The 57070-nt window shown below is 70.3% G+C and carries 53 protein-coding genes, 1 tRNA gene and 1 pseudogene (2 of these 55 cut by a window edge); 41 read left to right on the top strand and 14 right to left on the bottom strand.

Annotation, left to right across the window (positions count from 1 at the left end; translation table 11 throughout):
* Nucleotides 1–782: the 3' portion of an alpha/beta hydrolase family esterase gene (locus ACFY1L_RS48490; protein ID WP_388840791.1), read on the top strand. Its footprint begins 202 nt before the window's first position; only the last 782 of its 984 coding nucleotides appear in the window; the start codon falls outside the window, past its left edge; the stop codon is at nt 780–782.
* Here the strand turns inward: ACFY1L_RS48490 and ACFY1L_RS48485 are convergent.
* From ACFY1L_RS48485 to ACFY1L_RS48460, 6 genes are all read right to left on the bottom strand, one after another.
* The gene (locus tag ACFY1L_RS48485; protein ID WP_388840788.1) at nt 772–1782 is read right to left on the bottom strand and encodes a LacI family DNA-binding transcriptional regulator; all 1011 of its coding nucleotides are present in this window, start codon (nt 1780–1782) and stop codon (nt 772–774) included. The two genes, ACFY1L_RS48490 and ACFY1L_RS48485, sit on opposite strands and share 11 nt — an antisense overlap.
* On the bottom strand, nt 1782–4034 hold the full coding sequence (yicI, locus tag ACFY1L_RS48480) for an alpha-xylosidase (RefSeq protein WP_388840785.1): 2253 nt from the start codon (nt 4032–4034) through the stop codon (nt 1782–1784). The genes ACFY1L_RS48485 and yicI overlap by 1 nt, the downstream gene beginning before the upstream one ends.
* 11 nt (nt 4035–4045) lie before the next feature.
* Nucleotides 4046–4870 (bottom strand): carbohydrate ABC transporter permease, encoded by an 825-nt coding sequence (locus tag ACFY1L_RS48475; protein WP_388840782.1) that lies wholly within the window; start codon nt 4868–4870, stop codon nt 4046–4048.
* Nucleotides 4867–5835 (bottom strand): carbohydrate ABC transporter permease, encoded by a 969-nt coding sequence (locus ACFY1L_RS48470; protein ID WP_388840779.1) that lies wholly within the window; start codon nt 5833–5835, stop codon nt 4867–4869. The genes ACFY1L_RS48475 and ACFY1L_RS48470 overlap by 4 nt, the downstream gene beginning before the upstream one ends.
* A complete protein-coding gene (locus ACFY1L_RS48465) occupies nt 5832–7127 on the bottom strand; it encodes an ABC transporter substrate-binding protein (protein WP_388840776.1) in 1296 nt (431 codons plus the stop codon). The genes ACFY1L_RS48470 and ACFY1L_RS48465 overlap by 4 nt, the downstream gene beginning before the upstream one ends.
* Before the next feature lie 135 nt (nt 7128–7262).
* Entirely contained in the window at nt 7263–8564 is a 1302-nt protein-coding gene (locus tag ACFY1L_RS48460; RefSeq protein ID WP_388840773.1) for an MFS transporter, read from the bottom strand.
* Between the two features lie 116 nt (nt 8565–8680).
* Between ACFY1L_RS48460 and ACFY1L_RS48455 the strand changes: the two genes are divergently transcribed.
* From ACFY1L_RS48455 to ACFY1L_RS48420, 8 genes are all read left to right on the top strand, one after another.
* A complete protein-coding gene (locus ACFY1L_RS48455; RefSeq protein WP_388840770.1) occupies nt 8681–9652 on the top strand; it encodes a LysR family transcriptional regulator in 972 nt (323 codons plus the stop codon).
* A 454-nt stretch (nt 9653–10106) separates the two neighbouring features.
* A complete protein-coding gene (locus tag ACFY1L_RS48450; protein WP_388840767.1) occupies nt 10107–10811 on the top strand; it encodes a hypothetical protein in 705 nt (234 codons plus the stop codon).
* Nucleotides 10811–13012 (top strand): glycosyltransferase, encoded by a 2202-nt coding sequence (locus tag ACFY1L_RS48445; protein WP_388840765.1) that lies wholly within the window; start codon nt 10811–10813, stop codon nt 13010–13012. The genes ACFY1L_RS48450 and ACFY1L_RS48445 overlap by 1 nt, the downstream gene beginning before the upstream one ends.
* Nucleotides 13009–14256, top strand: a complete 1248-nt coding sequence (locus tag ACFY1L_RS48440; protein ID WP_388840762.1) for an acyltransferase — start codon at nt 13009–13011, stop codon at nt 14254–14256. Before ACFY1L_RS48445 ends, ACFY1L_RS48440 begins: the two co-directional genes overlap by 4 nt.
* 134 nt (nt 14257–14390) lie before the next feature.
* Nucleotides 14391–14972 carry a hypothetical protein gene (locus tag ACFY1L_RS48435; RefSeq protein WP_388840759.1) on the top strand — a complete coding sequence of 194 codons (582 nt, stop codon included), beginning with the start codon at nt 14391–14393 and terminating at the stop codon, nt 14970–14972.
* Nucleotides 14969–15271 (top strand): hypothetical protein, encoded by a 303-nt coding sequence (locus tag ACFY1L_RS48430; protein ID WP_388840756.1) that lies wholly within the window; start codon nt 14969–14971, stop codon nt 15269–15271. Before ACFY1L_RS48435 ends, ACFY1L_RS48430 begins: the two co-directional genes overlap by 4 nt.
* Nucleotides 15268–16659 carry a hypothetical protein gene (locus ACFY1L_RS48425; RefSeq protein ID WP_388840753.1) on the top strand — a complete coding sequence of 464 codons (1392 nt, stop codon included), beginning with the start codon at nt 15268–15270 and terminating at the stop codon, nt 16657–16659. The genes ACFY1L_RS48430 and ACFY1L_RS48425 overlap by 4 nt, the downstream gene beginning before the upstream one ends.
* A gap of 8 nt (nt 16660–16667) precedes the next feature.
* Entirely contained in the window at nt 16668–17255 is a 588-nt protein-coding gene (locus ACFY1L_RS48420) for a hypothetical protein (protein ID WP_388840751.1), read from the top strand.
* On the opposite strand, the gene ACFY1L_RS48415 is transcribed toward ACFY1L_RS48420, so the two are convergent.
* Together ACFY1L_RS48415 and ACFY1L_RS48410 are read right to left on the bottom strand one after the other, a co-directional pair.
* Nucleotides 17238–17738 (bottom strand): hypothetical protein, encoded by a 501-nt coding sequence (locus ACFY1L_RS48415; protein ID WP_388840748.1) that lies wholly within the window; start codon nt 17736–17738, stop codon nt 17238–17240. The two genes, ACFY1L_RS48420 and ACFY1L_RS48415, sit on opposite strands and share 18 nt — an antisense overlap.
* A 99-nt stretch (nt 17739–17837) precedes the next feature.
* On the bottom strand, nt 17838–18044 hold the full coding sequence (locus tag ACFY1L_RS48410; protein WP_388840941.1) for a hypothetical protein: 207 nt from the start codon (nt 18042–18044) through the stop codon (nt 17838–17840).
* 29 nt (nt 18045–18073) lie between these two features.
* Between ACFY1L_RS48410 and ACFY1L_RS48405 the strand changes: the two are divergent.
* The 4 genes and pseudogenes from ACFY1L_RS48405 to ACFY1L_RS48390 all read left to right on the top strand — a co-directional run.
* A pseudogene (locus tag ACFY1L_RS48405) lies at nt 18074–18205 on the top strand (FG-GAP-like repeat-containing protein); the annotation flags it as partial.
* 25 nt (nt 18206–18230) lie between these two features.
* Nucleotides 18231–18362, top strand: coding sequence for a hypothetical protein (locus ACFY1L_RS48400; protein ID WP_388840931.1), 132 nt, complete (start codon nt 18231–18233; stop codon nt 18360–18362).
* Nucleotides 18363–18543: 181 nt separating this feature from the next.
* Nucleotides 18544–19923: a nitrate/nitrite transporter gene (locus ACFY1L_RS48395; RefSeq protein ID WP_388840745.1), complete on the top strand. Its 1380-nt coding sequence runs from the start codon at nt 18544–18546 to the stop codon at nt 19921–19923.
* A gap of 116 nt (nt 19924–20039) precedes the next feature.
* Nucleotides 20040–21200: a uroporphyrinogen-III synthase gene (locus ACFY1L_RS48390; RefSeq protein WP_388840743.1), complete on the top strand. Its 1161-nt coding sequence runs from the start codon at nt 20040–20042 to the stop codon at nt 21198–21200.
* Here ACFY1L_RS48390 and ACFY1L_RS48385 read toward each other — a convergent pair.
* Complete coding sequence (locus ACFY1L_RS48385) at nt 21149–21676, bottom strand: DUF1772 domain-containing protein (RefSeq protein ID WP_388840740.1); 528 nt, start codon at nt 21674–21676, stop codon at nt 21149–21151. The two genes, ACFY1L_RS48390 and ACFY1L_RS48385, sit on opposite strands and share 52 nt — an antisense overlap.
* A gap of 179 nt (nt 21677–21855) precedes the next feature.
* On the opposite strand from ACFY1L_RS48385, the gene ACFY1L_RS48380 reads away from it, so the two are divergent.
* The 6 genes from ACFY1L_RS48380 to ACFY1L_RS48355 all read left to right on the top strand — a co-directional run bounded on the left by ACFY1L_RS48380 (nt 21856) and on the right by ACFY1L_RS48355 (nt 28920).
* Entirely contained in the window at nt 21856–22452 is a 597-nt protein-coding gene (locus ACFY1L_RS48380; protein ID WP_388840737.1) for a CGNR zinc finger domain-containing protein, read from the top strand.
* A gap of 317 nt (nt 22453–22769) precedes the next feature.
* Entirely contained in the window at nt 22770–23291 is a 522-nt protein-coding gene (locus ACFY1L_RS48375; protein WP_010039908.1) for a sigma-70 family RNA polymerase sigma factor, read from the top strand.
* Between the two features lie 47 nt (nt 23292–23338).
* Complete coding sequence (locus ACFY1L_RS48370) at nt 23339–24115, top strand: zf-HC2 domain-containing protein (RefSeq protein WP_388840734.1); 777 nt, start codon at nt 23339–23341, stop codon at nt 24113–24115.
* A 69-nt stretch (nt 24116–24184) separates the two neighbouring features.
* Entirely contained in the window at nt 24185–26560 is a 2376-nt protein-coding gene (locus ACFY1L_RS48365; protein ID WP_388840731.1) for a HelD family protein, read from the top strand.
* A 320-nt stretch (nt 26561–26880) separates the two neighbouring features.
* The gene (locus tag ACFY1L_RS48360) at nt 26881–28293 is read left to right on the top strand and encodes an NAD-dependent malic enzyme (RefSeq protein WP_388840728.1); all 1413 of its coding nucleotides are present in this window, start codon (nt 26881–26883) and stop codon (nt 28291–28293) included.
* 345 nt (nt 28294–28638) lie between these two features.
* The gene (locus ACFY1L_RS48355) at nt 28639–28920 is read left to right on the top strand and encodes an HU family DNA-binding protein (protein WP_007382399.1); all 282 of its coding nucleotides are present in this window, start codon (nt 28639–28641) and stop codon (nt 28918–28920) included.
* 104 nt (nt 28921–29024) lie between these two features.
* Here the strand turns inward: ACFY1L_RS48355 and murA are convergent, their stop codons facing one another.
* Nucleotides 29025–30365 carry a UDP-N-acetylglucosamine 1-carboxyvinyltransferase gene (gene murA / locus ACFY1L_RS48350; protein WP_388840725.1) on the bottom strand — a complete coding sequence of 447 codons (1341 nt, stop codon included), beginning with the start codon at nt 30363–30365 and terminating at the stop codon, nt 29025–29027.
* 251 nt (nt 30366–30616) lie between these two features.
* Between murA and ACFY1L_RS48345 the strand changes: the two genes are divergently transcribed.
* The 12 genes from ACFY1L_RS48345 (at nt 30617) to ACFY1L_RS48290 (ending at nt 43457) form a co-directional block, all read left to right on the top strand.
* Nucleotides 30617–31189 carry a YqgE/AlgH family protein gene (locus ACFY1L_RS48345; RefSeq protein WP_361271104.1) on the top strand — a complete coding sequence of 191 codons (573 nt, stop codon included), beginning with the start codon at nt 30617–30619 and terminating at the stop codon, nt 31187–31189.
* Between the two features lie 30 nt (nt 31190–31219).
* On the top strand, nt 31220–31504 hold the full coding sequence (locus ACFY1L_RS48340) for a DUF3039 domain-containing protein (RefSeq protein WP_058925017.1): 285 nt from the start codon (nt 31220–31222) through the stop codon (nt 31502–31504).
* A gap of 221 nt (nt 31505–31725) precedes the next feature.
* Entirely contained in the window at nt 31726–33021 is a 1296-nt protein-coding gene (locus tag ACFY1L_RS48335; RefSeq protein WP_388840722.1) for an extracellular solute-binding protein, read from the top strand.
* A 4-nt stretch (nt 33022–33025) separates the two neighbouring features.
* A complete protein-coding gene (locus ACFY1L_RS48330) occupies nt 33026–33913 on the top strand; it encodes a carbohydrate ABC transporter permease (protein ID WP_388840719.1) in 888 nt (295 codons plus the stop codon).
* On the top strand, nt 33910–34758 hold the full coding sequence (locus tag ACFY1L_RS48325; protein ID WP_388840716.1) for a carbohydrate ABC transporter permease: 849 nt from the start codon (nt 33910–33912) through the stop codon (nt 34756–34758). Before ACFY1L_RS48330 ends, ACFY1L_RS48325 begins: the two co-directional genes overlap by 4 nt.
* 1 nt (nt 34759) lies before the next feature.
* Nucleotides 34760–36400 carry a beta-N-acetylhexosaminidase gene (locus ACFY1L_RS48320; protein ID WP_388840713.1) on the top strand — a complete coding sequence of 547 codons (1641 nt, stop codon included), beginning with the start codon at nt 34760–34762 and terminating at the stop codon, nt 36398–36400.
* Nucleotides 36401–36647: 247 nt separating this feature from the next.
* Nucleotides 36648–37541 carry an FAD binding domain-containing protein gene (locus ACFY1L_RS48315; RefSeq protein ID WP_388840711.1) on the top strand — a complete coding sequence of 298 codons (894 nt, stop codon included), beginning with the start codon at nt 36648–36650 and terminating at the stop codon, nt 37539–37541.
* Nucleotides 37538–39160 carry a 2Fe-2S iron-sulfur cluster-binding protein gene (locus ACFY1L_RS48310; RefSeq protein ID WP_388840709.1) on the top strand — a complete coding sequence of 541 codons (1623 nt, stop codon included), beginning with the start codon at nt 37538–37540 and terminating at the stop codon, nt 39158–39160. The genes ACFY1L_RS48315 and ACFY1L_RS48310 overlap by 4 nt, the downstream gene beginning before the upstream one ends.
* Nucleotides 39157–41466, top strand: a complete 2310-nt coding sequence (locus ACFY1L_RS48305) for a xanthine dehydrogenase family protein molybdopterin-binding subunit (RefSeq protein WP_388840707.1) — start codon at nt 39157–39159, stop codon at nt 41464–41466. Before ACFY1L_RS48310 ends, ACFY1L_RS48305 begins: the two co-directional genes overlap by 4 nt.
* Entirely contained in the window at nt 41463–41600 is a 138-nt protein-coding gene (locus ACFY1L_RS48300; RefSeq protein WP_388840704.1) for a hypothetical protein, read from the top strand. The genes ACFY1L_RS48305 and ACFY1L_RS48300 overlap by 4 nt, the downstream gene beginning before the upstream one ends.
* Nucleotides 41597–42124, top strand: a complete 528-nt coding sequence (locus ACFY1L_RS48295; protein ID WP_388840702.1) for an AAA family ATPase — start codon at nt 41597–41599, stop codon at nt 42122–42124. Before ACFY1L_RS48300 ends, ACFY1L_RS48295 begins: the two co-directional genes overlap by 4 nt.
* Nucleotides 42125–42296: 172 nt before the next feature.
* On the top strand, nt 42297–43457 hold the full coding sequence (locus ACFY1L_RS48290) for an SUKH-4 family immunity protein (RefSeq protein ID WP_388840699.1): 1161 nt from the start codon (nt 42297–42299) through the stop codon (nt 43455–43457).
* Between the two features lie 70 nt (nt 43458–43527).
* Here ACFY1L_RS48290 and ACFY1L_RS48285 read toward each other — a convergent pair.
* Nucleotides 43528–43599, bottom strand: a tRNA-Cys gene (locus tag ACFY1L_RS48285).
* 263 nt (nt 43600–43862) lie between these two features.
* On the opposite strand from ACFY1L_RS48285, the gene ACFY1L_RS48280 reads away from it, so the two are divergent.
* The 7 genes from ACFY1L_RS48280 (at nt 43863) to dapE (ending at nt 51471) form a co-directional block, all read left to right on the top strand.
* On the top strand, nt 43863–45302 hold the full coding sequence (locus ACFY1L_RS48280; RefSeq protein ID WP_388840696.1) for an MFS transporter: 1440 nt from the start codon (nt 43863–43865) through the stop codon (nt 45300–45302).
* Nucleotides 45303–45351: 49 nt separating this feature from the next.
* The gene (locus ACFY1L_RS48275; RefSeq protein ID WP_388840693.1) at nt 45352–45552 is read left to right on the top strand and encodes a hypothetical protein; all 201 of its coding nucleotides are present in this window, start codon (nt 45352–45354) and stop codon (nt 45550–45552) included.
* Nucleotides 45549–45923: a type II toxin-antitoxin system death-on-curing family toxin gene (locus ACFY1L_RS48270; RefSeq protein WP_388840691.1), complete on the top strand. Its 375-nt coding sequence runs from the start codon at nt 45549–45551 to the stop codon at nt 45921–45923. The genes ACFY1L_RS48275 and ACFY1L_RS48270 overlap by 4 nt, the downstream gene beginning before the upstream one ends.
* Nucleotides 45924–46042: 119 nt before the next feature.
* Nucleotides 46043–47845: a DEAD/DEAH box helicase gene (locus ACFY1L_RS48265; RefSeq protein WP_388840688.1), complete on the top strand. Its 1803-nt coding sequence runs from the start codon at nt 46043–46045 to the stop codon at nt 47843–47845.
* A gap of 300 nt (nt 47846–48145) precedes the next feature.
* A complete protein-coding gene (locus tag ACFY1L_RS48260; protein WP_361271144.1) occupies nt 48146–48787 on the top strand; it encodes a helix-turn-helix domain-containing protein in 642 nt (213 codons plus the stop codon).
* Between the two features lie 162 nt (nt 48788–48949).
* Nucleotides 48950–50416: an amino acid permease gene (locus ACFY1L_RS48255; protein WP_388840685.1), complete on the top strand. Its 1467-nt coding sequence runs from the start codon at nt 48950–48952 to the stop codon at nt 50414–50416.
* The gene (gene dapE / locus ACFY1L_RS48250) at nt 50413–51471 is read left to right on the top strand and encodes a succinyl-diaminopimelate desuccinylase (RefSeq protein ID WP_388840682.1); all 1059 of its coding nucleotides are present in this window, start codon (nt 50413–50415) and stop codon (nt 51469–51471) included. Before ACFY1L_RS48255 ends, dapE begins: the two co-directional genes overlap by 4 nt.
* On the opposite strand, the gene ACFY1L_RS48245 is transcribed toward dapE, so the two are convergent.
* Nucleotides 51449–52996 (bottom strand): PucR family transcriptional regulator, encoded by a 1548-nt coding sequence (locus tag ACFY1L_RS48245; RefSeq protein ID WP_388840679.1) that lies wholly within the window; start codon nt 52994–52996, stop codon nt 51449–51451. The two genes, dapE and ACFY1L_RS48245, sit on opposite strands and share 23 nt — an antisense overlap.
* Before the next feature lie 104 nt (nt 52997–53100).
* Here ACFY1L_RS48245 and ACFY1L_RS48240 point away from each other — a divergent pair, with 104 nt between their 5' ends.
* Genes ACFY1L_RS48240 through ACFY1L_RS48230 form a run of 3 tightly spaced genes read left to right on the top strand, consistent with a single transcriptional unit; the run spans nt 53101 to nt 55823 of the window.
* Nucleotides 53101–53883, top strand: coding sequence for a chorismate synthase (locus ACFY1L_RS48240; RefSeq protein WP_388840676.1), 783 nt, complete (start codon nt 53101–53103; stop codon nt 53881–53883).
* Nucleotides 53880–54989, top strand: coding sequence for an o-succinylbenzoate synthase (gene menC, locus ACFY1L_RS48235; protein ID WP_388840673.1), 1110 nt, complete (start codon nt 53880–53882; stop codon nt 54987–54989). The genes ACFY1L_RS48240 and menC overlap by 4 nt, the downstream gene beginning before the upstream one ends.
* Before the next feature lie 42 nt (nt 54990–55031).
* Entirely contained in the window at nt 55032–55823 is a 792-nt protein-coding gene (locus tag ACFY1L_RS48230; RefSeq protein ID WP_388840670.1) for a PDZ domain-containing protein, read from the top strand.
* A 12-nt stretch (nt 55824–55835) separates the two neighbouring features.
* Here ACFY1L_RS48230 and ACFY1L_RS48225 read toward each other — a convergent pair whose 3' ends face one another.
* Both ACFY1L_RS48225 and ACFY1L_RS48220 read right to left on the bottom strand, forming a co-directional pair.
* Nucleotides 55836–56801, bottom strand: a complete 966-nt coding sequence (locus ACFY1L_RS48225) for a glycine betaine ABC transporter substrate-binding protein (protein ID WP_388840667.1) — start codon at nt 56799–56801, stop codon at nt 55836–55838.
* Nucleotides 56798–57070, bottom strand: the 3' portion of a protein-coding gene (locus tag ACFY1L_RS48220; protein ID WP_388840664.1) for an ABC transporter permease. Its footprint extends 546 nt past the window's final position; only the last 273 of its 819 coding nucleotides appear in the window; the start codon falls outside the window, past its right edge — the gene reads right to left on this strand; its stop codon occupies nt 56798–56800. Before ACFY1L_RS48220 ends, ACFY1L_RS48225 begins: the two co-directional genes overlap by 4 nt.

The raw sequence follows: 57070 nt of genomic DNA, 5'->3' as shown, positions 1-57070 counted from the left end.
TGCACGGATGTACGCAGGACGCCGCCGGATACGGCAACGGCAGCGGGTGGATCCAGCTCGCCGACCGGTGGGGGTTCTCCGTGGTGCTGCCGCAGCAGACCACCGCCAACAACGCCTCGTCCTGCTTCGACTGGTTCCAGAGCGGTGACATCGAGCGCGGACAGGGCGAGGCCGCCAGCGTCGCGCAGATGGTGGACCGGCAGCTCGCCGACGTCGGCGGGGACGCCTCGCGGGTGTACGTCACCGGGCTGTCCGCCGGCGGTGGCATGACCGCCGTGATGATGGCGGACTACCCGGAGAAGTTCGCCGCGGGCGGTGTCGTCGCCGGGCTGCCGTACGGGTGCGCGCAGGCCGCCGGGTCGCCGTGGGTGTGCATGTACGTCGGTGCCACACAGACGGCCAAGCAGTGGGGCGACCGGGTGCGGGCCGCGCGGCCCGGGTACGGCGGGCCCTGGCCGACCCTCACCGTCTTCCAGGGCAGCGCCGACTACACCGTGAAGCCCGTCAACATGACCGATCTGATGAAGCAGTGGACCGATGTGCACGGCGCCGACCAGACGGCGGACGTGAGCGACACCGTCGCCGGGTATCCGCACCAGGTCTTCAAGGACGCGAGTGGGAACGCCGTGGTCGAGACGTACAGCGTCACCGGCATGGGGCACGGGCAGCCCGTCGACCCCGGCAGCGGGAGCGAGCAGTGCGGGAGCGCCGGGGCCTACCTCCTCGACGTGAACCTGTGTGCCGCGTACCGGCTCGGGACCGCGTGGGGGCTCAGCCGATAGTCCGCGGTGCCGTACTGCCCCGCTCCGTCAGATGTGGCGGCAGCAGCGTCGCCTCGGGGACGGTGCTGCCGCCGAGCTTCCGCATCAGCAGCTCCACCGCCTGCTCGCCCACCTCGGCGGACGGCAGGGCGACGGAGGTGACCGGGACGCGTACGGACTCGGCGAGTTCGTCGGGGCAGATGGCGGTGACGGAGAGGTCGCCGGGGACGCGCAGGCCGAGTTGCTCGAAGGCGTCGACGAGGGGTTCGAGGACAGGTTCGTTGTGGACGACCACTCCCGTCAACGCCGGTTGCTCGCGCAGGAGTTGCTCGGCGACCAGCCGGGCGGCCGCGGGTGAGGCCTCGCAGGGGTGCACGGAGGAGGACAGCCCGCCGCGGTCGGCGGCGGCCGTGAATCCCTGGACGACCCGCTGGGCGAACGCGGTCTGCCGTACATATACCTCCGGCGGCGAGCCGACCAGCGCCACCGCCCGGTGCCCGAGCCGCGCCAGATGCTCCACGCATGCCTCGCCGGCCGCCTTGAAGTCGAGGTCGATGCAGGTCAGGCCTTCGGAGTCGGCCGGGAACCCGATCATCACCGACGGCCGCTCCAGCGAGCGCAGCAACGGCAGCCGGGGATCGTGGAGTTGGACGTCCATCACGATCAGCGCGTCGACCAGGGCCGTGTCCGCCACGCGCCTGAGGCCCTCCTCGCCCTCCTCCTGTGTCAGCAGCAGCACGTCGTGGTCGTGCTTGCGGGCCGTCGTCACCACGGACACCGCGAACTGCATCACCACCGGGACATGGATGCCCGCTCGTAACGGGATCACCAGCGCCAGGACGTTCGATCTGCTGCTGGCCAGGGCGCGGGCGCCCGCGTGCGGCCGGTAGCCCAGCTCGCGGGCGGCCGCCTCCACCCGCTGCCGGGTCTCCTCGGAGATCGGGCGCTTGCCGCTGAGCGCGTAGGAGACGGTGCTGGGCGAGACGCCGGCGTGCCGGGCCACATCGGTGATCTTCACCATCAGCTCAGCTCCAGCGAGAGAAAGCCCGTCCCGGCCTCGGCCCGCGCGGTTCTCTCGCCCGCCGCCAGGCTCCACGGCGCCGACGGATCACTGCACGAGGCCCGCAGCGTGTCCCCTTCCCGTACGACGGTGAAGGTCAAGTCGCCTATCGGTACGGTCACTCGGGCGCCCCGCTCCAGGCCGTACGTCCGCAGCGTCACGCCGTCGGCGTGGTCGTAGTCGGGCCGGTCCGCCACTGCTCCCACCGGGATCACGGACCCGGGTCTGACCAGCAGCGGGACGCTCAGGAAGCCGTGGCGCTCGCGCACCCAGCGCGGTCCGGTCACCGTCCGCCCGCTGAGGAAGTGGGTCCAGGTGCCCTCGGGGACGTAGTACGAGACGTCCCCGTCGTCGCTGAACACCGGCGCCACCAGCAGGTCCGGGCCGAGCATGTACTGCCGCTCCAGATGCGCGCACCCGGGGTCGTCCGGGAACTCCAGCACCATCGCCCGCATCATCGGCACACCCTCGGCGTGGGCGGTGCGCGCGGCCTCGTAGAGGTAGGGCATGAGGCCGAGCTTCAGCCGGGTGAACTGCCGCAGCACGTCCACGGATTCCTCGTCGAACAGCCAGGGGACGCGGTACGAGGAGCTGCCGTGCAGGCGGCTGTGCGAGGACAGCAGGCCGAAGGCCAGCCACCGCTTGAACAGGGCGGGGGTCGGGGTGCCCTCGAAGCCGCCGATGTCGTGGCTCCAGTAGCCGAAGCCGGACAGGCCGAGGGAGAGGCCGCCGCGCAGGGACTCGGCCATCGACTCGTACGTCGCCTCGCAGTCGCCGCCCCAGTGCACCGGGAACCGCTGGCTTCCCGCGGTCGCCGAGCGTGCGAAGAGGACGGCCTCGCCCTCGCCGCGGTGCTTGCGCAGCACGTCGAAGACGGTGCGGTTGTAGAGGTACGTGTAGTAGTTGTGCATCCGCTCCGGGTCGGAGCCGTCGGACCAGGTGACGTCCACCGGCACTCGCTCGCCGAAGTCGGTCTTGAAGCAGTCGACGCCCTGCGCGAGCAGAGCCTCCAGCTTGGCGGCGTACCAGTCGCGGGCGGCCGGGCTGGTGAAGTCGACCAGCGCCATGCCCGGCTGCCACATGTCCCACTGCCAGACGCTGCCGTCCGGCCGCTTCAGCAGGTGGCCGAGCGCCTTGCCCTCCGCGAACAGCGGGGAGCGCTGGGCGATGTACGGGTTGATCCACACACAGACGCGCAGGCCGCGGTCGTGCAGCCGAGCCAGCATGCCCTCCGGGTCGGGGAACACCCGTGGGTCCCACTGGAAGTCGCACCAGTTGAACTCGCGCATCCAGAAGCAGTCGAAGTGGAAGACGGACAGCGGGAGTTCGCGCTCGCGCATGCCCTCGATGAAGGACGTCACCGTCTCCTCGTCGTACGACGTCGTGAAGGACGTCGACAGCCACAGGCCGAAGGACCAGGCGGGCGGCAGCGCCGGGCGGCCGGTGAGGGCCGTGTACTTGCGGAGGATCTCCTTGGGGGAGGGGCCGTAGATGACGTAGTACGTCAGCTCCTGTGTCTCGGCGCTGAACTGGACGCGTGAGACCGCTTCCGAGCCGACCTCGAAGGAGACCTTGCCGGGGTGGTCGACGAAGACGCCGTAGCCCGCGTCCGTCAGATAGAACGGGACGTTCTTGTAGGCCTGTTCGGTCGCGGTGCCGCCGTCGGCGTTCCAGATGTCGACGACCTGGCCGTTCTTGACGAGGGGGCCGAAGCGTTCGCCGAGGCCGTAGACGGAGGTGCCCACGCCGAGGTTCAGCTGTTCCCGCAGGTAGTGGGCCCGCGTGGCGTTGTCCCGCATGATGCCCATGCCCTTGGGGCCGCTGGAGGTGAGCGTGCGGCCGTGGGCGAGGAAGTCGACCTGCCAGGTGCCGGTACGGGCCACCCGGACCGACAGCGCGCCGGAGGTCAGGGTCGCGTGCTCCTCGTCGTACTCCGTGTGAGCCGCGAACTCCTCCTGGTGTACGTCGAATTCGGGGCCGCGCGGCTGCTCTCCCTCGAAGTGGGTGAAGGTGACGCCGATGACGTCGGGCATCGGGGTGTGCGCGCTGATCGTCACGACCGGTCCCTTCAGCAGGTCGCCGCGGTGGCGGATGGGCTGCGTCGGCGCATGGATCTCCAGCGAGCCGTCCGCCGCAGTGACGTCGAGGACCTCGACGGGGTGGGCCGCGGTGACGCCCTCGCGCAGCAGCCAGTAACCATCGGTGAACTTCACGTGGGGGGTCCTTACTTCACAGCACCCACGGCGATGCCGCGGGTGAGGGTCCGTTGGAAGACGAGGAAGAACACGATCGCGGGGAGCACGCCGAGCAGGGCCGCCGCGTTGGTCATCGTGGCGTCCATCAGGCGCTGGCCCTGGAGGACGCCGAGGGCCACCGACACCGTCTGGTTGTCGTTGGAGATCAGCATGACCAGGGGGAGCAGGAACTCGTTCCAGGTCCAGATGAAGAAGAAGACGAGCAGGACGCCGATCGTAGGGCGGCTCACCGGGACGACGATCCGCCACAGGACCTGCCACTTGTTCGCGCCGTCGATCCGGGCCGCCTCGATGATCTCGCGGGGGAACTGGCCCAGGACGGACGAGAGCAGATACGTGCCGAAGGCCGCCTGGATCACCGTGAAGACGATGATCACGCTCAACCTCGTGTCGTACAGGCCGACTTGCTTGCTCAGGTAGTAGATCGGGTAGACCAGCGCCTCCTGCGGAAGCACGTTCGCGAGGACGAAGAAGGCGAGCACCCAGGTGCGGCCCTTGATCCTTCCGATGCCGATCGCGTACGCGTTGAGGACGGAGAGGATTGCGGCGAGCACCGCCACCGAGCCGCTGATCAGGACCGAGTTGAAGAGCTTCTGGCCGTAGTGCACCCGCTGCCAGAAGTCCTTCAGGCCGTCCAGATAGAGGCCATCGGGGAGGCTGAGCGGGCCGTTCTGGGAGTACTCCGACGGCGACTTGATCGCGTTGACCGCGACGATCAGGAACGGGACGACCATGAAGAGCGCCGCGATGCACAGGGCGATCAGCACCGGGTAGCGGCGCAGGGCGGTGGTCATGCGCGGGCCCCTTCCTCGGCGTCCTCGGCGCGGGTCTGGAGTTTCAGGAGGATCAGGGAGAGGGTCAGGATGATCACGGTGAGGACCGTGGAGATCGCGGCGCCGTAGCCGACCTGGGTCTTCTCGAAGAACGTGGAGAAGGAGAAGTAGGAGGGGACGTCCGTCGCACCACCCGGACCGCCCTTGGTCAGCACGTACACCGCGCCGAAGACCTTGAGCGCGGCGATCGTGCACCAGGTCAGGACGACGTAGGTCTCCGGGCGGATCTGCGGCAGCGTGATGTGCCAGAAGCGGCGCCACCAGCCGGCGCCGTCCAGTTCGGCCGCCTCGTACAGCTGCGGGTCGACGCGTTGCAGGCCCGCCATGAAGACGACCAGCGGGAAGCCGATCTGGACCCAGACCATGACACCCATGACGCTGTACAGCGCGATGTCCGGGTCGCCCAGCCAGTCCTGCTGCCAGGATCCCAACCCGACTGCTTTCAACAGCTCGTTGAGGGAGCCGTTGTCAGGGGCGAGGATCCAGCTCCAGACGATGCCCGCGACCGCGATCGGCAGGACCTGCGGGAGGTAGAAGCAGGCGCGGAGCACCGCCGCCCACCTCGACCCGAAGTGCTTGCCGATGTAGTCGAACAGGGCGGCGGCCAGGACGAGACCGATCATCGTCGGTACGGCGGCCATGGCGACGACCATGAACAGGCTGTGCCGGAAGGACGCCCAGAACTCCGAATCGTCCATCAGCTCGCGGTAGTTGGCGAGGCCGGTCCACTCGGGGCTGCCGATGCCCTGCCACTCGGTGAAGCTCACGCCCGTGTTCACCAGGAACGGGACGACGATGATCGCCGTGAAGGCGAGGACGCCGGGGAGCAGGAAGAGGGCGTACGAGTCGCGGGTACGGGGGCGGCGGGCGCCGGTGTGCTGGTGCTTGCCGGCGGCCCGCGCGCCCCGTTCGACGGTGACCGTCATTGCTTCGGCACGCCCTTGTCGTACGCCTGCTGGAGGGCGCTGAGGTAGGCGTCCGGTTTCTCGTTGCCCGTCATCAGCTTCTGGGTCTCGGAGACGAGGACGTCGTAGAAGCCGTTGACCGGCCAGTCCGGGTAGAAGGCCAGGCCGTCACGGCCGCTGAGGGTGTTGAAGTTGGAGATGAGCTGCTTGGACTTCGGGTCGGTGATGGCGCTCGGGTCGGCGGCGACCGGGATGCCGCCCTTGTTGCCGAGCAGGTTCTGGATCTTCTTCGACATGGTGATGTCGATGAAGTCGTAGGCGAGGTCCTTGTTCTTGGCGTTCTTGGGGACCACCCAGAGGTTGCCGCCGGAGCCGAGCGTGAGGTCGGATCCGGGCCACAGGGCGGAGTCCCAGTCGAACTTGGCCTCCGACTGGAAGCGGCCGTACCACCAGCTGCCGGAGAACAGGATCGGTGCCTTGCCCTGGATGAAGGAGACGCCCGCGTCCTCGGCCTTGGTGCTGGTGGACTTCTTGCTGATGTAGCCCTTCTTCACCCAGTCCGCGAAGGTGTCCGCCGCGTATGTCCAGGCCGCGTCGTGGAAGTCCGTCCTGCCCTTGTACAGCTCGTACTTGTCGACCCACGAGCGGTCGGCCTTGGAGAGGGCGAGCTGGTAGAGGTACTGCTGGGCCATGTACTCGGCACCGGCGTTGGCGAGCGGGGTGATGCCCTTGGCGGTGAACTTGCCCATGGCGGCGGTCAGTTCGTCGAACGTCTTCGGTTCGGTGATCCCGTACTTCTTGAAGAGGTCCTTGTTGTAGTAGGCCATCGTGTACTCGGCGTAGTTGGTCACGCCGTACCACTTGCCGGAGCCCATGACGCCGTCGGTGTCGTACGTGCTGGTCGTGCGCACGCCCGCGCTGAGCTTCTTGTCCCAGCCGCGTTTGGTGGCCTCGGCGGTCAGATCGGTGAGCAGGCCCTGTTTGGCGAGCGTGCCCGCGGTGGCGTTGCCCTTGTTGTACTCCATGAGGTCGGGCACGTCCGAGGAGTTCAGGATCATGGGCGCCGTCTTCTGGATCTGTTCGAAGCCCTTCTCCTCGAACTTCACCTTCACGCCCGGATGCTTCGCTTCGAACTCCTTGATCGCCGCGTTCCAGGCCACGCCCATCGCGCTGTCGGAGCCCTCGTAGTGCCAGAGCTTCAGCGTCTTGGCATCGGCGGTCCCGCTGCCCGAGCCGCCACAGGCGGTCAGGAGCAGCGATCCGCCGAGAATCGCAGCCGTGACCGCAATCACACGCCTTCGTGCCGTCAACATCCAGTGCCTCCGGGGGAGTCGGATGGGTATCTGGGCGTCACACAGCGTTACTCCGTAGATCGATTCATCGAATCGATTCGATGCATGACGTCGAAGCGCTTCGACGGGCGAAGGTAGGTGGCGGCTGTGAGCGCGTCAATGCATCGGACGCGAATTGCTGTGCGGAACTGTCGGAATCCGGTGCGCGAGCGCGATCATCAGAGCCACTGCCGCAGCCGTCACCGGCGCCCCGAAGCCGGCCACCGGGGAGAGGTGGTCCACCATCCAGCCGCCGGTCGCGGAGCCGCAGGCGATGCCGCCGAGCAGCCCGGTCACGGCGAGGGTCATGCCCTCGTTCAGGCGGCCCTCGGGGGTGCGCTGCTGCACCAGCGTCATGGTGGTGACCATCGTCGGGGCGGTCGCCATCCCGGCGATCAGCAGCGCGCCGGCCAGCGGCAGGAGGGAGCCGGTGAGGGAGGCCGCGAGCAGGGGCAGGGTCATCAGGGTCGTCATCGCCGCGAGGCACCACGGCAGCCGGGCGGCAGCGGGACCGCTCGGCCGCAGCGCCCCGTACAGCAGACCCGCCACGCACGAACCCGCCGCCTGCAGCGCGAGGACGACGCCCGCCGCCGAGCGGTGGCCCTGCGCGTCCGCGAACGCGATCGTGACGACCTCCATGGAGCCGAAGACGGCGCCCATGGCCAGGCAGGTGGTGAGCAGTGGCGGCATGCCGGGTGCGCGGAAGGGGGGTTTGGCGCGGGCGTGCTTCTGCACCGGCGGTTCGGTCGAGCGCTGCGCGGCGAACAGCAGCACACCCGTGAGCAGCAGGACCGCCCCGACCAGCGTGCCCGCCTCCGGGAAGAACGCCGCGCACAGGAAGGCCGCGAGCACCGGGCCCAGCATGAAGCACAGCTCGTCCGCCGCCTGCTCGAAGGAGTTCGCGGTGTGCAGCGCGACCTCGTCGCCCTTCAGCAGATGCGCCCAGCGGGCCCGGGACATGCCGCCGGTGTTGGGGGTCGTCGCGGTGGCGGCGTACGAGGCGAAGAGGGTCCAGGCCGGGGCGTCGAAGTGCACGCACAGCAGCAGCGCGAGGGAGCCGAGGGCGGCGATCACCGTGGCCGGTACGGCGATCCGGGCCTGGCCGTGGCGGTCGACGAGCCGCGCGGTCCACGGGGCGACCACCGCGCTCGCCGCGAGCCCGGTCGCGGTGACGGCGCCGGCGAGGGCGTACGAGCCGTACGCGCCGGCGATCATCACGACCGCGCTCACGCTGAACATGCCCATCGGAAGGCGGGCCGGCAGGTTCCCGGCGGTGAAGGCACGGGCGCCGGGGGTGGCGAAGAGGCGGCGGTAGGGGCCGGGTGGGCGGTGGCGGAAGCGGGGGGTGAAGTCGACGGCGACCAGGGAGTCTCCGGTGACGGTGTACAGGGGCGTCCTGGGTGGGGTCGGTTGCGGCATGGGCAACACCGTCGCCCGGGACCGATCAAGGGGTCCAACACCTTCTCCGTGCCGATTGACGCACCTGTGTTGTGAATTCGCGCGCCCATGGATGCACACCGCTGTAGGTTCGCCGGATGTCCGCGCCCCGTCACCTCGACCCCCGCCTCCTGCGCGCCTTCGTCACCGTCGCCGAGGAACTGCACTTCACACGCGCCGCCGCCCGGCTCTACATCGCCCAGCAGGCGCTCAGCCGGGACGTACGGCGGCTGGAGCGGGAGTTGGGCGCCGAGCTGTTCCTGCGCAGCACCCGGCAGGTGACGCTGACGGCCGACGGCGAGCGGCTGCTGCCGTATGCGCGCCGTGCGCTCCAGGCGCAGGACGAGCTGCTCGCCGCGTTCGGGCGGGCCAGGCCGCTGCTGGTCGACCTCAACTTCCCGGAGCACGTCACCGCGCGCCTCGTGCTGGACCGGGCCCGTGAACTCGCCCCCGAGCAGGAGCTGATGGCCCGCTACGAGAGCGGTCTGACGGGTGCGGCGGGCGAGCTGGCGGCGGGGCGGCTCGACGCGTCGTTCGGGCGGTTCGCGGGGCTCGACCCCGCACTGCGGACGCAGCTGGAGCACCAGCCCGTGCGCTACGAGCCGATGGCGATCGTGCTGCCCGAGGACCACCGGCTGGCCTCGCTGGAAGCGGTGCCGCTCGCCGCGCTGGCGGGGGACGTGGTGTACGCGGGGGCCGGGAATCCGCGTACGCCGGAGTGGACCGATCTGGCGCGCCGTCTGTTCGACGGACGAGGCATCGCGATCGCGCCGCCGGCTCCGCTGGCCGTCGGGGACGAGGAGTTCCAGCGGATCATGGCCAAGATGCGGAACCCGATCCTCGCCGTGGTGGATTTTCCGGCCATGCCCGGGACGGTGCTGAGGCCCTTGATCGATCCGGTTCCTTTGTCACCCGTGTCTCTGGTGTGGCGAAAGGGGCTGGTGCATCCCGGATTCGATGCGCTTCGACGCGCGGCGGCCGAAATCGCCGTCGAGGAGGGGTGGCTGGCATGGCCCTCCGAGGGATGGATTCCGGCCATTGACGCGGACATGATTTGTACCCACAACTGACACGTGGCCAACACGGGACCTCCGTGTGCGCTACATTCGTGGCTCGAGCACGGTGTGGTAAAGGGGGCGCTCGAGCCCGGTGGGGGCCGGGTTCGGTCGACGTTTGCTCGGGTCGTATGCGCACCCAGAACTGTCCCGTGGGGGGATGTGCGTGCGTGTGAAAAAGTGGCGGGAAGACACCCAACCGGAATGGCCCGAGATCCCATCAGGGGCTGAGGCCGTTGCGGCAACGGGGGAAGGCGAGTGGCCGGAGGCCACCCAGTCGTTTCCGGACACCAGACGAAGCGGAGTCCTGCGTGAGGGCTTCGACGGAGCCTCTCGTGGGGGCTTCGGCGATGCCGAGGAGACACAGGTTCTGAACGGTCGCCCTCGCGACCCCTGGGGCACATCGGGTGACCCGGCGCCCACTCATGTCCCGCACCGGAACGACTCGCACGAGCACGACCCGCACGAGGTGACCGTCCAACTCGACGCCGTCAGCCTGCAGCGGGACCTGCGCATGGGGCGGGCCGAGGGCGGGCCGGCCGGTGGTGCGGACGGCTCCGACGGGCCGGTGTTCGTCGACGAGTCGGGCCGCCGCAGCCGCCGCTTCCGCAGATTCGGTATCGCCGTCGGCCTCGCCTGTGCGGTCTACGCCGTCGTCATCGTCGTAACCCTGCTGTCCGGCAGTTCCGACGCGCCCTGGCTGCCCGTGCCGGGGCAGCAGGACGAGAAGCCGGCCGGGCAGGTCGAGCCCTCCTCGCTGCCCGCGGAGTCGGCGCAGCCCTCCGGCAGTGCCGGCGTCTCGCCCGGTTCGTCGCCGACCGCCGGTGACGGCAGCAGCCCGTCGCCGGACGCGAGCGGCATCGCGTCCGGCGCGTCCACCGGCTCCGCCGGATCGGGCGCGTCCACCGCCCCCGAGCCGACGGCGACCAAGTCGACGTCCAAGCCGGGCACCGGCGCGGTCGACCCGGACCCGACGCCCACGTCGGACCCGACGACGCCCGCCTCGCCCGACCCCAGCCCCAGCGGCAGCACGGTCGCGCCGACCGAGTCCCCGGTCGGAGACGGCGTCGGCACCGGCACGGTGGCCGACGGCCCGAGCAACCCCTCGCCCATCGCCGAGGAACGGGGTACGCCCGTCGCCTCGTCCGCAAGGTCCCCGGAGTACACCCTCTGATGGCATCCCGCACCCGCCGTCACGGGCCCGCGACCGGAGCCCGTGACGGCTCCCCGCGTCGCCGTCTGCCCATGCGTCTGCTGCTGCCCATGCTCGTCCTCGTCGCTCTCGTGGCGATGCTGATGCTGCGCGGGTACGTGCACAGCGAGATCCTGGCCGACCACCGCATCCAGCCCGAGGCGTCCGCCGACAAGGTGCCGGAGAAGATCCTGGACGGCGGCCCGGTCATCGACACCCGCAGCGGCCGCACCACCAGCCTGAAGGTGCCCGACCACCACCTGGTCCTCACCTTCGACGACGGTCCCGACCCGACCTGGACCCCCAAGGTCCTCGACGTACTGAAGAAGCACCACGCGCACGCGGTCTTCTTCGTCACGGGCACGATGACCTCCCGCTACCCGGACCTGGTCAGGCGGATGGTGGACGAGGGCCACGAGGTGGGCCTGCACACCTTCAACCACCCGGACCTCTCCTACCAGTCGAAGAAGCGGATCGACTGGGAGCTGTCCCAGAACCAGCTCGCGCTCAGCGGCGCGGCCGGCATCCGCACCTCGCTCTTCCGCCCGCCGTACTCCTCCTTCGCCGACGCCATGGACAACAAGTCCTGGCCGGTGACGGAGTACATCGGCACCCGCGGCTACATCACCGTCGTCAACAACACCGACAGCGAGGACTGGCAGAAGCCCGGCGTCGACCGGATCATCCGCAACGCCACCCCGCACGGCGGCAAGGGCGCCATCGTCCTGATGCACGACTCCGGCGGCGACCGGCACCAGACGGTCCAGGCGCTCGACCGGTTCCTGCCCCGACTCCAGGAGCAGGGCTACAAGTTCGACAACCTCACCGAGGCCCTGAGCGCGCCGAGTGCGCACACCGAGGTCGCCGGCGTCGACCTGTGGAAGGGCAGGGCGTGGATCTTCCTGGTCCGGGCCTCGGACGACATCACGGGCGTCATGGTCGCGGGCCTCGCGATCATCGGCGGCCTGGTCATCGGCCGCTTCGTGCTGATGCTCCTGCTGTCGGGAGCGCATGCGCGAAGGGTGCGGCGCCGGGACTTCAGCTGGGGCCCGCCGGTGACGGAACCGGTGTCGGTGCTCGTGCCCGCGTACAACGAGGCCAAGTGCATTGAGAACACGGTCCGTTCACTGATGGCGAGCGAGCACCCCATCGAGGTGATCGTCATCGACGACGGCTCGAGCGACGGTACGGCGCGGATCGTCGAGGCGATGGGCCTGCCGAACGTACGCGTGGTGCGCCAGCTGAACGCGGGCAAGCCCGCCGCCCTCAACCGCGGTCTGGCGAACGCCCGTTACGACATCATCGTGATGATGGACGGCGACACCGTCTTCGAACCGGCGACGGTACGGGAGCTGGTGCAGCCGTTCGGCGACCCGCGCGTGGGCGCCGTCGCCGGCAACGCCAAGGTCGGCAACCGGGACTCGCTGATCGGCGCCTGGCAGCACATCGAGTACGTGATGGGCTTCAACCTCGACCGCCGTATGTACGACATCCTGCGCTGCATGCCGACGATCCCGGGGGCCGTCGGAGCCTTCCGCCGCACGGCCCTGGAACGGGTCGGCGGCATGAGCGACGACACGCTCGCCGAGGACACCGACATCACCATGGCCATGCACCGGGACGGCTGGCGCGTGGTGTACGCCGAGAAGGCACGGGCCTGGACGGAGGCACCGGAGACGGTGCAACAGCTCTGGTCCCAGCGCTACCGCTGGTCGTACGGCACCATGCAGGCGATCTGGAAGCACCGCCGGGCGATCGTGGAGAAGGGCCCGTCGGGCCGCTTCGGCCGCGTGGGCCTCCCGCTGGTGTCGCTGTTCATGGTGCTGGCCCCGCTGCTGGCACCCCTGATCGACGTATTCCTGCTCTACGGAGTCGTGTTCGGCCCGACACAGAAGACGATCGTGGCCTGGCTGGGCGTACTGGCGATCCAGGCCGTGTGCGCGGCCTACGCCTTCCGCCTGGACCGCGAACGCATGACCCACCTCATCTCGCTGCCCCTGCAGCAGATCCTCTACCGCCAACTCATGTACGTCGTGCTGCTCCAGTCCTGGATCACGGCACTCACCGGCGGCCGCCTGCGCTGGCAGAAGCTGCGGCGCACGGGAGTCGTCGGGACGCCGGGAGGCGCGGTGCCGCGTCAGCGGACCCGCCAGAACAGCAGTGATCGGAGGCCCGTGGCATGACCCACGGATACACGACCGGGCAGCAGTTCTACGGGATCCCGCAGCAACCGTCGGCCGAGCCGACGCCTGCTCCTGCCCCGGCTCCTGCGGCTGTGCCGAAGAAGCCGGGCCGCGACCGCTACCTGGACATGCTGCGCTCGATCGCGCTCGTCCGAGTGGTCGTCTACCACCTCTTCGGCTGGGCATGGCTGACGGTCCTGTTCCCCTCCATGGGCGTGATGTTCGCGCTGGCGGGCTCGCTGATGGCGAGGTCGCTGAACCGCCCGGCGCCGAGCGTGATCAGGGGACGTGTACGCCGACTGCTGCCTCCGCTCTGGGCGTTCAGCGCGGTGGCGTTGGCGCTGATGTTCGCGGGCGGCTGGAACCCGGTGAAGGACCCGGACCACGGCGGCACTTGGGGCATCGTCGACCTGATCAACTACGTCGTCCCGATCGGCGCCCCGCCCTTCCCCTGGCACATCGGCTCCAAGTCGGGCCTGCTGGAGGACACCTGGGCGGTACAGGCGTGCGGACCGCTGTGGTACCTGCGGGCGTACCTGTGGTTCGTCGTCGCATCGCCTCTGCTGCTGTGGGCGTTCCGCCGTATGCCGTGGGCGACACTGCTCGCCCCCCTGGGCCTGACGGCGATCGTCGGTACGGGCCTGGTCTCGATCCCCGGCGAAACCGGCAACGCGGTCAGCGACTTCGCGGTGTACGGCGGCTGCTGGGTGCTGGGCTTCGCGCACCACGAGGGGGTGCTGCAGCGGATCCCGCGCTACGTCGCCGTCTCGTGCTCGGCGCTGCTGATGGCGTTCGGCCTGTGGTGGGCGTCGGGCCATCTGGGCCCGGACGGCTGGGACCTGAACGACATCCCGCTCGCGCAGGCGACCTGGTCGTTCGGTTTCGTGGTGATCCTTCTCCAGTACTCGCCGTCGTGGCAGGAGCTGCCCGGCCGCCTGGCGAAGTGGGACAAGCTGGTGACGCTCTCCAACAACCGCGCGGTCACCATCTACCTCTGGCACAACATGCTGATCATGGCGACGGTCCCGATCATCGACCAGGCGTACAACCTGCCGTTCATGCAGAGCGAGCGGGCGACGGCGGCGCTGGACTCGACGTACATGCTCTGGATGTTCTTCCTGGTGTGGCCGCTGATCGGCCTGACGATCCTGGCGTTCGGCTGGATCGAGGACATCGCGGCGAAGCGGAGCCCGCGGCTGTGGCCGAACGGGGCGAGGAAGGGCGGGGGACGTCGGAAGGCGTGACGGGATGATGTGAGCTCGGTGCAGCCCGGCTGTCGATCGCTAAGATGCGCGAGCCACGACGGGGGCAGGAGAACACATTGAGACAGGTGCCGGGCACAGAAACGTCCGAAAGAGCGTCCCACAGGGCGACCCCGGTGTTCGGGCTGATCACTCCCGAGGACTGGTACCGCATTCCGCTGCAGCCGCAGGACCGCCGTGAGGCGTCCGTGAGCGCACTGATCAAGCGGCAGTTCGCCGGCGTGGACGACCAGCCCGTCCTGCGCCGGAAGGCGGAGGAGCAACTTCGTGGCACCGCTCAGGCAGGGGTCGAGCAGGGCGGGGTGGTGCTGTACCTGTCGTTCCTCGAAGTGGGCGGCATCCCGCTGTCCGCCTCCCTGCTCGTCTCCCATCTGCAGCAGAAGTTCGACGGCCTCGACGCCGTCGCCGCGCTCGCCGGCTCGGGCGAGGTCGGCCTGGTCACACTGCCCGCGGCAGGGCGGGCGGCCCGACTGCTCCGGCGGCAGCGCACCAAGCAGTCACGGAAGCTGGGCTCCGAGTTCGAGGACACCGTCGTCGAGTACTTCGTACCGGTGCCGGACCGCGACGAGGTGCTGATGCTGACGTTCAGCACGCCGCTGGAACCGATCGCGGACGCCATGGTGGGACTGTTCGACGCCGTGGCCGAAACCCTGCGCTGGCAGCGCCCGGACGAGGAGACGAAGGGGGAGCAGGAGTGAGCGAGAAGCTCAAGGTCTCCACGGACGATCTGCACACGGCCGGGATCGGTCTGCGGACCGTCGCGACCGAGCTCGAAGGGCTCGACAAGCTCATGGACGCCTACGACCGCCGCACCGTCGGGCACCAGAAACTGCACGAGCGGCTGCAGGACTTCTCGGACGGTTGGGACGACAACCGCAAGAAGATGATCGAGGAGATCCAGGGGCTCGGGACCCTCGCTCACGAGGCGGGCAAGGCGTACAAGGAAGTCGACACCGCGCTGTACAACGCGCTCGTGGGCAAGGGGCAGAAGAAGTGACCAGGCCCGCGGACCACCGGTGGGAGGTGCTGGGGGAGAGCGGCGACCCGGTGCCCGGCGACGTCCACGACATGACGGCGCTCTCCCGCCGGTTCGAACTCACGGCGAAGACCATCTCCGACACCGCCGCGGCGCTGCGCCGGCTGGGGAACCTGGAGAGCTGGGACTCCAAGGCGGGCCGTGCCTTCGCCGAGAAGGCGACCGACACGGCGAAGACGGTGAGCAAGGCGCACGACCGCTACGCCGACGCCGGATCCGCCCTGAAGACGTACTACACCGAGCTCGAAACCATCCAGGGCGAGGCCGACAAGCTGCTGCACCAGGCGGAGACGAAGGCCGGCGAGCTGACGACGGCCAAGTCCAAGGCCGACCACCCGCCCAAGGACACCGACGACGCCGGGCAGAAGAAGCTCGACAAGAGCGTGACCGACCTCCAGGACGGGCTGGACGGACTGCGCGGACAGCTCTCCTCGCTGAAGACCCGTCACAAGGACGCGGGCGACAAGGCGGCCCGGGCCATCCACGACACGACGGAGAGCGACGGCCTCAACGACTCGTGGCTGGACGACCTGCGCGACACGTTGAACGCCGTCGCCGACATCGCGGGAGCCGTCGCCGCGGTCTGCGGAGTGCTGTCGCTGCTGGTCGGCTGGATCCCAGTGATCGGACAGGCCCTGGCCGGTGTGCTCGGCACCATCGCCCTGGTGGCGACGGCCGTCTCGCTGGTCTGCCACCTCCTGCTCGCCCTCAACGGCGACGGTTCCTGGGGCGATGTCGCGATGGACGTCCTCGGCCTTGCGACCTTCGGCATCGGACGCGTCTTCTCCTCGGGGGCCAAGCTCGCCGCCACCGTCGGACGCAGCAGGGTCTGGACCGCCGCGACGCAGTACGTCCGCGGCTGGAATCCGGGAATGTCCTCCGCGGCCCGGCGCGTGCTCGTCGAGTCGATGGTCGGGTCGCGGGCCGGAGCCACGTCCGCCGCGGCCCTGCCCGATGTGTCGGTGGCCGCGGCCTTCCGTGGGTTGCGCGGCTCCTTCGTGGACGACCTCGGCACCATCCGCGGCAACTGGCGGGACCTCTTCAAGTTCGGGGACAACCTGTCCGCGGCCCGGGACGCGTACACCGCGGCCGGTCCGCGCGGTCTGGCCAGCATGTACGTCGGGCCCGGCATGGTCGACGAACTCGGCCGTATCAAGAACATCGACCCGTCCGACCTGGGCTTCATCGGTACGCCGGACGCGTTCAAGCAGGCCATGACGTACAACTCGCTCGCGCTCGGTGGCACCGGGACGGGCGCGGCGTCCGACACCAACAGCTTCATCGGGCTGTTCGGCAGCGAACCGGAGATCGACGTCACCGGCTCCGACGCTTCCCTGGCCGGGAGGTGAGCGGCGACATGGAATCCACCGCGGACTGGACCGAATGCCGGGTGGCGCTGCCGCCTCTGCGGAACTGGCTGGTCCTGGACCTGGCGACCGAGGACCCCGAGGCCTGGGCCCGCGCCCTCGCCGACGAGCACCTCGACAGCGGGGCCCGAGCCGAGTGGCGTGAGGCCTTCGCCGGGGATCTGCTCTGGTACTGGGGCGCGGCGCGGCGGCAGGGCGCCCTGTGCGCGGCCCTGCTGGCGCCGGCCGACGGCGCGGTCATGGCCAGCTACACCGTGCGGGAGCTGAAGGTTCCGCCGGAGTCCTTGAGCGTGGCGGCGTTCCGGGCCGAGGCGGCGGGTGCGGAGGGGCCGTTCTTCGGAGAGCAGGACCTCGACGAGGTGGACCTCCCCCTCGGACCGGCACTGCGCGTCCACCGGCTGGAACCCACGGCCCCCGAGTCCGACGGCGGCGGAGTCCTGGAGGGGGTGGCCCACTACGTCCTGCCGAGCCACCACCCCACGGCGCTGGAGTGCCGGCTCCTGTGGTCGACGCTGGGCTTCGGCGAGGAACTGGAGAAGGTCGCGGACGAGCTGGCGGAGTCACTCAGGCTGACGTGAACCCAGCCCGAGCCTCTCCCGGGGGATCATGGCCAGCGGCATCCAGCTGAACCCGACGGCGAACACGGCGACGACGGTCGTGACCCCCTTGGGGAGAATCCACCCGATCTGGGCCACGACCACCGCGAGGACCAGCACGTACACATCGAAGGCCAGCAGGGCGAGCAGCTTCCGTCCGGCCGCCCTGGCGCCCACCCGCGGTGTCTGCTCGGAGCCCTTCACCATGCCGAACAGCAGCACCGGCAGCATCAGCCCGAGGGTCCCGCCGACCGCGATCCCCCCGATCACCAGGGCGTTCTGCCCGTCATCGGGGACCACCGAGGACAGCGGCGCCACGTCGGCCGCGTCGAGGAGCAGCGCCACCGCCGCGAAGGCGCCGAGCACCGTGGTCGCCAGAACGACGATCAGCCCCAGGGCAAAAGCGATATTCCCGGCAAGGGAACGCTGCACCTTCGAGCGCTCGGGTCTCGACTCGGCGGACATGGGCTCTCCCATTCCTGTGTGGGGTCCGGTAGAGGATAACGGGGCCCAAGTCGAGCGCGACGCGCGACAGCCATGCCCCGGTCGGAGGGCACGACCAGCTCACCGGCTCGCGTCATCCTTTCCGCGCCGCCGGTTCGTGAGGACGTACCAGAGCGGGAGCGGGACACAGAAGAAGACCGCCGCACCGAGCAGATACCAGCCCCCGCCCGCGATGGTGACGGCCCAGGCGAGGGCGGCGACGAAGACGACCAGGGCCGCAGTCAGCGTCCACAGAAGGGCGCGGGCCGGCCACCGGCCGGCAGTCACCCCGCGCCCTCGCCACCGCCGACCTCGACGGCGACGGCAACGCCGACCTGGTCGTGGCCCAGCAGGGCACCAGCCCCGTACGCGTCCTGCTCGGCAACGGCGACGGCACCTTCGCGGCCGCCACCACCTACACCACCGACTCCCTCCCCGTCGCCGTATAGGGGAGGGAGCGAAAAGCTCTCGCCGCTGACCACTCTCACCGTCGACGGTGCGTACGCCGCCTCCGTCGCCGATCTCGACCAGGACGGCACCGCGGACATCGCCGTCGCGGCCGGCGGGGCCGGGCAGGTCGTCGCCTTCACAGGCAGCTGCCCGTAACAAGGAGCCCTTCGTAACGTACCGGCGCAAGACCTCTCATCCGGCCTGCGGGCCGGGTGAGAGCAAAGTTCCTTCGCGGTCACCCAGTGCCACAGACCGGAAACGCTGCCTCCCTACCTTCGGGACTCATACCGCTCAGCACCCCAAGTACCACCGAGCCCCGGAGCACCGTGGAGGCGTCATGACAGCCCCTAGCACAGCCCCCGCACCAAGCAGGGGAGGCCGCTGGATCCAGCAGTGGGATCCCGAGGACGAGAACTTCTGGAAGGAGACCGGAGAGAAGGTCGCCAAGCGGAACCTCTTCTTCTCCGTCCTCTCCGAGCACATCGGGTTCTCGATCTGGACCCTGTGGTCCGTGCTGGTGCTCTTCATGGGCCCGGAGTACGGGCTCACCCCGGCCGACAAGTTCCTGCTGACGTCCATGGTGACGCTGGTCGGCGCCGTCGTCCGCGTCCCCTACACCTTCGCCGTCGCCATCTTCGGCGGGCGGAACTGGACGATCATCTCGGCCGGCCTCCTGCTCATCCCGACGGTCGCCGCCTTCGCGGTGATGAAGCCGGGGACCTCCTTCTCCACCTTCTTGGTGGTCGGCCTGCTGGCCGGCATCGGCGGCGGCAACTTCGCCTCCTCGATGACCAACATCAACGCCTTCTTCCCGCTGAGGAAGAAGGGATGGGCGCTCGGGCTCAACGCCGGTGGCGGCAACATCGGTGTCCCGGTCATCCAGCTGATCGCGCTCGCGATCATCGGCGCGAGCGGCGGCCCGCGGGTGCTGCTCGGCATCTACATCCCGCTGATCGTCGTCGCCGCCGTCCTCGCCGCGCTCTACATGGACAATCTCGCGTCCGTGAAGAACGACACCGGTGCCGCCAAGGACGCCGCGAAGGACGGGCACACCTGGATCATGTCGTTCCTCTACATCGGGACGTTCGGATCGTTCATCGGCTACGCCTTCGCGTTCGGCCAGGTGCTCCAGGTCCAGTTCGGGCGTACGCCGCTGCAGGCCGCGTACCTCACCTTTATCGGCCCGCTGCTCGGCTCCCTGATCCGTCCGCTGGGCGGCTGGCTCGCCGACAAGTACGGCGGCGCGAAGATCACCCTCTACAACTACATCGGCATGGCCGCCGCGACCGGTGCCCTGGTCTTCGCCAGCATGCAGAAGTCGCTGCCGCTGTTCGTCTCCGTCTTCGTGGTGCTCTTCGTCCTGAGCGGCCTCGGCAACGGCTCGACGTTCAAGATGATCCCCGGCATCTTCCAGGCCAAGGCCGTCGCCAAGGGACTCGAGGGTGAGGAGGCTGCCGCCTACGGCCGCCGTCTCTCCGGTGCCTCCATGGGCCTCATCGGCGCGGTGGGCGCGCTCGGCGGTGTCGGCATCAACCTCGCCTTCCGCCAGTCCTTCCTCACCAACGGCTCCGGCACCGGCGCCTTCGTCACCTTCCTCGTCTACTACGCCCTCTGCTTCGGAGTGACCTGGGCCGTATACCTTCGCCGCTCGGCCTCCGTGACCAAGACCACGGCTGCCGCAGAGGCAAAGCCCCAGCTCAGCTACGCCGAGGTGTGACGTAACACCGGCGACATCAAGCCGAACCGAGCCTGTCACGCACCGTTGACAGGCTCGTTCGGCATGTAGTTACCGCACTACTGCATGTACGACGACTCGAGTTCGGGACGAGAGCCATGTACGACGAACAGCAGCGACCAGAACCGGGCCGGCACGGCCCCCTGGCCGGATTCACCGTGGGCGTGACCGCCGCCCGTCGGGCCGACGAGCTGGGCGCGCTGCTGCAGCGACGGGGAGCCGCCGTCCTGCATGCACCCGCCCTGCGCATCGTGCCGCTCTCCGACGACAGCGAACTGCTGGCGGCGACGAAGGACCTGATCGACCAGGCGCCGGACGTCGTGGTGGCCACCACCGCGATCGGCTTCCGGGGGTGGGTCGAGGCCGCCGACGGGTGGGGGCTCGGCGAGCCGCTGCTCGACCGGTTGCGCCAGGTGGAGCTGCTCGCGCGCGGCCCCAAGGTCAAGGGCGCGATACGGGCCGCCGGGCTGACCGAGGAGTGGTCGCCGTCGAGCGAGTCCATGGCCGAGGTGCTCGACCGGCTCCTCGAGGAGGGCGTCGACGGGCGCCGTATCGCCGTACAGCTGCACGGCGAGCCGCTGCCCGGGTTCGTGGAGTCGCTGCGGGCCGCCGGCGGGGAGGTCGTCGGGGTGCCCGTGTACCGGTGGATGCCGCCGGAGGACATCGGGCCGGTGGACCGGCTGCTGGACGCCGCCGTCTCCCGGGGCCTGGACGCACTCACCTTCACGAGCGCGCCGGCCGCGGCATCCCTTCTCAACCGGGCCGAGGAGCGCGGGCTGCTGCCCGAGCTGCTCGCCGCCCTCCACCACGACGTGTTGCCGGCCTGTGTCGGGCCGGTCACCGCGCTGCCGCTGCAGGCGCACGGCGTGGACACGGTCCAGCCGGAGCGGTTCCGGCTCGGTCCCCTCGTACAGCTGCTCTGCCAGGAGCTTCCGGGCCGGGCGCGCTCCCTGCCCATTGCCGGGCACCGCGTCGAGATCCGCGGCCATGCGGTCCTCGTCGACGGCGACCTCAAGCCCGTACCGCCCGCCGGGATGTCGCTGCTGCGCGCGCTGTCCCGGCGGCCGGGATGGGTGGTGGCCCGGGCGGAGCTGCTGCGTGCACTGCCGGGTGCCGGCCGCGACGAGCACGCGGTGGAGACCGCGATGGCCCGGCTGCGGACGGCACTCGGGGCGCCGAAGCTGATCCAGACGGTGGTCAAGAGGGGCTACCGGCTGGCCTTGGACCCGGCCGCCGACGCCAAGTACGCGGACGCCTGACGGCCGCGGCCGTACAGCACCAGCGCCCGCGCCAGGCAGGCCAGCGCCACGGTCGACAGCACCGCCCGTACGACGTTCCATGCCACCCACGGATCCTCGAAGTGCTCCCGGGCCGCCGACGGATCCGCGGCGGTGGCCAGGTCGTTGTTGAGCGGGATGTTGAAGGCGACCGTGGTCAGGAAGCCGAGCGCGTACGCCGCGAGGGCCGCCCACACCCACCACCGGTACGGCTGCCCGCGCAGCTGCCACGCGGACAGCGCCGTCAGCAGCAGCGCGCCGATGAAGCTGAGGAAGAACACCGGGTTCTGGATCACGTCGTTGATGTCCTGCATGACCTCGACGTAGACCCGGTCGTCGCTGCGGGTCAGCGCCGGCATGATGCAGCAGGCGAAGATGTAGAAGACCCCGGCGATCAGGCCCATGGCGACCGTGGCCGCACCCAGTACGAATCCCGTGCTCTTGCTGTGGGTTGTCATGCCTTCCAGTCAACGGACGGCGCCCCGCCCGGAACATCGCCGAGAAGCGCACCCGCATAAGCGGCCGTCCACCCCGACCTGCCCCGCCGGTACGAGGTCTTCCGGCCGCGCGAGCGGGCAGGCACTGTAAGAGGGAACGGTTCCCCAGCCCCTGGTAACCCCTAGGCGGTGACAGGCACATGGCACTGGGTACGGCCACGGCCCCCTACGAGCTGCGGTTCGACGCCGGGCGGATCTGCCTGGATCTCCTCGCGACCACGCACCCCGAGGAACGGTTCGACTCCCTCGACGTGCTGTCCGCCTGGATCGTGGGGGCCGGGCTGGTGCCGGCGGATACGTCGCTGGCCCACGCCGACGCGTCGTGGCTGGTCGGGTTCCGTGAACTGCGGGGGCAGGTCGGGCAGTTGGTGCACGGCGGGCTCACGGCCGTACTCAGGCCGTCGTACGACATCGCGCTCGCCCACGTGAACGAGACCGCCCAGGTCGCACCTCCCGCCCCGCGTGCGGTGCGCGGTGCGGACGGCGCGCTCGTGCGGGAGCTGGACGGGCCGCCCCAGTGCGCGGCGCTGCTCGGGGCCATCGCCAGGGATGCCGTGGAGCTCCTCACCGATCCGGTCGCGCGGGCGAGTCTGCGGCAGTGCGAGGGGGACAACTGCCCGATCGTTTATGTGGATTCATCCCGGGGACGCAGGAGGCGCTGGTGCTCCAGTGAGGTCTGTGGGAACCGCGAAAGAGTGGCCCGGCACCGACGACGGGCGGCTCTGGCGAGAGCCTGACGTCCGGTATGCGGCTTATGTGAACCGGCTGTCGAAGTGATTTCGATTACACACCGTTTACCTCACCCGCCACTCGGGAAGCGGTTGCGATCTCGCCAATGTGGCGGAAATGTAAAGATCGCACGGGGGGAATGTGCACCCATGTCCCCCTCGTCACGTCACCCCGAAGAAAACTGTCATCTCACTTTGAACATGACCCAGCCCACATCCGTACCCGTGGACGAGCGACCGACTGGGGGAACCCCCGGACATCGGAGGTGGGCGTGCGCAAGGATTCCGTCGTGGCCAATGAACGTGGATCGAGGGCCCGACATCGCATGTCCCAGCCCTCGGAACCGGATGAGGAGCTGATGCGTGCTCTGTATCGAGAGCACGCCGGACCCCTCCTTGCGTACGTACTCCGGCTGGTCGCCGGAGACCGACAGCGAGCCGAGGACGTGGTCCAGGAGACGCTTATCCGTGCCTGGAAGAACGCCGGTCAGCTCAATCGAGCGACCGGATCGGTACGCCCCTGGCTGGTGACGGTCGCGCGCCGCATCGTCATCGACGGCCACCGCAGCCGGCAGGCCCGGCCGCAGGAGGTCGATCCGTCGCCGCTGGAGGTCATCCCCGCGGAGGACGAGATCGACAAGGCGCTGTGGCTGATGACGTTGTCGGACGCGCTCGACGACCTGACCCCGGCCCACCGGGAGGTGCTCGTCGAGACGTACTTCAAGGGGCGTACCGTCAACGAGGCGGCCGAGACGCTGGGCATTCCCAGTGGCACGGTGCGGTCTCGGGTGTTCTATGCCCTGCGGTCGATGAAGCTGGCACTGGAGGAGCGGGGGGTGACGGCGTGATGAGTGTTTACGGGGGAAACCAGGGATTCGGCACAGGTGGGTCGGGTATGTCTGGACCCATGATGGGATCACCGGGCCCGAGCGAGCACGAGACGGTCGGCGCCTACGCTCTCGGCATCCTCGACGACGCCGAGGCGACCCGCTTCGAGATGCACCTCGCCACCTGCGAATGGTGCGCCCAGCAGCTCGACGAGCTGGCCGGGATGGAACCGATGCTGGCCGCGCTCGCGGACCTGCCCGGTTCCGGTACGCCCGCCATCGGTGAGTCCCTGTCCGCCAGGCCCAGCCCGCGCCTCGCGGAGAAGCTGGTCGACGAGGTCGCCGAGCGCCGTGCCATGAAGCGGCGCAAGGGCTTCTACCTGGTGGCGGCCGCGGCCGCGCTGATCATCGGCGGTCCGCTGACCGTCATGGCGGTGAACGGCGGCAGCGACTCCGGCGGCAAGACCGGCACCCCGCTGGCGGCCGGCGCCAAGGCGGCCTTCGGCACGATCGACGACAAGGTGACGGGGACCGACTCCTCCACCAAGGTCAAGGCGACCGTGGCGATGGAGCAGAAGGACTGGGGCACCTGGGGCGTCGTCGAGCTCAGCAACGTCAAGGGCCCGCTGAAGTGCTCACTGATCGCGGTGGGCAAGAACGGCGAGCGCGAGACGATGTCGACCTGGGCGGTCCCGAAGTGGGGCTACGGCATCCCGAACGGCAAGACCGCGGAGTCCAAGGAGCCCCTCTACGCCCAGGGCGGCGCGGCCTTCAAGCCCAACGAGATCGACCACTTCGAGGTCATGACCTTCGAGGGCAAGAAGCTCGTTGAGGTAGAGGCGTAGCTTTCGTAGCTTTGCCGGGTCCCCTTCGCGTACGGTTGACGGCTGCCCAGCACGTCAGAAGGGGGCCCGGTGGCCGCTCAGGCTCAACAATCTGCGGTCGGCTCGGTTCGCGACGTACACGATTCTGTACGGGACCGGGAGATCAGCGTCGAACAGGAACATCTGGACCGGGTGTACCGGCGCCTCGAGGAGAAGATCCACGAGGCGGAGTTCCTGATGAACGACGCGGCCAAGCGAGGCCAGGTAGGCACGCCCGGCGCGCTCGCCGAGCGGGACGCACAGGTCTTCCGGGCCGGCGTCCATCTCAACCGCCTCAACAACGAGTTCGAGGACTTCCTCTTCGGCCGGATCGACCTCCTCCTCGGGAAGGACGGCAAGAAGGGGCCCGACGGCGCCTACACGGCCGTGGAGGCTGCCGAGGGTGCGGTGCGGGACGACAACACCGCCGACATCGCCGAGACCCTGCACATCGGGCGCATCGGCGTACTGGACTCCGAGTACGCGCCGCTGGTCATCGACTGGCGGGCGCCCGCGGCCGCCCCCTTCTACCGCTCCACCCCGGTCGATCCGGGGCGGGTGGTGCGCCGCCGGGTCATCCGGTCCAAGGGCCGCAGGGTGCTGGGCGTCGAGGACGACCTGATGCGCCCCGAGCTCACGGCCTTCCTCGACGGCGACGAGCTGCCCGTCATCGGCGACGGCGCCCTGATGGCCGCCCTCGGCCAGGCCCGCAGCCACACCATGCGGGACATCGTCGCCTCCATCCAGGCCGAACAGGACCTGGTCATCCGCGCCCCCGCCGCCTCGGTGACGTACGTCGAGGGCGGCCCGGGGACGGGCAAGACGGCCGTGGCTCTGCACCGGGCGGCGTATCTGCTGTACCAGGACCGGCGGCGTTATGCGGGCGGCATCCTGATCGTCTCCCCGACGCCCCTCCTCGTCGCGTACACCGAGGGCGTGCTGCCGTCGCTGGGCGAGGAGGGCCAGGTCGCCATCCGCGCGATCGGCTCGCTTGTCGACGGGGCGGAGGCCACGCTGTACGACTCTCCGGCCACCGCCCGCGCCAAGGGCTCGTACCGCATGCTCAAGGTGCTGCGGAAGGCGGCGCGGGGCGCACTGGAGCTGAACGACTCGCCGCAGCGGCTGCGCGTCGTCGCCTTCGGGCGCCGCCTGGAGCTGGAGGCCGACGCGCTGGAACGTATCCGCCGCAACGCCCTCGGGGGCACGGCCCCGGTGAACCTCCTGCGTCCGCGCGCCCGCAAGCTGCTCCTCGACGCCCTCTGGGAGCAATCGGGCTCCGCGGGCCGCCACACCGACCCGGAGCTCGCCGCCGAACTCCGCTCCTCCTTCGACGAGGACATCACGTCGGAGGACTCCTTCATCGAGTTCCTGAACGCCTGGTGGCCCGAGCTGACGCCGAAGGCCGTTCTGGAGGCCATGGCCGACGAGCGGCGGCTCGGCCGCTGGGCCCGTCGGATCCTCAACCCCGGCGAGGTCCGCCGCGTCGCCCGCTCGCTGCGCCGCGACGGCCACTCCGTGCACGACATCGCCATGCTCGACGAGCTCCAGTCGATCCTCGGCACCCCGGTCCGCCCGAAGAAGAAGCGCGAGCTGGACCCGCTCGACCAGCTGACCGGCCTCGAGGAGCTGATGCCGGTCCGCGAGGAGTCGCAGCGCGAGCGCGCCGAGCGGCTCGCCCAGGAGCGCACCGAGTACGCCCACGTCATCGTCGACGAGGCCCAGGACCTCACGCCGATGCAGTGGCGCATGGTCGGCCGCCGCGGCCGGCACGCCACCTGGACCGTCGTCGGCGACCCGGCCCAGTCCTCCTGGTCCGACCCCGACGAGGCGGCCGAGGCGAGGGACGAGGCCCTGGGTACCCGCCCCCGGCGCCGCTTCCAGCTGACCGTCAACTACCGCAACCCGGCGGAGATCGCCGAGCTGGCGGCGAAGATCCTCGCCCTCGCCATGCCCGGCTCCGAGTCCCCGTCGGCCGTACGGTCGACCGGCGTCGAGCCCCGTTTTGTGACAACGAACAATGGGCGCAGTGTGACAACGAACAATGGGCGCAGTGTGACAACGAACAATGGGCGCGGCACGGACGGACGGGACTCCCTCGCCAAGACCGTCCGCGAGGAGGCCGCCCGCCTCCTCGACCGGGTCGACGGCACCGTCGGCGTCGTCGTCGCCATGCAGCGCCGGGAGGAGGCCGCCCGCTGGCTCGCCGGGCTCGGCGACCGGGTGGTGGCGCTCGGCAGCCTGGAGGCGAAGGGCCTGGAGTACGACGCGACGGTCGTCGTCTCGCCCGCGGAGATCGCGGACGAGTCCCCGGCCGGCCTGCGCGTGCTGTACGTCGCCCTCACCCGCGCGACCCAGCAGCTGACGATCGTCTCGGCGGACCGCGACGAACCGGACGTGAACGGAGTTCCCGACCTGCTCAGGGACTGATCCGGGGCCGACCGGATTAGAAGCGGATGAACTCTCGGTACGGGAATGGCCTTACGGGATCCGTTTGTTAGCCTGGGTGTGGCACCGGCCCGATCCAAGCCCCCGGGCCCAACCTTCGTCGCTACGAGCGACCACTTGCCGCGAGGCGAGCATGGCGGGCCGGTGCCACTTGACCTGGAAGAGGTCCGCGCCATTCATGGCGCGGACCTCTTTTTGCTGTGAACAAAACGATCGCAATCCAAGGTGGCTAACGCCTACTCGGCAGTAGGTGCGACCATCGGACGGCATACCAGCGTCAAAGGTGAAAGAGGAAGTCGGCCATGGCAACGGCGCCCAGCGTCTCCTACTCGATGACGGTCCGGCTGGAGGTGCCCGCGAGCGGAACCGCGGTCTCCCAGCTCACCGGAGCCGTCGAGTCCCACGGAGGCTCGGTCACCGGCCTCGACGTCACCGCCTCCGGGCACGAGAAGCTCCGCATCGACGTCACCATCGCGGCCACCTCCACCTCGCACGCCGACGAGATCGTCGAGCAGCTGCGCGGCATCGAGGGCGTCACGCTCGGCAAGGTCTCCGACCGTACGTTCCTGATGCACCTCGGCGGCAAGATCGAGATGCAGTCCAAGCACCCCATCCGCAACCGTGACGATCTCTCGATGATCTACACGCCGGGTGTGGCCCGCGTCTGCATGGCGATCGCCGAGAACCCCGAGGACGCCCGCCGCCTCACCATCAAGCGCAACTCCGTTGCGGTCGTGACGGACGGCTCCGCGGTGCTGGGCCTCGGCAACATCGGCCCGAAGGCCGCCCTGCCGGTCATGGAGGGCAAGGCGGCCCTCTTCAAGCGGTTCGCCGGCATCGACGCCTGGCCGCTGTGCCTGGACACCCAGGACACCGACGCGATCGTCGAGATCGTCAAGGCGATCGCCCCGGGCTTCGCCGGCATCAACCTCGAGGACATCTCCGCGCCCCGCTGCTTCGAGATCGAGGCGCGGCTGCGCGAGGCCCTCGACATCCCCGTCTTCCACGACGACCAGCACGGCACCGCGATCGTCGTCCTCGCCGCCCTGAAGAACGCACTTCGCGTCACCGGCAAGGCAATTGAGAACATCCGGGTCGTCATGTCCGGTGCCGGCGCGGCCGGTACGGCCATCCTCAAGCTGCTGCTCGCGGCGGGCGTCAAGAACGCCGTCGTCGCCGACATCCACGGTGTCGTGCACGCCGGCCGCGAGGACCTGCGCGAGGCCGCCGCGGACTCCCCGCTGCGCTGGATCGCCGACAACACCAACCCCGAGGGCCTGACCGGCACGCTGAAGGAAGCGGTGCGCGGCGCCGACGTCTTCATCGGCGTCTCGGCGCCCAACGTGCTGGACGGCGCCGACGTGGCGGCCATGGCCGAGGGCGCGATCGTGTTCGCGCTCGCGAACCCCGACCCCGAGGTCGACCCGGCAATCGCCCGTCAGACGGCGGCCGTTGTGGCCACCGGCCGCTCCGACTTCCCGAACCAGATCAACAACGTGCTGGTCTTCCCAGGTGTCTTCCGCGGTCTGCTGGACGCTCAGTCCCGCACGGTCAACACGGACATGATGCTTGCGGCCGCGACCGCCCTCTCGGACGTGGTGACCGAGGACGAGCTGAACCCGAACTACATCATCCCGAGCGTCTTCAACGACAAGGTCGCGGGCGCGGTGGCCGGTGCGGTGCGCGAGGCGGCGAAGGCGGCGACGGCCTCGTAGGGTCATTCGCACGGCCGTGTGCGTAGGCTGTGAGTATCACCACGGCAAGGCCTTGCATCGGCGCGTCGTGGAACCGGGCCCTCCTGGCCGACGTTTATCGTGTCGGCCAGGCTCAGACCCTCTCTTCGTGTGACTCCCAAGGGTGTTCTCACGACTCCTACGGGTGCCGGATTGGCTTTCGCGCCGCAGGTAGGGGCAGGATGCGTCCCTGGGCGCGAGGGTCCGACGACGGACCCGGGTCCGGGGCCTCTCGGAGGAACCTGGCAGCATCGACTTCGCTGTGCCCAATATGCGGCTCCGCCGCGTGGCACGCCTCAACGGCAAGAAGAACACGGGAGTAACAACATGAACCGCAGTGAGCTGGTGGCCGCGCTGGCCGACCGCGCCGAGGTGACCCGCAAGGACGCCGACGCCGTTCTGGCCGCGTTCGCCGAGACCGTCGGTGAGATCGTCGCCAAGGGCGACGAGAAGGTCACCATCCCCGGCTTCCTGACCTTCGAGCGCACCCACCGTGCCGCTCGCACCGCGCGCAACCCGCAGACCGGCGACCCGATCCAGATCCCCGCCGGCTACAGCGTCAAGGTTTCGGCGGGCTCCAAGCTCAAGGAAGCCGCCAAGGGCAAGTAAGCCTGACGGTACGTCGGGGACGACGTACGAGGCTTGGCAACAACGCGAATGGGGCGGCACCCGGACTTCCGGGTGCCGCCCCATCGTCGTACGCGATGAAGGGGTTAGCCGAGCGCCTTGCCCGGCAGTTCGACCTTCGCGCCCAGCTCCACGAGCTTCTCCATGAAGTTTTCGTAGCCACGGTTGATGAGGTCGATGCCGTGGACGCGGGACGTGCCCTGGGCCGCCAGGGCGGCGATCAGGTACGAGAAGCCGCCGCGGAGGTCGGGGATGACCAGGTCGGCGCCCTGGAGCTTCGTCGGGCCCGACACGACGGCCGAGTGGAGGAAGTTGCGCTGGCCGAAGCGGCAGTCCGAGCCGCCCAGGCACTCGCGGTACAGCTGGATGTGAGCACCCATCTGGTTCAGCGCGGAGGTGAAGCCGAGGCGGGACTCGTAGACCGTCTCGTGAATGATCGAGAGGCCGGTGGCCTGCGTCAGGGCGACGACGAGCGGCTGCTGCCAGTCCGTCTGGAAGCCCGGGTGCACGTCCGTCTCGAGCGCGATGGACTTCAACTGGCCGCCGGGGTGCCAGAAGCGGATGCCCTTGTCGTCGATCTCGAAGGCACCGCCCACCTTCCGGTAGGTGTTCAGGAACGTCATCATCGAGCGCTGCTGGGCGCCGTGGACGTAGATGTTGCCCTCGGTCGCCAGCGCCGCGGACGCCCAGGAGGCGGCCTCCAGACGGTCCGGCAGGGCGCGGTGGTTGTAGCCGCCGAGGCTGTCCACACCGGTGATGCGGATGGTGCGGTCGGTGTCCATCGCGATGATGGCGCCCATCTTCTGCAGGACGCAGATCAGGTCCTCGATCTCCGGCTCGACGGCCGCGTTCGAGAGTTCCGTGACGCCCTCCGCCAACACCGCGGTCAGCAGCACCTGCTCGGTCGCGCCGACGGACGGGTACGGCAACCGGATCTTCGTGCCGCGCAGCCGCTGCGGGGCCTCCAGGTACTGCCCGTCCGCGCGCTTCTCGATCCGCGCGCCGAACTGCCGCAGCACCTCGAAGTGGAAGTCGATCGGCCGGCCGCCGATGTCGCAGCCGCCGAGACCCGGGATGAAGGCGTGCCCGAGGCGGTGCAGCAGCGGACCGCAGAAGAGGATCGGGATGCGGCTCGAGCCCGCGTGGGCATCGATGTCGGCGACGTTCGCGCTCTCGACGTGCGAGGGGTCCATCACCAGCTCGCCCGGCTCCTCACCCGGACGGACCGTCACCCCGTGCAGCTGCAGCAGGCCGCGTACGACACGGACGTCACGGATGTCCGGAACGTTGCGCAGTCGACTCGGTTCACTGCCCAGCAGGGCGGCGACCATTGCCTTCGGTACGAGGTTCTTCGCACCGCGGACACGGATCTCGCCCTCAAGCGGGGTTCCGCCGTGGACAAGCAGGACATCGTCGTTGACGGTCATGTATCTCGCGTTCCGATGAGTGGGGCAGGGCCAGAAGGGAAAGGGTAATCGCCGCCCACCCCCCTTCAGTAAGCCCAAGGACCGCCCAGGTACGTCATAGCTGTGTCACAACACGAACTGTTCCCTGTCGGGCACATGGGGTCACCGTCGCGGTTGTGCGCCTGGGACGCCCCATTCGGCCCTGAGCTGCAATCACCCCCGAACCCCCATTGCCTCCCCAGATGAAGGGAAGATGCGGGATCATGTCTGGCATGACCGAGGTGTCCTCGCTCACAGGGCGGTTGCTCGTGGCAACGCCCGCCCTGGCGGACCCGAACTTCGACCGTGCGGTGGTGCTCCTTCTCGACCACGACGAGGAGGGCTCCCTCGGTGTCGTCCTCAACCGTCCGACCCCGGTGGACGTCGGCGACATCCTGGAGGGCTGGGCGGACCTCGCGGGCGAACCCGGTGTCGTCTTCCAGGGCGGCCCGGTGTCCCTGGACTCGGCCCTGGGGGTCGCCGTCATCCCGGGCGGCGCGACGCTCGACGCGGCACCGCTGGGCTGGCGAAGAGTGCACGGCGCGATCGGTCTGGTCGACCTGGAAGCCCCGCCCGAGCTGCTCGCCTCGGCCCTCGGCAGCCTGAGGATCTTCGCCGGATACGCCGGCTGGGGGCCCGGCCAGCTGGAGGACGAGCTGGTCGAGGGTGCCTGGTACGTCGTCGAGTCGGAGCCCGGCGACGTCTCCTCGCCGTCGCCGGAAAGACTCTGGCGCGAGGTCCTGCGCCGTCAGCGCAACGAGCTCGCGATGGTGGCCACCTACCCGGACGACCCTTCGCTCAACTGATGCGTGTGAGCTTCAGTACCCTTGGAATTTATGAGCACTCTTGAGCCCGAGCGCGGGACTGGTACGGGGACCCTCGTAGAGCCGACGCCGCAGGTGTCCCACGGCGACGGCGACCACGAGCGCTTCGCCCACTACGTCCAGAAGGACAAGATCATGGCGAGCGCCCTCGACGGGACCCCCGTCGTGGCGCTGTGCGGCAAGGTGTGGGTACCGGGCCGCGACCCGAAGAAGTACCCCGTCTGTCCCATGTGCAAGGAGATCTACGACTCCATGGGCGCCGGCGGCGGCGACAAGGGCAAGGGCGGCGACAAGTAGCAGCCCTGCCCGCAGTCTGAGTTCCGCGAGGCCCTCGGGGCGCGTTTCGGCGCGCTCCGAGGGCCTTTGTGCTGTTTGCCGTTGCATGGAGTGCGTCGGCCGGTCACGAAGTGGTTGAGACCTCTTGTGGGCATGTTCATGTAGTCCCTAGGCTCCGACGCGTTGTGCAGAGCGAAACCGCCATTGCATATGTTGCAACGCACGCTCGGAGGAACTCCCCGATGAAGCTCCCCTCACGACTCGCCGTACTTCTTTCGGCGGCCGCCGTCGTCACCGCCTGCGCCCCCCAGACCTCCTCCAACTCCTCCTCCGAGAAGGACGAGAAGAGCGGCACCCTGCGGGTCTGGCTCTTCCAGGAGGTCGGCAACAAGCCCAAGGAGAAGGCTGTCGACTCCGTCGTCGCCGCCTTCGAGAAGGCCCACAAGGGCGCCAAGGTCGACGTCGAGTACATCCCGATCGACACTCGCGCCCAGCGCGTCAAGGCCGCCTTCAACGACCCGAAGTCCGCGCCCGACGTCATGGAGTACGGCAACACCGACACCGCCGGTTATGTGAAGGACGGCGGACTCCTCGACGTCACCAAGGAGTTCGGCGCCTGGAGCGAGGCCAAGGACACCGACCCCACGGCCAAGCAGTCGGTCACCGTCGACGGCAAGATCTACGGCTCCCCGTTCTATGTCGGCGTCCGCGCCCTGTACTACCGGACGGACGTGTTCAAGGAGCTGGGCCTCCAGCCGCCGAAGACCATGGATGAGCTGGCCTCCACGGCCCGCAAGATCCGGGCCGCAAAGCCCGACCTGTACGGGCTCGTCGTGGGCGGTGCGTACACGTACGGCGCGATGCCGTTCGTGTGGGCCAACGGGGGCGAACTGGCCACCGGGAAGGGCGGCTCGTACGCCTCCGCCATCGACTCCACGGCCGCGCAGAAGGGCATCAAGGCGTACACCTCGCTGTTCGGCGACGACAACTGTCCGGCCGCCAAGTGCGCGGGCATGGGCGGCAACGACACGATCACCGCGTTCGCGGCCGGCAAGGCGGGCATGGCGATCGGCGGCGACTTCAGCCACACGGCGGTCGAGGCCGGGAAGGTGAAGGGCGAGTACGCGGTCGTACCACTGCCGGGTGTGACATCCGGCTCGATCGCTCCCGCGTTCGCGGGCGGCAACAACATCGGTGTCCTCAAGAGCACGTCGCATCGCACGCTCGCCGTCGACCTGATGGAGCAGCTCACCTCGAAGAAGACACAGGCCTCGATGTTCGGCGCGATGGGCTTCCTGCCGACGTTCGCCGATGTACGGCAACAGGCGGCCGCGAAGGCGCCGTACGTGAAGCCGTTCGCGCAGACCCTGGCCGCGGGCACGAAGTTCGTACCGGCCTCGCCCGCGTGGTCGCAGATCGACTCCCAGCTGGTGCTGCCGACGATGCTGCAGGAGGTCATCAGCGGCAAGAAGGACGTGGACGCTGCCTCGAAGGAAGCGGCGAAGAAGATGAACGCCGCGTTCAGCTCCTTGGGTTGAGCCCGTGAACCTCCGTACCAACCTCCGCCGGACCCCCTGGCTCTACCTCGCCCCGGCCCTCGTCGTCCTCGGTGGGCTGCTCGTCTATCCGATCTACCAGCTGGGCCTGATCTCGTTCTTCCAGTACACGCAGGCCCAGGTCAGCGGGGGCGAACCGACCAGCTTCAAGGGGTTCGGCAACTACTCGGCGCTGTTCTCCGACGGCGAGTTCTGGCAGGTGCTGCTGGCGACGGTGGTGTTCGCGGCGGCCTGTGTCGTGTCGACGCTCGCCGTCGGATGCGCGCTCGCCGTACTGCTCACGCGCGTGCGTGCCCTGCCGCGGCTGGTGCTGATGCTGGCCGCGCTGGGGGCGTGGGCGACGCCGGCGGTCACCGGGTCCACGGTCTGGCTGTTCCTCTTCGACCCGGACTTCGGGCCGGTGAACCGGATCCTGGGGATGGGCGACTACTCGTGGACGTACGGCCGCTTCAGCGCCTTCTTCCTCGTGCTGCTCGAAGTGGTGTGGTGCTCCTTCCCGTTCGTGATGGTCACGGTGTACGCCGGTATCCGTGCCGTTCCGAGTGAAGTGCTGGAGGCCGCCGCGCTGGACGGCGCCTCGCAGTGGCGCATCTGGCGGTCCGTGCTCGCGCCGATGCTGCGGCCGATCCTGACCGTCGTCACCATTCAGTCGGTCATCTGGGACTTCAAGGTCTTCACGCAGATCTACGTCATGACGAACGGCGGCGGCATCGCGGGCCAGAACCTGGTCCTCAACGTCTACGCCTACCAGCAGGCGTTCGCGTCCTCGCAGTACAGCCTCGGCTCGGCTATCGGCATCGTGATGCTGCTGATCCTGCTCGCCGTGACGCTGGTGTACCTGCGGCTGCTGCGGCGGCAGGGGGAGGAGCTGTGAATCTTCCAGCACGCGCGCGTGTGCGGCGACCGTGGCGGCTGGCGGCGGAGGCCTCGGCCCTGCTGATCGCGGTCGTCGTCGCCTTCCCCCTGTACTGGATGGTGCTGAGCGCCTTCAAACCGGCCGGCGAGATCGAGTCGGCACACCCCAGACCGTGGACTTCCGCGCCCTCGCTGGATTCCTTCCGGCGCGTGTTCGAGCAGCAGGATTTCGGTCGGTATTTCGTCAACAGCCTTGTCGTGGCGGGCAGTGTCGTCATCATCTCGGCACTGATCGCGTTTCTCGCGGCGACCGCCGTGACGCGATTCCGCTTCCGCTTCCGGACCACCCTGCTGATCATGTTTCTGGTGGCCCAGATGGTGCCCGTGGAGGCGCTCACGATCCCCTTGTTCTTCCTCATGCGGGACTTCGGCCTGCTGAACACACTGGGCTCGCTGATCCTGCCGCACATCGCCTTCTCGCTGCCGTTCGCGATCTGGATGCTGCGGGGGTTTGTGAAGGCGGTCCCGGAGGCCCTGGAGGAGGCCGCGTACATCGACGGGGCGAGCCGGGCGCGATTCCTGTGGCGGATTCTGTTCCCGCTCGTGTTCCCGGGGCTGGTGGCCACGAGCGTGTTTTCCTTCATCTCGGCCTGGAACGACTTCCTGTTCGCCAAGTCCTTCATCATCAGCGACACTTCGCAGTCGACCCTGCCGATGGCGTTGCTGGTGTTCTTCAAGCCGGACGAGCCGGACTGGGGAGGCGTGATGGCGGCCTCCACGGTGATGACGCTTCCGGTGCTGGTGTTCTTCGTACTCGTACAGCGACGGCTGGTCTCCGGCCTCGGCGGAGCGGTAAAGGACTGACGTGACCGAACTGATTCCGGCACCCCGCCGTGTTGTCGCCGGCTCCGGCGAGGTGCGGCTGACGGTGCACTCCCGGCTCTACGCCGGCACCGGGGCGGAGGGCGTCGGCCACTGGCTGCGCACCGTCCTGTGGCAGGCCACCGGCCTGCCGCTGCGTGAGGGGCGGGAACTCGACGACACCGACATCGACGGCATCGGGCTGCAGCTCGATCCCGGACTCGGCCCCGAGGAGTACCGCCTCGTCAGCGACTCGTCCGGCGTCCTCATCGAGGGCGGCAGCGCGGCCGGTGTCTTCTGGGGCGCCCAGACCCTGCGGCAGCTCCTCGGCCCCGACGCGTACCGAAAGGCTCCGCTCGGCCGCGACCGCACCTGGGCCGTACCGCACGTCACGATCGAGGACGCCCCCCGCTTCCGCTGGCGCGGCCTCATGCTCGACGTCGCCCGGCACTTCACGCCCAAGGAAGGCGTCCTGCGCCACCTCGACCTGATGGCCGCGCACAAACTCAACGTCTTCCACTTCCACTTGACGGACGACCAGGGCTGGCGCGTCGAGATCAAGAGGTACCCCCGGCTCACCGAGGTCGGCTCATGGCGGGCGCGCACGAAATTCGGCCACCGGGCCTCACCGCTGTGGGAGGAGAAGCCGCACGGTGGCTTCTACACCCAGGACGACATCCGGGAGATCGTCGCCTACGCCGCCGAGCGGCATATCACCGTCGTCCCGGAAATCGACGTACCGGGACACTCGCAGGCCGCCATCGCCGCGTACCCGGAACTCGGCAACACCGACGTCATCACTGCATCCATCGAGGGGGGCACTTCCCTCTCCGTCTGGGACAACTGGGGGATCTCCGCCAACGTACTCGCCCCCACTGACAACACCCTGCGCTTCTACGAGGGGGTGTTCGAGGAACTCCTCGACCTGTTCCCGTCGGACTTCATTCACGTCGGCGGTGACGAATGCCTCAAGGACCAGTGGCGGCAGTCGCCCACCGCACAGGCCCGCATCGCGGAACTCGGGCTCGCGGACGAGGACGAGTTGCAGGCGTGGTTCATCGGACACTTCGACAAGTGGCTTGCCGCGCGCGGGCGCAGGCTCATCGGCTGGGACGAGATCCTCGAGGGCGGCCTCGCCGAAGGCGCGGCCGTGTCCTCGTGGCGCGGTTACGCGGGCGGCATCGCGGCGGCCCGGGCCGGTCACGACGTCGTCATGTGCCCCGAGCAGCAGGTCTACCTGGACCACCGCCAGGACCCCGGCGCGGACGAACCGGTGCCCATCGGCTACGTCCGCACCCTGGAGGACGTCTATCGCTTCGAGCCCGTTCCACCGGAGTTGACCCCCGAGGAGGCCGGGCATGTGCTCGGCGCCCAGGCCAACGTGTGGACCGAGGTGATGGAGGACCCCGCGCGCGTGGACTACCAGACCTACCCGAGGCTGACGGCCTTCGCCGAGGTGGCCTGGAGTTCCCTGCCGGCCCCGGCGGAACGGGACTTCGCCGGCTTCGAGCGCCGGATGGCCGTCCACTACCGCCGACTTGACGCCCTGGGGGTGGCCTACCGGCCGCCGAGCGGACCGCTGCCGTGGCAGAAGCGCCCCGGCGTGCTCGGGCGTCCGATCGACGGGGCGCCGCCGAACAGGTAGGCGGGCTCCCCGAACAGGCAAGGCAATAAACGTCGCAAGCATCACCGAAGAGTGGCAATTCGCACGCACCGGCAATGCCGTACGAAAACGGACCATCTCGCTGGTGAGGCGGGCGAATGCCGCCTAGCGGACCCTGTTCTTCGGCCCCTGCGAAGATGTGCCAGAGTTGCCACGTCCGCCCTGTCAGCACGTACCGTACGGCAGCAACAGGCGGGACCAGGTGGGGCAGCGGGAAGGGGCAGCCGGTTTGACCACGCACGCACCGCAGGCGGCGCAGGCCGTCACGCTGCCCACGACGCTGGACGAGGCCGTGGCGGCGCTCACCGCCACGCCCGCCGCCGTGCCGGTGGCAGGTGGCACCGACCTCATGGCCGCCGTCAACTCCGGGCAGCTCAGGCCCGCCGCACTGGTCGGTCTCGGCAGGATCAGCGAGATCCGTGGCTGGCAGTACCAGGACGGGCACGCGCTGCTCGGCGCCGGGCTCACGCACGCACGCATGGGCCGCCCCGACTTCGCGGCCCTCATCCCGGCGCTCGCCGCCGCCGCGCGCGCCGCGGGCCCGCCGCAGATCCGCAACGCGGGCACCCTGGGCGGCAACATCGCCTCGGCCGCCCCCACGGGGGACGCGCTGCCGGTGCTGGCCGCCCTGGAGGCGACACTGATCATCGCGGGCCCGGGCGGAGCCCGCCGGGAGATCCCGGTGTCGCACCTGCTGGCCTCCGTGGAGATGCTGCGGGGCGGCGAACTCATCGGGTTCGTGCGCGTGCCGCTGCTGCACGCGCCGCAGGTCTTCCTGAAGGCCACGGGCCGGACCGGCCCGGGCCGTGCGGTGGCCTCCGTGGCCCTGGTCCTCGACCCCGCCCGGCGCGGGGTCAGGTGCGCCGTCGGTGCCATAGCGCCGATGCCGCTGAGGCCGCTGGACGCCGAGCAGTGGGTCGCCCGGCTCATCGACTGGGACAACGGCCGCGCGATCGTCCCGGAGGCGCTGACCGCCTTCGGGGAGTACGTCGCAGCCGCCTGCATCCCCGACCCGGTCCCCGAGGCCGACGGCTCCGTACCGCAGCTTCCGCCCGCCGTTCTGCACCTGCGGCGCACCGTCGCCGCACTGGCCCGACGAGCACTGGGGAGGGCGCTGTCGTGACCGACGACCAGCACGGAGAGGGCACGCCCCAGGGCGGCGGCCGCTGGGACCCGCTGCCCCAGGGCGACTACGACGACGGCGCGACCGCCTTCGTGAAACTCCCCGAAGGGGGCATCGACGCCCTCCTGGCCTCCGACAGTCCGCTCGCCGCGCCCGGCCACGGCTATGTGCCGCCGCAGATAACGGTCAATCCCGCCACGGGCGAGGGAACCGACCCGGCGTCGACCGGCAGCTGGGCGGTGCCCGCCGACGGCGCCCAGTGGCCGGACCCGAACGCCGTGCCGCAGGACAACGGCGGCGACCGGTTCACGTACAACCCCGCGTCCACGCAGCAGTGGAACTTCGGGGAGACGGCGGCCACGGAGTCCGTACCCGCGCCCGGTCACGACGTGACCGGACAGTGGTCGATTCCGGTCGCCGGAGGTGACCTTCCGGACGAATCGGGCGAGTTCACCACTTCGTCCCTGGTCCAGCAGTGGGGCGGAACGCCTCCGGCGACCCTTCCGGGAGGCGCGCCCGCCCCGTGGGCCGCGGAGCCGGCGGGGCAGCCGTGGGGCGAGTCGCAGACCGAGGAGCCGACGTCACCCGGGGACGCTTCCGGGTACGAGGGCGAGCCGCCGACGGAACCCGCCCCCGTGTACGAGCAGGCCCCGGCGCACACCGCCGACCGGCCCGCCCCCTTCTCGGAAGCGCCCGCAGAATCCGTCCCGGCCGCCTCACGGCCCCCTCGTGGGCCCGGTGAGGTCGCCGAGGCGCCCGAGGGTGCCGACGGGGTCGTAGAGGCGCCTGAGGGGCCCGTGGAGGCGCTCGCGGAGCCCGCGGTGGACGCAGGGTCGGACGGCTCCGGTCCAACCACCTCTGAAGCGCCCGATGTTTCGGACGATTCGGACGTTTCGCTCGGCGCGGAGCCCTCCGAGGGCTCGGACACGGCCGACGCCGACGACGAGCGTCCCCCGCTTCCGGGCGAGGAACACCCCCTCGCCTCCTTCGTCCTGCGCGTCAACGGCGCGGACCGCCCCGTCTCCGACGCCTGGATCGGCGAGTCGCTGCTCTACGTGCTGCGCGAGCGGCTCGGTCTCGCGGGCGCCAAGGACGGCTGCTCGCAGGGCGAGTGCGGTGCCTGCAACGTCCAGGTCGACGGGCGGCTCGTCGCCTCCTGCCTGGTGCCGGCCGTGACCGCCGCGGGCAGCGAGGTCCGTACGGTCGAAGGTCTGGCCGTCGACGGGCAGCCGTCGGACGTGCAGCGCGCCCTCGCGAGGTGCGGCGCGGTGCAGTGCGGCTTCTGCGTGCCCGGCATGGCGATGACCGTGCACGACCTCCTGGAGGGCAACCCGGCGCCGACCGAGCTGGAGACCCGCCAGGCCCTGTGCGGCAACCTCTGCCGCTGCTCCGGCTACCGGGGTGTCGTGGAGGCCGTACAGGAAGTCGTCGCCGAGCGCGAGTCGCACTCCGCGGGCGACGGTTCCGAACAGGACGGCGACGAGGCACGTATCCCTCACCAGGCGGGCCCGGGGGCCGGCGGAGTCAACCCGTCGGCGTTCGAGGCACCCGGGGCCATGAACCCGGGGCCCACGGGACCGCATGACCAGGCGTACGGCCAGGACGGAGGCCAGGCGTGAGCAACGAAGCCGCCACCGCGACCACCGCCGCGGAGGCAGCACCCGCCCCCGAGTCACTGCCGCACGGCCTCGGCGCCTCTCTGCCGGCCGCCGACTCCCGCGCCAAGACCGAGGGCACGTTCCCGTACGCGGCCGACCTGTGGGCCGAGGGCCTGCTGTGGGCCGCAGTCCTGCGCTCCCCGCACCCGCACGCGCGCATTGTGTCGATCGACACATCCCACGCGCGTGAGATGCCGGGCGTACGGGCCGTCGTCACGCACGAGGACGTGCCGGGCACCGCCCGTTACGGCCGCGGCACCGCCGACCGTCCCGTGTTCGCCTCCGAGGTCGTGCGCCACCACGGCGAGCCCATCGCCGCCGTCGCCGCCGACCACCCCGACACCGCGCGCATGGCCGCCGCGGCGATCATGGTCGAGTACGAAGTACTCGACCCGGTGACCGACCCGGAGCAGGCCTTCGAGGCCGAACCGCTGCACCCCGACGGCAACTTGATCCGGCACATCCCGCTGCGTCACGGCGACCCGGACGCGGTCGGCGACATCGTCGTCGAGGGCCAGTACCGCATCGGCCGTCAGGACCCGGCCCCCATCGGCGCCGAGGCCGGCCTCGCCGTGCCCCGCCCCGACGGCGGTGTCGAGCTCTACCTGGCCTCCACCGACCCGCACACGGACCGCGACACGGCGGCCGCCTGCTACGGCCTCGAGCCCGAGCGCGTCAAGGTCGTCGTCACCGGCGTCCCCGGCGCCACGGCCGACCGCGAGGACCAGGGCTTCCAACTGCCGCTCGGCCTGCTGGCGTTGAAGACCGGCTGCCCGGTCAAGCTCACCGCAACGCGCGAAGAGTCCTTCCTGGGCCACACCCACCGGCACCCCACGTTGTTGCGCTACCGCCACCACGCCGACGCCGAGGGCAAGTTGGTGAAGGTCGAGGCGCAGATCCTGCTCGACGCGGGCGCGTACGCCGAGACGTCCTCGGAGGCCCTGGCCGCCGCCGTGGCGTTCGCCTGCGGCCCGTACGTCGTCCCGAACGCCTTCATCGAGGGCTGGGCCGTACGCACCAACAACCCGCCCTCCGGCCATGTGCGCGGCGAGGGCGCGATGCAGGTCTGCGCCGCGTACGAGGCGCAGATGGACAAGCTCGCGAAGAAGCTGGGCATCGACCCGGCGGAACTACGCCTGCGCAATGCGATGGCCACCGGGGACGTACTCCCGACGGGACAGACGGTGACGTGCCCGGCGCCGGTCGCCGAACTCCTGCAGGCCGTACAGGACTTCCCGCTGCCCGCGCTCCCCAAGGACACGCCCGAGGACGAGTGGCTGCTGCCCGGCGGTCCCGAGGGCGCGGGCGAACCGGGCGCGGTGCGCCGGGGCGTGGGCTACGGCCTGGGCATGGTGCACATGCTCGGCGCCGAGGGCGCCGACGAGGTCTCCACGGCGACCGTGAAGGTCCAGGACGGCGTGGCGACGGTCCTGTGCGCGGCCGTGGAGACCGGCCAGGGCTTCACCACGCTGGCCCGCCAGATCGTCCAGGAGACGCTCGGCATCGAAGAGGTGCACGTCGCGCCCGTCGACACCGACCAGCCTCCGGCCGGCGCGGGCTGCCGCGGCCGCCACACGTGGGTGTCGGGCGGTGCGGTGGAGCGCGCGGCCAAGATGGTCCGCACGCAGCTCCTGCAGCCCCTCGCGCACAAGTTCGGCATGTCGACCGAACTGCTCCAGATCACCGACGGCAAGATCACCTCGTACGACGGAGTCCTGTCGACCACCGTCACCGAGGCGATGGACGGCAAGGAACTGTGGGCGACGGCGCAGTGCCGCCCGCACCCGACCGAGCCGCTCGGCGAGCACGGGCAGGGCGACGCCTTCGTGGGCATGGCCTTCTGCGCGATCCGCGCGGTCGTCGACGTGGACATCGAGCTCGGTTCGGTACGGGTCGTGGAGCTTGCGCTCGCCCAGGACGTCGGCCGGGTGCTCAACCCGACCCAGCTGGCCGCCCGTATCGAGGCGGGCGTCACCCAGGGCGTGGGCATCGCGCTGACGGAGAACCTGCGCACCGCGCGCGGGTTGATCCGCCACCCGGACCTGACGGGTTACGCCCTGCCGACGGCCCTGGACGCGCCCGACATCCGCATCGTCAAGCTCGTCGAGGAGCGCGACGTGGTCGCCCCCTTCGGCGCGAAGGCGGTCAGCGCGGTGCCGGTGGTGACGTCCCCGGCGGCCATCGCCTCCGCCGTACGGGCCGCCACGGGACGCCCCGTGAACCGGCTGCCGATAAGGCCGCAGGCCGCGGTGGTCACGGACCGGTGAGCGTGCAGCAGAGCGGCCCCGAGGACCAGCCGCGGTACGAACAGCCGCCCGGCATCGGCAAGTTGCTGGTGTGGGTGCTGGTGTTCATGGTGGCGGCGCTGGCGGTCGTGCTGGGCGGCGTGTACTTCACGTGAGGGGCGTCGTCGTCATCACCGGTGTGATGGCGTCCGGCAAGTCGACGGTGGCGCAGGCACTGGCGGAGGGGCTGCCGCGTGCTGCACACGTGCGTGGGGACGTCTTCCGGCGGATGATCGTGTCCGGGCGGGAGGAGTACGTCCCCGGGGGCGACGGCGAGGGCGAGGCCCAACTCCGGCTGCGGTACCGGCTGTCGGCGGCGACGGCGGACGCGTACGCGCAGGCCGGGTTCACGGCGGTCGTGCAGGACGTGGTGCTGGGGGAGGACCTGGCGTCGTACGTCGGACTGGTCCGCACCCGACCTCTGTACGTCGTTGTGCTGGCGCCGAGCCCCGAGGCAGTGGCGGCGCGGGAGGCCGGGCGGGCGAAGACGGGGTACGGGGCCTGGTCGGTGGCGGACCTGGACGGGGCGCTGCGGGCGTCGACACCGCGCCTCGGACTGTGGCTGGACAGCTCGGAACTGACCGTGGGGGAGACGGTGGAGGCGATTCTCGCGGGACGGGAACGGGCGAGAGTGCGCTGAGCGTCTACTGATCAGGGGCCGTTGTCAGTGGCGAGGCGTAGTGTTCTGGGCAGTGGGGAACGGCTGCCGAGTCGTAGGGCGGCGACCGTGCCTTGGGGCTGCGTCCGCTTCGTGCGGCCGGCCGGGCGGTCCCCGCGCGGGGACTTGCGAGCGGGAACATCCGGGGGAAGCAATGAGCACGACCGACGTCGCCACCGTGGCGATCACCTTCACCGAGGGTCAACTCGATCCGTACGTGACGCATGCGCCGACCCGGCGCCGGCTGACCGGGCCCGGACTGCCGGGCGACAGCGGCCTGTTGACGTTCGCCGCACTGCGCACCGGCGGGCTGCACACGCTGGCGCAGTCCACGGACGGTGGCCCCGACCTGGCGGAGGGGCTGCGGGACCGGCTGCTGATAGGGGAGTTGTCGGCCCCGGCGGGCATGGTGGCGGAGTCGCTCCTCCTGGACGGCGGCACCGGCGAGATCAGCACGGCGTATCTGTTCGAGCTGATGGAAGACCGCCCCCTCGCGCCCTCCCTGGAGGCGCTGGTGCGGTTCGCCGGGGTCATCGAGGAACTGGCGGACCTGCGGGGGCAGTTCGCGTCCTTCGCGGGCCGCCACGGCGCCAAGGCGGCGGCCGAGGCGTCGCGGCAGCTCCTGGCGCTGTTCGAGGAGGGCACGGACGGGGAGATCCCGCCGTACTGGAAGGCGGCCGCCCTGATCCGCCCCCTGTCCCTCGCCACCGGTCCCGGCACGGCGGGTGGCCTCACTCTGGACGTCCCGGCCCGTCTGCTGGACGAGGAGTTCGGCCTCGGGCGCGTGGTCCGCTTCGAGGACGTCGACTTCCCGGCCACGCTCACCCACGAGCCGACCCGCCGCTTCCTGCGCGAGACGGGCCTGCCGGAGGACACGGTCCTCTTCCACCTGGACACGGAGGTCCCGCTCCAGACCCTCTCCGAGTACGCGGCGGACGACCGCCCCGGCACGGCCTCCCCCTTCGAACTCCCCTCCCGGGCCGACCACTTGATACGCCTCGGCCACCTGGTCGAGGACAACAGCCTGGTGGTGGACGGCGCGACGGGCGAGGTCCTGAACTGGAGCGAGCCCGAGGCGAAGCTGTACCCGCTGAACACGGACGTCTCCACCCTCGCCTTCACCCTCTGGCTGCACCACCGCGAGCGGACGATCGACGAGGCCCTGTCCCACGAACTCACCACCCGGGCCTACGACCAACTGGCCGCGACGATGCTCCAGGTCCTCTCGTCGGTCGACCCGACGGCCACCACGACCACCGCCGACTGGCACTACTGGACCCAGGCGTTCCAGGACGAGGCGGGCGGGGTGCTCTGAGACGGACGACGAAGAGGGCGGCACCCCAGGAGGGATGCCGCCCTTACGTTTTGCCTGGTCAGGCAGGCAGAGGCCGTGGCGGGAATTGAACCCACGTACCTCGCTTTGCAGGCGAGTCCCTAAGCCACTCGGGCACACGGCCGGGTCGGGGTGGAGTGTTGGGCTCCGTTCCGAACTCGGTGGAATGACCGTACGGCGGGGTGGGGGAGGGGCTCAAGGGAACCGCGGGGGCTGCAATGGGACTGCCACACGGCGTTCATGAAAGAGGGTGCGGGGACTGCAACGGGGCTGGCCGCGTGGCCTTCAGGGAACGGGAGTGGGACGTGCGGTGTACGACCAAGGTCTCGGGGGGATGGCGACTTCGGACAGGGGTCAAACCCCGCTGTGGACCTTACTCTGGCGGGCATGACCGTCCTTGAGCCCCGCGATGCCGTAGTTGCGCATGAGACCCCAGGCAGTGTTGGCAAGGGCGTGCTCGGGCGGGACTATCGGGCGCTCAGTGTCGGGATCGTGTCCGTTGTGCTGTTGATCGCCTTTGAGGCGACTGCCGTGGGGACCGCGATGCCGGTTGCGGCGCGGGAGTTGGGTGGGGTGTCGTTGTACGCCTTCGCGTTCTCCGGGTACTTCACCACCAGTCTGTTCGGGATGGTTTTCGCCGGGCAGTGGTCGGACCGGAGGGGGCCGCTCGGGGCGTTGACGTCGGGGATCGGGGCGTTCGCCGCCGGGTTGGTGATCGCGGGGACCGCGGCCTCGATGTGGCTGTTCATTCTCGGGCGGGCCGTGCAGGGGCTCGGTGGCGGGCTGGTCATCGTCGCCTTGTACGTCGTCGTGGGGCGGGCCTATCCGGAGCGGTTGCGGCCGGCGATCATGGCGGCGTTCGCGGCGAGTTGGGTCGTGCCGTCGGTGGTCGGGCCGCTCGCGGCGGGTGCGGTGACCGAACATCTCGGGTGGCGGTGGGTGTTCGTCGGGATTCCGGTGCTTGTCGTCTTTCCGCTGGCGCTCGCGCTGCCACAGATACGGCGGCGGGCCTCCGGCCCCGTCGACGGTATTTCCGGGGGCTCCTTCGATCGGCGGCGCATTCGGCTCGCCCTCGGGATCTCGCTGGGTGCCGGACTGCTTCAGTACGCCGCCCAGGACCTGCGGCTCCTCTCCCTGCTGCCCGGCCTCGCGGGCGCCGCCCTGCTCCTGCCGTCCGTGCTCGGGCTGCTCCCGCGCGGCACGTACCGGGCGGCGCGCGGGCTGCCGTCGGTCGTGCTGCTGCGCGGGATCGCGGCGGGGTCGTTCATCTCGGCCGAGTCGTTCATTCCGCTGATGCTGGTGACCCAGCGGGGACTGTCCCCGACGCTGGCCGGGTTCTCGCTGGCGGCCGGTGGCGGGACGTGGGCGCTGGCGTCCTGGGTGCAGTCACGGGCGCGGGTGGAGCCTTACCGGGAACGGCTGATGACGCTGGGGATGTTCCTTGTGGCGGCCGCCATCGTCGCCGCGCCGAGCGTGCTGATCGACTCCGTGCCCGCCTGGACCGTCGCCGTGGCCTGGGCGTTCGGCTGCTTCGGCATGGGCCTGGTGATCTCCTCCACCAGCGTCCTGCTGCTCCACCTCTCCGCACCCGAGGAGGCCGGCACCAACTCCGCCGCCCTCCAGATCTCCGACGGCCTGTCCAACGTGCTGCTGTTGGCGGCGGGCGGTGCGGCCTTCGCGGCCCTCGGCGGCGGCACGGTGTCCCACACCGTCGCCCAGGCTTCCCACACCGGTTCCCACCCCTCCGCCTTCGCCGCCGTGTTCCTGCCGATGGCAGGTGTGGCGCTCATCGGGGCCTGGGTGACCACGCGGCTGCGGGAGCGGTGAGCCGTAAAACGTTCGCCGGTGCAGGGGCGTACCTCCTACGCTCACCGGCATGCCCGAGCTGACCCTTCTTCTGCCGCCCGACCTGAGGCAGGAGCTCGACGACCTCGCGGACGCCACCGGCCGTCTCCCGGAGGACATCGTGCTGGACGCCGTACGACATCGGTTGCGGACCGAGTCGTCGCCGGTGCGTGTCACCGCGGAGTTGCTGGCCCACGCGCATGCCGATCTGCTGAGGAGGCTCGGCGCATGACCCGGCACCTCACCGTCGCGGAGGTCACCTCGATCGCGCGGATCGCCTTCGGCGGGCAGGCCCCCGAGGCCAGGGAGCCCGGGCTGCTCGCCTCGGCCGTGCACCGCCCGCGCGCCCGGATGTTCGGCGAGGCGGCCTACGAGGACCTGTACGAGCAGGCCGCCGCCCTGCTGCACGCCCTCGCGGCCAACCACCCGCTGGTCGACGGCAACAAGCGCACCGCCTGGCTTGCCGCCGCCACCTTCCTCGGCGTCAACGGGGTCGACCTCGAGCACTGCGACCAGGACATCGCGTACGACCTGGTCATCGATGTCGCCTCGGGGGACGTGAGCGACATCCCGGTCATCGCGGGGCGGCTGCGGCAGCTGTGACGTCGATCCCACCCGCCGGTGACCCGGCCTTGTCCGCGCATTGACGGCGCCGGGCCGCCGGTAGGGTGGCCCGGTTGTCATACGTAGCCGAGCCGCCCGACCCCATACCAACGGAGACCGTGACTACCACCGCCGCCAGCTCTGCCTCGCACTCCCACCATCTCTCTCCCGCCTTCCCCGGCCGTGCCCCCTGGGGCACCGCCAGCAAGCTGCGCGCCTGGCAGCAGGGGGCGATGGAGAAGTATGTCCAGGAGCAGCCGCGCGACTTCCTCGCCGTCGCCACGCCCGGCGCCGGCAAGACGACCTTCGCGCTGACGCTCGCCTCCTGGCTGCTGCACCACCACGTCGTGCAGCAGGTGACCGTGGTCGCGCCGACCGAGCACCTGAAGAAGCAGTGGGCGGAAGCGGCGGCACGCATAGGCATCAAGCTCGACCCCGAGTACAGCGCGGGACCGCTCGGCAAGGACTACCAGGGCGTCGCGGTCACCTATGCCGGTGTCGGCGTACGGCCCATGCTGCACCGCAACCGGGTGGAGCAGCGCAAGACGCTCGTCATCCTCGACGAGATCCACCACGCCGGTGACTCGAAGTCCTGGGGCGAGGCCTGCCTCGAGGCCTTCGAGCCGGCCACCCGCCGGCTCGCGCTCACCGGTACGCCCTTCCGGTCCGACACCAACCCCATTCCCTTCGTCACGTACGAGGAAGGCAACGACGGGATCCGGCGGTCCGCGGCCGACTACACCTACGGCTACGGCAACGCGCTCGCCGACCACGTCGTCCGGCCGGTCATCTTCCTGAGCTACAGCGGCAACATGCGTTGGCGCACCAAGGCCGGCGACGAGATCGCGGCCCGACTCGGCGAGCCCATGACCAAGGACGCGATCAGCCAGGCCTGGCGTACGGCGCTCGACCCGCGCGGCGAGTGGATGCCGAGCGTGCTGCGCGCCGCCGACCAGCGGCTGACCGAGGTCAGGAAGGCCATCCCGGACGCCGGCGCCCTGGTCATCGCCTCCGACCAGGACTCGGCGCGGGCCTACGCCAAGCTCATCCGTGAGATCACGGGCAACAAGGCGACCCTCGTGCTGTCCGACGACGCCGGCGCCTCGAAGAGGATCGACGACTTCAGCGAGAGCAACGACAGGTGGATGGTCGCCGTCCGCATGGTGTCCGAGGGCGTCGACGTCCCGCGGCTCGCCGTCGGCGTCTACGCCACCACCATCTCCACGCCCCTCTTCTTCGCGCAGGCAGTCGGCCGCTTCGTGCGGTCCCGGCGGCGCGGCGAGACCGCGTCCGTCTTCCTCCCCACCGTCCCCGACCTCCTCACCTTCGCCAACGAGATGGAGGTCGAGCGCGACCACGCCCTCGACAAGCCGAAGAAGGAGGGCGAGGAGGACCCGTACGCCGAATCCGAGAAGGAGATGGAGGAGGCGAACAAGGAGCAGGACGAGGACACCGGCGAGCAGGAGCAGTTCTCCTTCGAGGCGCTGGAGTCCGAGGCCGTCTTCGACCGGGTGCTCTACGACGGCGCCGAGTTCGGCATGCAGGCCCACCCCGGGAGCGAGGAGGAGCAGGACTACCTCGGCATCCCGGGCCTCCTCGAGCCCGAACAGGTCCAGCTCCTGCTGCAGAAGCGGCAGGCACGGCAGATCGCGCACAGCCGCAAGAAGCCGGACTCGGAGGCCGACCTGCTGGAGCTGCCGGCCGAGCGGCGGCCCGTCGTCTCGCACAAGGAGATGATGGAGCTGCGCAAGCAGCTCAACACCATGGTCAGTGCCTACGTCCACCAGAGCGGCAAGCCGCACGGCGTCATCCACACCGAGCTGCGCCGTACGTGCGGCGGCCCGCCGAGCGCCGAGGCGACGGCCGGGCAGCTGAAGCAGCGGATCGCCAAGGTGCAGGAGTGGGCGACGCGCATGAAGTGACGGCCGTTGCACGCCGCACCTGTTCACGCCGTACGTATCGGGACAAACGGAGGTACTCCCTCCCCGTATGTGCCCGGATTCTGGACGGAGCCTTCCGCTCAGCGAACCCCCTTCGCTACTGTCCCGCTACGCACACGCCCCGTGGCAGCGCCGCCGCGGAGCGCAGCCGTGAAGCGACGCGGCCCGGCACAGGCCGGGTCGCCGGCCGATCGGCGGCCTCTGTTGCGCGTCAACGACGGGACTCGGTGACGCACCGCCGCGCGGAGGTCGCCGACCTCACCACTTGGAGGAGTGGGCGTCGTGACCGCGGAGACCTCTCAGACGCTCGACCGAGGACTGCGTGTCCTCAAGCTGCTGGCCGATACGGACCACGGGCTGACCGTCACCGAGCTTTCCAACAAACTGGGCGTGAACCGGACCGTTGTGTACCGGTTGCTCGCGACACTTGAACAACACGCGCTCGTACGGCGCGACTTGGGCGGTCGTGCCCGGGTCGGGCTGGGCGTGCTGCGGCTGGGTCGGCAGGTGCACCCGCTGGTGCGGGAGGCTGCGCTGCCGGCGCTTCGGTCGTTGGCCGAGGACATAGGGGCGACGGCTCATCTGACGCTGGTGGACGGGGCGGAGGCCCTGGCCGTCGCCGTCGTCGAGCCGACGTGGACGGACTATCACGTGGCGTATCGGGCCGGGTTCAGGCATCCGTTGGATCGGGGGGCTGCGGGCAGGGCGATCCTTTCTGCGCGGGCCAAGCCGGTTACGGAGCCCGGATACACCCTGACCCATGGGGAGTTGGAGGCCGGGGCCAGTGGGGCGGCCGCCCCGTTGCTCGGGGTTACGGGAGTTGAGGGGAGTGTGGGGGTTGTGATGCTGGCTGATGCGGTGCCTGAGAGGGTTGGGCCGCGGGTGGTTGACGCGGCTCGGGAGGTCGCTGAGGCCCTGCGCTAGCGCTCTGCCGTACGGGCGGTTTCAGCGTCAGCCGACAGCCTCGGCTTTAGCCGATCCGCCAAGCCGTCCCCGTCATCTCTGGCCGATTCCCCCACCGCCCCGCGCCCGCCCCTCCGCATCATCAAGGGCCATAACAAGCCCGTAGGCGGAGGGAACGGCACGGTGGACACAGTTGGTACGCGGCCACAGGCCCCACAACAAGCAAGTCCCGTAAGCCGGTTCACCCGGCGGCAGGGTGTCGGCGCGGCCGTCGACGCCGCCGCCGGGAGTCCGCTCAAGCGGACCATGGGGGTTGCCCAGCTCACCCTGCTCAGCGTGGGCGCCACCCTCGGTACCGGGATCTTCGTCGTGCTCGGCGAGGCCGTACCGGAGGCCGGGCCCGCGATCGTCGTGTCGTTCGTGCTGGCCGGGGTGACCGCGCTGTTCTCGGCGCTGTCGTACGCCGAGCTGGCCGGCATGATCCCCGGCTCGGGGTCGTCGTACAGCTATGCCTACGCCACCCTCGGCGAGCTGGTCGCCTGGGTCTGCGGCTGGTGTCTGATCCTGGAGTACGGGGTGTCCGTCGCCGCCGTGGCCGTGGGGTGGGGACAGTACGTCAACGAGCTGCTCGATCTCACCCTCGGCGTGACCCTGCCCGAGTCGCTGAGCGCGCCGCCCGGGCTCGGCGGCACCCTCAACATCCCCGCCGCCCTCATCGTCGTACTCGCGATGGTCGTGCTGTTGCGCGGTGCCCGTGAGAGCGCCGTCGCCAACACGATCATGGTCGCCGTGAAGGTCGCCGCGCTGGTGATGTTCTGCGCGGTCGCGTTCACCGCCTTCCACGCCGGGAACTTCCAGCCGCTGTTCCCGCTCGGCGCCGCCGGGATGAGCGCGGGCGCGGCCTCGCTGTTCTTCTCCTACATCGGGTTCGACGCCGCCTCGACGGCCGGCGAGGAGGCCAAGAACCCCCAGCGCGATCTGCCGCGCGCGATCATCCTCTCCCTCGTCCTCGTCACCGCCCTCTACGTCCTCGTCGCGGTCGCCGCGCTCGGCGCCATGCCGTGGAAGAAGTTCGAGGGGACCGAGGCCACCCTGAGCCAGGTGCTCGTGCAGGCCGTCGGCGGGGGCAGCCTGTGGCCGATCCTGCTGTCCGTCGGTGCCGTCGTCGCCACCACCAGCGTCGTGCTCACCGTGCAGTACGGGCAGATCCGCATCCTCTTCGCCATGGCCCGGGACGGGCTCGTGCCGCCGCTGTTCGCCAAGGTGCACCCGCGCACCGGTGTCCCGCGCGCCAACACCGTCATCGTCTCGTCCTTCATCGCCCTCCTCGCCGCCCTGATCCCGCTGGGCAGCCTCGCCGACGCCACCAGCATCGGCACCCTCTTCGCCTTCATGCTGGTCAACTTGGCGGTCGTACTGCTGCGCCGCCGCAACCCCGAAGCCCCGCGCTCCTTCCGCGTCCCCTTCTCCCCGGTGACCCCGATCCTGGGCGTGGGCTTCTGCGCGTACATGCTGTTCAGCCTCGGCGCCGACACCTGGATCGCGTTCGGCGTCTGGATGGCGGTCGGGCTCGTGATCTACGGGTGCTACGGCGTCCGGCACTCCAAGCTCAACCGGCAGCCCGACGAGCAGCAGGAGACGGCCGCGTGACCGTCGCCCTGGGCCTCGCCTCCGACGTCGTCGCCCTCACCCGCGCCCTCGTCGACATCCCCTCCGAGAGCGGCCACGAAGCCCCGCTCGCGGACGCCGTGGAAGCCGCCCTGCGCGCCTTTCCCCACCTCGCCGTCGACCGCATCGGCAACTCCGTCGTGGCCCGCACCGAGCTCGGCCGCCCCCAACGGGCCCTCCTCGCCGGGCACTTGGACACCGTCCCGGCCGCCGGGAACCTCCCCTCCCGGCTTCAGGACGACCGCGTGCACGGCCTCGGCGCCTGCGACATGAAGGGCGGCGTCGCCGTCGCCCTCCGCCTCGCGGCCACCGTCCCGGCGCCCACCCGCGACCTCACCTACGTCTTCTACGAGTGCGAGGAGGTCGAGGCCGACCGCAACGGCCTGCACCGGATCGCCGCCCACCACCCCGAACTCCTGGCGGCAGACCTCGCGGTCCTCATGGAACCCTCCGACGCGGGCGTCGAGGCCGGCTGTCAGGGCGTCCTCACCGCCGACATCGTCGTCCGCGGCGAACGTGCCCACACCGCCCGCTCCTGGATGGGCGCCAACGCCGCGCACCTCGCCGCCCCCGTCCTCCAGCGGCTCCACGAGCACACGCCCGAGCGCATCGTGATCGACGGGCTGGAGTACCGGGAGGGGCTCAACGCGGTCGCGGTCCGTGCCGGGGTGGCCGGGAACGTCGTACCCGACGAGTGCGTGATCACCGTCAACTCCCGCTTCGCACCCAGCCGTTCGCCCGAGGAGGCGGAGGCGTACGTACGGAAGCTCTTTCCCGAGTACGAGGTCCACGTCACCGAGGTCGTGCCGGGCGCCCTTCCGGGACTGGACCGGCTCGGCGACCTCGTCACCGCCCTCGGCGCCACGCCCCGCCCCAAGCTCGGCTGGACGGACGTGGCCCGCTTCGCCGCTCTCGGCACGCCCGCCCTCAACTACGGCCCCGGAGACCCGACGCTGGCGCACACGGCGGGGGAGTACGTCCCCGTCGAGCACCTGCGCACCTGCGAGGAGCGCCTCAGGCGATGGCTGAGCCCCTGAGCCCGGCCAGCGTCCTCAACTGAAGCCACAGCACCAGCCGTTCGTCGGGATCGTCGAGGTCGATCCCGACGTGCTGCTGTGCCTGCTTCAGGCGGTACCGGCAGGTGTTCGGGTGCACGGCGAGCAGCTTCGCCGCGCCCGCCATGTCGCAGCCCGCGTCGAACCAACTCACCAGCGTGCGCGCGTAGTCGGTGCCGTTGTCCTCGTCGTACGCGAGCACGCGCCGCCACGCCCCGGCACTCAACTCCCGCCGCTCGCCCAGCACTTCCGCGAGCCGCAGCAGCGTCACCCGCGGCCGCACCTCGTCCACCGTCGCCACCGGCAGCTCCGGCCCGAGCACGCGCAGCACCAGCTCGGCGTCCTGACGCGACCCCGCGACCTCCGCCGCCCCATCCACCACCTCGCCCAGCGCCGCCCGCACGGACACCCGCAGCGCCTGCCCGGCCCGCGCCACGATGTCCTCGGCCAGCCGCTTGTGACGCGCCCCGGGGCCCGGAAGGACCGCGTACACCACCCCGTCGACCAGCACACACGCGTGCCGCCCGTAACGCGCCTCGCACTGCAGCCGTACGACGTCCAGCAGGCGCAGGGCGGTCTGCTCGGCGTCCGGCAGGCTCGCGGCGTCGAGCACGAACGCGGCCACCCGTACCTCCGAACCCTGAAGTCCCAGGCGGTCGAAGGCGGTTGACGGATCCGCCGTGCCGTCGAGCAGACGGCGCAGCAGATCGCTGTTCTGGTGGCGGGCCAGCTCCTGCGCCGCCCGGGCCCGCAGCAGGAGCAGCGCCGCCGTGGACGCGCCCTGCGCGAGGGTCTCCTCGGCGTCCGGCGCGAGCGTGCCGTCGTCGACGACCCAGACCGAGCCGAGCGTCTCGCCGCCGGCGCGGACGGCGACCGCGAGGCGGGGCAGGTCGCCGTCCCGGAGCGCGGGCAGCCGTACCGGACCCGCGGCCGCGAACAGCACCCGGTACTGCTCGGTGTTGGCCGGGCTGACCGGCACCTGGAGGCCGAGGATGCCCTGCCGGCGGTCCTCGTCGACCGGCTGGCCGGGGACGGTGGAGTAGGCGAGGATCCGCTGGCGCGGGTCTTCCACGGCCGTCGCACCGCCGGTCGCCGCCGCGACGGCGTCCGCGAGCGCGAACAGGTCGCCGAGGCCGCCGGCCGACGGTGCGGGCCGGGCGCCGATCGCCGAGGACAGCAGCAGGTGCACGTGGTGCCAGGCCGCGTCCTCGTCGACCGACAGCAGCGCGACACCGTGCGCCTCGGCCTCGCCGACGGGGCCGTCCGGACCGCGTACGACGAGCCCGGTCATCCCGGCCTCCGCGGCCACCCGCACCAGCGGCCCGGCCGCCGTCGCCCGCACCCCGACCGCCAGCAGCAGCGCGCCCGGTGCGTGCGGGAGCGGGGCGTGGGCGTCGTACAGCAGCGCCTCGGTGACCGGGGCGGCGAGCCCGGCGGGGGCGGTGTGCAGGCGTACGGACGGGCCGCCGATGACGTCCAGGAGATCGCCGAGGGTGCAGGCGTCCATGGGTTCCTCCTGGAGACTCTGATTGGCCGATCCGGAAACGAACATAGGCATGCATTGTCCGCCCGCACAACGTCAGGTTCGCGCCCGCCGGTGACACTCGACCCATGACTCTCGACCGCCCGCACGGAGTGAGCATCCGCACCGTCCACGACGTGGCGGGCCTCGCGGCCGTCACCGACTACTTCAGCGACGTCTGGCAGACCCCGCGCAGCGCCCCGCCCTACCCGGCCGAGGTGCTGCACAGCCTCGTCCACGCGGGCGGCGCGGTGCACGCCGCGTACGACGGGACGCGGCTGGCCGGGGCGTCCGTCGCCGTGTTCGGGCCCGACCGGGACACGTACTCCCTGGTCGCGGCCGCGGACCAGGGCCTCGGGTACGCCGTGAAGCAGGCCCAGCGCGCCTGGGCCCTCGACCTCGGCGTCCGCACCATGCGCTGGACCTTCGACCCGCTGGTCGGCCGCAACGCCCGCTTCAACCTGGCCAAGCTGGGCGCCGCCGGCACCGAGTACCTCGTCGACTTCTACGGCCCCATGGCGGACGGCGTGAACGACGGCGACGAGAGCGACCGGCTGACGGTGACCTGGGATCTGACGGCGCCGGGACCGTCGTACGAGACCGGCGACCGGGAAGCCGCGCCCGCCACCCACAACGGCCCCGACGGCGAGACGCTGGCTCGCCGCGACCTCGCCGACGACCACGTCTGGTGCCGCGTCCCGGACGACATCGTCAAGCTCCGCGCCGCCGATCCGGTCCTCGCCCTGCGCTGGCGGCACGCCGTCCGCGAGGTGTTCACGGAGGCCTTCGCGCAGGGGTTCACGGCCACGGGGATGTCCCGCGACGGCTGGTACACGCTGACCCGGGACGACCGGAAGGACTCCGCCGTATGAAGCTCGAACGTGTCGAGATCGTCCACGTGGCGATCCCACTCGTCACCCCCTTCCGCACCTCCTTCGGCACGATGACGACCAAGGACACCTTCCTGCTGCACGTCGTCACGGACGGGGCCGAGGGCTGGTCGGAGTTCGCCGCAGATCCCGAGCCGCTGTACTGCTCGGAGTTCGTGGCGGGCGCCGAGATCGTGCTCCGTGACTTCCTGGTGCCGAGGGTGGCCGGGCTCCCCGACCTCACCACCGCCCTCGCGGCCCCCGCCATGGCGAAGATCAAGGGCCACGAGCTGGCGAAGGCGGCCCTGGAGACGGCGCTCCTGGACGCGGAGCTGCGCTCGTACGGCATGCCGCTCGCGGCCTACCTCGGGGCAGTTCGGGACCGCGTGCCCGCGGGCGTCTCGGTCGGCATCAAGGAGTCGGTCCCGGAGCTGCTGGACGACGTCGGGCGGTACCTCGCCGAGGGCTACGTCCGCATCAAGCTGAAGATCGAGCCGGGCTGGGACGTCCAGCCGGTACGGGCGGTGCGCGAGCGCTTCGGGGACGCGCTGCCCCTCCAGGTCGACGCCAACACGGCGTACACGCTCGCGGACGCCGAGCGCCTGCGCCGCCTCGACGACTTCGGTCTGCTGCTGATCGAGGAGCCCCTGGAGGAGAACAACCTCCACGCCCATGCCCGGCTCCAGCGCCGTATCGCCACCCCCGTCTGCCTCGACGAGTCCCTCCACAGCGCCCGTGACACCGCCTCCGCGATCGCCATGGAGGCCTGCCGGGTCGTCAACATCAAGCCCGCCCGGGTCGGCGGCTACCTCGAGGCCCGCCGCATCCACGACGTGGCCCACGCGCACGGCGTCCCGGTCTGGTGCGGCGGCATGCTGGAGACGGGAATCGGCCGCGCCCCGAACCTCGCCCTGGCCGCCCTGCCGGGCTTCACCCTCCCCGGCGACACCTCGGCGTCCTCCCGCTACTTCGCCGAGGACATCACCGAACCCTTCGTCCTCCAGGACGGCCACCTGCCCGTTCCGACCACCCCCGGAATCGGTACCGAACCGCTGCCGGACACGCTCCGGCGCTTCACGAGGGAGCGGCGAGACTTGTACGTGAGCTGACCGGCACCTGGCCGGAAGTCACCGCCACGTTAGATTGATCCCGTGCTCTCTCGCCTCACACGCCCCCAGGCCCTCGCCGTCTGCGCGCTGCCCGTCGTCGCGCTGATCGCCACCGCGGTCCTCGCGCCGCTGCCGTTCTCGCTCGCGCAGCCCGGGATGACGGCGAACGTGCTCGGGGAGAACAAGGGCACCGCGGTGATCACGATCTCCGGGGCGAAGACCCGTGAGACCAGCGGACAGCTGCGGATGACGACGATCGAGGCGACCAACCCGGACACGCACGTCTCGCTCGGCGATGTGCTCTCGGCCTGGTTCGCCACGGACAAGGCCGTCATGCCGCGCGACTCGGTCTATCCGAGCGGGGAGACCACCAAGGAGATCGAGCAGCACAACAGCGAGCAGATGAAGGAGTCCCAGGACGCGGCGACCCAGGCCGCCCTGGACTATCTGCACCTCGGCGACGACAAGGTCAAGGTCACCCTGAAGCTCGCCGACGTCGGCGGCCCCAGCGCCGGACTGCTGTTCACCCTCGGGATCATCGACAAGCTGGACGGGAACGGCAGCGGCGGCGAGCTCACGGGCGGCCGCAACATCGCCGGCACCGGGACCATCGACGCCGACGGGAAGGTCGGCGCGGTGGGCGGCGTGGCGCTCAAGACGCAGGCCGCGCGCAGGGACGGGGCCACCGTCTTCCTGGTGCCCAAGGCGGAGTGCTCCGACGCCAAGTCCGAGCTGCCGAAGGGGCTGCGGCTGATCCCGGTGACCACGCTGAAGGGCGCGGTCAACGCCCTGACCGCCTTGGAGACGGGCAAGGGGTCCGTGCCTGCCTGCTGAACGCCGGGAAGATCAGCCGGACTTCACGAAGCCCTCCTGTTTCATCCAGTCCAGCGCCACCTGGTGCGGGTCCTCGCCGTCCACGTCCACCTTCGCGTTCAGCGTCTGCGCCACGCTGTTGTTCAGCCTTTTCGTGACGGGGTCGAGGACCTCGGCGATCGCCGGCCACTTCTTCAGCGCCTTGGTGTTGATCTCGGGCGCCACGTTGTAGTTGGGGAAGAACTTCTTGTCGTCCTGCATCACCACCAGGTTCATGGACTTGATGCGGCCGTCGGTCGTGAAGACCTCTCCGTAGGTGCAACTGCCCTTCTTCACCTGGGTGTAGATGATCCCGGTGTCCATCTGCGTGATGTTCTTCGCGGGCACGCTCATCCCGTACGCCTTCTCCATGCCCGGCAGCCCGTCCGCGCGGTTGGCGAACTCGCTCTCCACGCAGAGCGTCACCGCCCCGGGATCCTTCTTCGACAGCGCGGCCACGTCCGACAGCGTCTTCGTGCCGTACTTCTTGAAGTTGGCCTGGTTCATCGCCAGTGCGTAGGTGTTGTTGAGGGACGACGGCGGCAGCCAGGTCAGCCCGTTCTCGAGGTCCGCGTCGCGCACTGCCTCCCACTGCTTCTTCGGGTCGGGGATCGGCTCGCTGTTGCCCTGGTACGTGATCCAGGCGGTGCCCGTGTACTCGTACATGCCGTCCGCGTCCCCGTTCTTGACCGCCTCGCGGGCGCCGATGGAGCCCTGGATGCCGGTGCGGTCGAGGACGTCGGCGCCGGCCGCCTGGAAGGCGATGCCCATGATCGCGCCGAGGATGAGCTGCTCGGTGAACTCCTTGGAGGTGACGGTCAGATCGGCGCCCTTGAGGGGCTCGCCCTGCCCGATCGAGCCGGGCTTCACGGCGTCCACCATGGGCGAGCCGCTCTGCAGCCCGCAGCCGGACGCGGCCACCAGGACGCCGGCCAGGAGCAGACACGTTCGCCGTCTCATGTCCCGACCTCCAACCCCCGTGGCCGCAGTAGGAGTTCGGCCAGTGAGGCCAGCCAGTCCACCAGCAGCGCCAGGACGACCGTGAGGATCGAGCCCAGCATCAGCACCGGCATCCGCTGGGTCGTGATGCCGGTCTGGATCAGCACGCCGAGGCCGCCGCCTCCGCCGAACGTCGCCAGGGTCGCCGTGCCGACGTTGAGGACCAGGGCCGTACGGACGCCCGCGAGGATCAGCGGGACGGCGAGCGGCAGCTCCACGCGCGACAGCAC

It is taken from the genome of Streptomyces sp. NPDC001663, from assembly GCF_042893105.1.
Taxonomy (GTDB): domain Bacteria; phylum Actinomycetota; class Actinomycetes; order Streptomycetales; family Streptomycetaceae; genus Streptomyces.
The sequence above is the reverse complement of the archived record's forward strand: the minus strand, read 5'-3'. Positions and strand labels throughout refer to the sequence as shown.

Coding starts and splice junctions, on each gene's coding strand:
- ACFY1L_RS48460 (WP_388840773.1), bottom strand. CDS start 8,564: ATGCCGCAACCGACCCCACCCAGGACGCCCCTGTACACCGTCACCGGA.
- murA (WP_388840725.1), bottom strand. CDS start 30,365: ATGACCGTCAACGACGATGTCCTGCTTGTCCACGGCGGAACCCCGCTT.
- ACFY1L_RS48395 (WP_388840745.1), top strand. CDS start 18,544: ATGACAGCCCCTAGCACAGCCCCCGCACCAAGCAGGGGAGGCCGCTGG.
- ACFY1L_RS48355 (WP_007382399.1), top strand. CDS start 28,639: ATGAACCGCAGTGAGCTGGTGGCCGCGCTGGCCGACCGCGCCGAGGTG.
- ACFY1L_RS48335 (WP_388840722.1), top strand. CDS start 31,726: ATGAAGCTCCCCTCACGACTCGCCGTACTTCTTTCGGCGGCCGCCGTC.
- ACFY1L_RS48345 (WP_361271104.1), top strand. CDS start 30,617: ATGACCGAGGTGTCCTCGCTCACAGGGCGGTTGCTCGTGGCAACGCCC.
- ACFY1L_RS48455 (WP_388840770.1), top strand. CDS start 8,681: ATGTCCGCGCCCCGTCACCTCGACCCCCGCCTCCTGCGCGCCTTCGTC.
- ACFY1L_RS48245 (WP_388840679.1), bottom strand. CDS start 52,996: ATGGACGCCTGCACCCTCGGCGATCTCCTGGACGTCATCGGCGGCCCG.
- ACFY1L_RS48445 (WP_388840765.1), top strand. CDS start 10,811: ATGGCATCCCGCACCCGCCGTCACGGGCCCGCGACCGGAGCCCGTGAC.
- ACFY1L_RS48375 (WP_010039908.1), top strand. CDS start 22,770: ATGTCCCAGCCCTCGGAACCGGATGAGGAGCTGATGCGTGCTCTGTAT.
- ACFY1L_RS48225 (WP_388840667.1), bottom strand. CDS start 56,801: ATGAGACGGCGAACGTGTCTGCTCCTGGCCGGCGTCCTGGTGGCCGCG.
- ACFY1L_RS48420 (WP_388840751.1), top strand. CDS start 16,668: ATGGAATCCACCGCGGACTGGACCGAATGCCGGGTGGCGCTGCCGCCT.
- menC (WP_388840673.1), top strand. CDS start 53,880: ATGAAGCTCGAACGTGTCGAGATCGTCCACGTGGCGATCCCACTCGTC.
- ACFY1L_RS48340 (WP_058925017.1), top strand. CDS start 31,220: ATGAGCACTCTTGAGCCCGAGCGCGGGACTGGTACGGGGACCCTCGTA.
- ACFY1L_RS48380 (WP_388840737.1), top strand. CDS start 21,856: ATGGCACTGGGTACGGCCACGGCCCCCTACGAGCTGCGGTTCGACGCC.
- ACFY1L_RS48275 (WP_388840693.1), top strand. CDS start 45,352: ATGCCCGAGCTGACCCTTCTTCTGCCGCCCGACCTGAGGCAGGAGCTC.
- ACFY1L_RS48360 (WP_388840728.1), top strand. CDS start 26,881: ATGGCAACGGCGCCCAGCGTCTCCTACTCGATGACGGTCCGGCTGGAG.
- ACFY1L_RS48465 (WP_388840776.1), bottom strand. CDS start 7,127: ATGTTGACGGCACGAAGGCGTGTGATTGCGGTCACGGCTGCGATTCTC.
- ACFY1L_RS48270 (WP_388840691.1), top strand. CDS start 45,549: ATGACCCGGCACCTCACCGTCGCGGAGGTCACCTCGATCGCGCGGATC.
- ACFY1L_RS48290 (WP_388840699.1), top strand. CDS start 42,297: ATGAGCACGACCGACGTCGCCACCGTGGCGATCACCTTCACCGAGGGT.
- ACFY1L_RS48280 (WP_388840696.1), top strand. CDS start 43,863: ATGACCGTCCTTGAGCCCCGCGATGCCGTAGTTGCGCATGAGACCCCA.
- ACFY1L_RS48485 (WP_388840788.1), bottom strand. CDS start 1,782: ATGGTGAAGATCACCGATGTGGCCCGGCACGCCGGCGTCTCGCCCAGC.
- ACFY1L_RS48240 (WP_388840676.1), top strand. CDS start 53,101: ATGACTCTCGACCGCCCGCACGGAGTGAGCATCCGCACCGTCCACGAC.
- ACFY1L_RS48475 (WP_388840782.1), bottom strand. CDS start 4,870: ATGACCACCGCCCTGCGCCGCTACCCGGTGCTGATCGCCCTGTGCATC.
- ACFY1L_RS48370 (WP_388840734.1), top strand. CDS start 23,339: ATGTCTGGACCCATGATGGGATCACCGGGCCCGAGCGAGCACGAGACG.
- ACFY1L_RS48440 (WP_388840762.1), top strand. CDS start 13,009: ATGACCCACGGATACACGACCGGGCAGCAGTTCTACGGGATCCCGCAG.
- ACFY1L_RS48385 (WP_388840740.1), bottom strand. CDS start 21,676: ATGACAACCCACAGCAAGAGCACGGGATTCGTACTGGGTGCGGCCACG.
- ACFY1L_RS48470 (WP_388840779.1), bottom strand. CDS start 5,835: ATGACGGTCACCGTCGAACGGGGCGCGCGGGCCGCCGGCAAGCACCAG.
- ACFY1L_RS48390 (WP_388840743.1), top strand. CDS start 20,040: ATGTACGACGAACAGCAGCGACCAGAACCGGGCCGGCACGGCCCCCTG.
- ACFY1L_RS48415 (WP_388840748.1), bottom strand. CDS start 17,738: ATGTCCGCCGAGTCGAGACCCGAGCGCTCGAAGGTGCAGCGTTCCCTT.